Annotated in this window: 55 protein-coding genes and 1 pseudogene (1 of these 56 running past the window's edge); 31 read left to right on the top strand and 25 right to left on the bottom strand. The window is 42.1% G+C overall.

What is annotated here, in order from left to right; translation table 11 throughout:
* Window positions 1-280: 280 nt before the first annotated feature.
* The 3 genes from I8752_RS05445 (at window position 281) to I8752_RS05455 (ending at window position 4,241) form a co-directional block, all read left to right on the top strand.
* Window positions 281-616, top strand: a complete 336-nt coding sequence (locus tag I8752_RS05445) for a hypothetical protein (protein ID WP_214431314.1) — start codon at window positions 281-283, stop codon at window positions 614-616.
* Window positions 617-659: 43 nt separating this feature from the next.
* Entirely contained in the window at window positions 660-2,231 is a 1,572-nt protein-coding gene (locus tag I8752_RS05450; protein WP_214431315.1) for a metallophosphoesterase family protein, read from the top strand.
* A gap of 114 nt (window positions 2,232-2,345) precedes the next feature.
* Window positions 2,346-4,241 carry a tetratricopeptide repeat protein gene (locus I8752_RS05455; RefSeq protein ID WP_214431316.1) on the top strand — a complete coding sequence of 632 codons (1,896 nt, stop codon included), beginning with the start codon at window positions 2,346-2,348 and terminating at the stop codon, window positions 4,239-4,241.
* A gap of 3 nt (window positions 4,242-4,244) precedes the next feature.
* Here the strand turns inward: I8752_RS05455 and I8752_RS05460 are convergent, their stop codons facing one another.
* The 3 genes from I8752_RS05460 to I8752_RS05470 all read right to left on the bottom strand — a co-directional run bounded on the left by I8752_RS05460 (window position 4,245) and on the right by I8752_RS05470 (window position 6,615).
* Window positions 4,245-4,877, bottom strand: coding sequence for a hypothetical protein (locus tag I8752_RS05460; RefSeq protein WP_214431317.1), 633 nt, complete (start codon window positions 4,875-4,877; stop codon window positions 4,245-4,247).
* 443 nt (window positions 4,878-5,320) lie between these two features.
* Window positions 5,321-5,722, bottom strand: coding sequence for a fasciclin domain-containing protein (locus I8752_RS05465; protein ID WP_214431318.1), 402 nt, complete (start codon window positions 5,720-5,722; stop codon window positions 5,321-5,323).
* Between the two features lie 83 nt (window positions 5,723-5,805).
* Entirely contained in the window at window positions 5,806-6,615 is an 810-nt protein-coding gene (locus I8752_RS05470; RefSeq protein ID WP_214431319.1) for a class I SAM-dependent methyltransferase, read from the bottom strand.
* Window positions 6,616-6,670: 55 nt separating this feature from the next.
* On the opposite strand from I8752_RS05470, the gene I8752_RS05475 reads away from it, so the two are divergent.
* The 3 genes from I8752_RS05475 to thiL are packed head-to-tail and all read left to right on the top strand — an operon-like array spanning window position 6,671 to window position 9,217.
* Window positions 6,671-7,426: a class I SAM-dependent methyltransferase gene (locus tag I8752_RS05475; RefSeq protein WP_214431320.1), complete on the top strand. Its 756-nt coding sequence runs from the start codon at window positions 6,671-6,673 to the stop codon at window positions 7,424-7,426.
* A 51-nt stretch (window positions 7,427-7,477) separates the two neighbouring features.
* Window positions 7,478-8,167: a Uma2 family endonuclease gene (locus I8752_RS05480; RefSeq protein ID WP_214431321.1), complete on the top strand. Its 690-nt coding sequence runs from the start codon at window positions 7,478-7,480 to the stop codon at window positions 8,165-8,167.
* 21 nt (window positions 8,168-8,188) lie between these two features.
* Window positions 8,189-9,217, top strand: a complete 1,029-nt coding sequence (thiL, locus tag I8752_RS05485) for a thiamine-phosphate kinase (protein ID WP_214431322.1) — start codon at window positions 8,189-8,191, stop codon at window positions 9,215-9,217.
* Window positions 9,218-9,302: 85 nt separating this feature from the next.
* Here thiL and I8752_RS05490 read toward each other — a convergent pair whose 3' ends face one another.
* Together I8752_RS05490 and nadD are read right to left on the bottom strand one after the other, a co-directional pair.
* Window positions 9,303-10,316, bottom strand: a complete 1,014-nt coding sequence (locus tag I8752_RS05490) for a type I glyceraldehyde-3-phosphate dehydrogenase (protein ID WP_214431323.1) — start codon at window positions 10,314-10,316, stop codon at window positions 9,303-9,305.
* 114 nt (window positions 10,317-10,430) lie between these two features.
* A complete protein-coding gene (nadD, locus tag I8752_RS05495) occupies window positions 10,431-11,060 on the bottom strand; it encodes a nicotinate (nicotinamide) nucleotide adenylyltransferase (protein ID WP_214431364.1) in 630 nt (209 codons plus the stop codon).
* A gap of 149 nt (window positions 11,061-11,209) precedes the next feature.
* Here nadD and I8752_RS05500 point away from each other — a divergent pair, with 149 nt between their 5' ends.
* From I8752_RS05500 to I8752_RS05520, 5 genes are all read left to right on the top strand, one after another.
* The gene (locus I8752_RS05500) at window positions 11,210-11,365 is read left to right on the top strand and encodes a hypothetical protein (protein ID WP_214431324.1); all 156 of its coding nucleotides are present in this window, start codon (window positions 11,210-11,212) and stop codon (window positions 11,363-11,365) included.
* Between the two features lie 99 nt (window positions 11,366-11,464).
* A complete protein-coding gene (murC, locus tag I8752_RS05505; protein ID WP_214431325.1) occupies window positions 11,465-12,898 on the top strand; it encodes a UDP-N-acetylmuramate--L-alanine ligase in 1,434 nt (477 codons plus the stop codon).
* Window positions 12,899-13,023: 125 nt separating this feature from the next.
* A complete protein-coding gene (murB, locus tag I8752_RS05510) occupies window positions 13,024-14,016 on the top strand; it encodes a UDP-N-acetylmuramate dehydrogenase (RefSeq protein WP_214431326.1) in 993 nt (330 codons plus the stop codon).
* Between the two features lie 223 nt (window positions 14,017-14,239).
* Complete coding sequence (locus tag I8752_RS05515; RefSeq protein ID WP_214431327.1) at window positions 14,240-14,587, top strand: YbaB/EbfC family nucleoid-associated protein; 348 nt, start codon at window positions 14,240-14,242, stop codon at window positions 14,585-14,587.
* Window positions 14,588-14,701: 114 nt separating this feature from the next.
* Window positions 14,702-15,202: a low molecular weight protein-tyrosine-phosphatase gene (locus tag I8752_RS05520; RefSeq protein WP_214431328.1), complete on the top strand. Its 501-nt coding sequence runs from the start codon at window positions 14,702-14,704 to the stop codon at window positions 15,200-15,202.
* A gap of 300 nt (window positions 15,203-15,502) precedes the next feature.
* Here the strand turns inward: I8752_RS05520 and I8752_RS05525 are convergent, their stop codons facing one another.
* Entirely contained in the window at window positions 15,503-16,186 is a 684-nt protein-coding gene (locus I8752_RS05525; RefSeq protein ID WP_214431329.1) for a response regulator transcription factor, read from the bottom strand.
* Between the two features lie 474 nt (window positions 16,187-16,660).
* On the opposite strand from I8752_RS05525, the gene smpB reads away from it, so the two are divergent.
* Both smpB and I8752_RS05535 read left to right on the top strand, forming a co-directional pair.
* Entirely contained in the window at window positions 16,661-17,128 is a 468-nt protein-coding gene (gene smpB / locus I8752_RS05530) for an SsrA-binding protein SmpB (RefSeq protein ID WP_214431330.1), read from the top strand.
* Between the two features lie 175 nt (window positions 17,129-17,303).
* Window positions 17,304-17,582 carry a WGxxGxxG family protein gene (locus I8752_RS05535; protein WP_214431331.1) on the top strand — a complete coding sequence of 93 codons (279 nt, stop codon included), beginning with the start codon at window positions 17,304-17,306 and terminating at the stop codon, window positions 17,580-17,582.
* 89 nt (window positions 17,583-17,671) lie between these two features.
* Here I8752_RS05535 and I8752_RS05540 read toward each other — a convergent pair whose 3' ends face one another.
* Window positions 17,672-19,096: an IctB family putative bicarbonate transporter gene (locus I8752_RS05540; RefSeq protein ID WP_214431332.1), complete on the bottom strand. Its 1,425-nt coding sequence runs from the start codon at window positions 19,094-19,096 to the stop codon at window positions 17,672-17,674.
* Between the two features lie 199 nt (window positions 19,097-19,295).
* Window positions 19,296-20,846, bottom strand: coding sequence for a GAF domain-containing sensor histidine kinase (locus tag I8752_RS05545; protein WP_214431333.1), 1,551 nt, complete (start codon window positions 20,844-20,846; stop codon window positions 19,296-19,298).
* An 848-nt stretch (window positions 20,847-21,694) separates the two neighbouring features.
* Here I8752_RS05545 and I8752_RS05550 point away from each other — a divergent pair.
* The 5 genes from I8752_RS05550 to I8752_RS05570 all read left to right on the top strand — a co-directional run bounded on the left by I8752_RS05550 (window position 21,695) and on the right by I8752_RS05570 (window position 26,259).
* Window positions 21,695-22,885, top strand: a complete 1,191-nt coding sequence (locus tag I8752_RS05550; RefSeq protein ID WP_214431334.1) for a DegT/DnrJ/EryC1/StrS family aminotransferase — start codon at window positions 21,695-21,697, stop codon at window positions 22,883-22,885.
* A gap of 195 nt (window positions 22,886-23,080) precedes the next feature.
* Window positions 23,081-23,971, top strand: coding sequence for a cyanoexosortase B (gene crtB, locus I8752_RS05555; protein ID WP_214431335.1), 891 nt, complete (start codon window positions 23,081-23,083; stop codon window positions 23,969-23,971).
* Window positions 23,972-24,111: 140 nt separating this feature from the next.
* Window positions 24,112-24,744 carry a phycobiliprotein lyase gene (locus I8752_RS05560; RefSeq protein WP_214431336.1) on the top strand — a complete coding sequence of 211 codons (633 nt, stop codon included), beginning with the start codon at window positions 24,112-24,114 and terminating at the stop codon, window positions 24,742-24,744.
* Complete coding sequence (locus tag I8752_RS05565; RefSeq protein ID WP_225895458.1) at window positions 24,707-25,294, top strand: hypothetical protein; 588 nt, start codon at window positions 24,707-24,709, stop codon at window positions 25,292-25,294. Before I8752_RS05560 ends, I8752_RS05565 begins: the two co-directional genes overlap by 38 nt.
* Window positions 25,295-25,491: 197 nt before the next feature.
* Window positions 25,492-26,259 carry a phycobilisome rod-core linker polypeptide gene (locus I8752_RS05570; protein ID WP_214431337.1) on the top strand — a complete coding sequence of 256 codons (768 nt, stop codon included), beginning with the start codon at window positions 25,492-25,494 and terminating at the stop codon, window positions 26,257-26,259.
* A 124-nt stretch (window positions 26,260-26,383) separates the two neighbouring features.
* Here I8752_RS05570 and I8752_RS05575 read toward each other — a convergent pair whose 3' ends face one another.
* The 5 genes from I8752_RS05575 to I8752_RS05595 form a co-directional block, all read right to left on the bottom strand.
* Window positions 26,384-26,803 carry a helix-turn-helix domain-containing protein gene (locus tag I8752_RS05575; protein WP_214431338.1) on the bottom strand — a complete coding sequence of 140 codons (420 nt, stop codon included), beginning with the start codon at window positions 26,801-26,803 and terminating at the stop codon, window positions 26,384-26,386.
* A 255-nt stretch (window positions 26,804-27,058) separates the two neighbouring features.
* A complete protein-coding gene (locus tag I8752_RS05580) occupies window positions 27,059-27,739 on the bottom strand; it encodes an HD domain-containing protein (RefSeq protein WP_214431339.1) in 681 nt (226 codons plus the stop codon).
* An 8-nt stretch (window positions 27,740-27,747) separates the two neighbouring features.
* Window positions 27,748-29,118 (bottom strand): flavin-containing monooxygenase, encoded by a 1,371-nt coding sequence (locus I8752_RS05585; protein WP_318780814.1) that lies wholly within the window; start codon window positions 29,116-29,118, stop codon window positions 27,748-27,750.
* Window positions 29,102-29,926: an SDR family NAD(P)-dependent oxidoreductase gene (locus tag I8752_RS05590; protein WP_214431340.1), complete on the bottom strand. Its 825-nt coding sequence runs from the start codon at window positions 29,924-29,926 to the stop codon at window positions 29,102-29,104. The genes I8752_RS05585 and I8752_RS05590 overlap by 17 nt, the downstream gene beginning before the upstream one ends.
* A 324-nt stretch (window positions 29,927-30,250) precedes the next feature.
* A complete protein-coding gene (locus I8752_RS05595) occupies window positions 30,251-30,511 on the bottom strand; it encodes a hypothetical protein (RefSeq protein WP_214431341.1) in 261 nt (86 codons plus the stop codon).
* 367 nt (window positions 30,512-30,878) lie between these two features.
* Here I8752_RS05595 and pruA point away from each other — a divergent pair, with 367 nt between their 5' ends.
* Together pruA and I8752_RS05605 are read left to right on the top strand one after the other, a co-directional pair.
* Window positions 30,879-33,854 carry an L-glutamate gamma-semialdehyde dehydrogenase gene (gene pruA, locus I8752_RS05600; protein ID WP_214431367.1) on the top strand — a complete coding sequence of 992 codons (2,976 nt, stop codon included), beginning with the start codon at window positions 30,879-30,881 and terminating at the stop codon, window positions 33,852-33,854.
* Between the two features lie 78 nt (window positions 33,855-33,932).
* Entirely contained in the window at window positions 33,933-34,370 is a 438-nt protein-coding gene (locus tag I8752_RS05605) for a GNAT family N-acetyltransferase (RefSeq protein ID WP_214431342.1), read from the top strand.
* Window positions 34,371-34,468: 98 nt separating this feature from the next.
* Here the strand turns inward: I8752_RS05605 and I8752_RS05610 are convergent.
* Window positions 34,469-36,052 (bottom strand): annotated as a pseudogene (locus I8752_RS05610) (hybrid sensor histidine kinase/response regulator); the annotation flags it as partial.
* A gap of 250 nt (window positions 36,053-36,302) precedes the next feature.
* Between I8752_RS05610 and I8752_RS05615 the strand changes: the two are divergent.
* A complete protein-coding gene (locus I8752_RS05615; RefSeq protein WP_214431344.1) occupies window positions 36,303-36,551 on the top strand; it encodes a hypothetical protein in 249 nt (82 codons plus the stop codon).
* Between the two features lie 111 nt (window positions 36,552-36,662).
* Here the strand turns inward: I8752_RS05615 and I8752_RS05620 are convergent, their stop codons facing one another.
* Window positions 36,663-36,869, bottom strand: coding sequence for a hypothetical protein (locus tag I8752_RS05620; protein WP_214431345.1), 207 nt, complete (start codon window positions 36,867-36,869; stop codon window positions 36,663-36,665).
* Between the two features lie 412 nt (window positions 36,870-37,281).
* Here I8752_RS05620 and I8752_RS05625 point away from each other — a divergent pair, with 412 nt between their 5' ends.
* The gene (locus I8752_RS05625) at window positions 37,282-38,208 is read left to right on the top strand and encodes a cobalamin-binding protein (protein WP_214431346.1); all 927 of its coding nucleotides are present in this window, start codon (window positions 37,282-37,284) and stop codon (window positions 38,206-38,208) included.
* Window positions 38,209-38,279: 71 nt separating this feature from the next.
* Here I8752_RS05625 and I8752_RS05630 read toward each other — a convergent pair whose 3' ends face one another.
* The 3 genes from I8752_RS05630 to I8752_RS05640 form a co-directional block, all read right to left on the bottom strand.
* The gene (locus I8752_RS05630; protein ID WP_214431347.1) at window positions 38,280-38,588 is read right to left on the bottom strand and encodes a protealysin inhibitor emfourin; all 309 of its coding nucleotides are present in this window, start codon (window positions 38,586-38,588) and stop codon (window positions 38,280-38,282) included.
* 263 nt (window positions 38,589-38,851) lie between these two features.
* Window positions 38,852-39,931, bottom strand: a complete 1,080-nt coding sequence (locus I8752_RS05635) for a M4 family metallopeptidase (protein WP_214431348.1) — start codon at window positions 39,929-39,931, stop codon at window positions 38,852-38,854.
* Between the two features lie 478 nt (window positions 39,932-40,409).
* Complete coding sequence (locus I8752_RS05640; protein ID WP_214431368.1) at window positions 40,410-41,129, bottom strand: class I SAM-dependent methyltransferase; 720 nt, start codon at window positions 41,127-41,129, stop codon at window positions 40,410-40,412.
* A 213-nt stretch (window positions 41,130-41,342) separates the two neighbouring features.
* Between I8752_RS05640 and I8752_RS05645 the strand changes: the two genes are divergently transcribed.
* The 5 genes from I8752_RS05645 to I8752_RS05665 all read left to right on the top strand — a co-directional run bounded on the left by I8752_RS05645 (window position 41,343) and on the right by I8752_RS05665 (window position 45,507).
* Window positions 41,343-42,080: a phycocyanobilin:ferredoxin oxidoreductase gene (locus I8752_RS05645; protein ID WP_225895461.1), complete on the top strand. Its 738-nt coding sequence runs from the start codon at window positions 41,343-41,345 to the stop codon at window positions 42,078-42,080.
* A gap of 758 nt (window positions 42,081-42,838) precedes the next feature.
* Window positions 42,839-43,357, top strand: coding sequence for a phycocyanin subunit beta (locus tag I8752_RS05650; protein WP_214431349.1), 519 nt, complete (start codon window positions 42,839-42,841; stop codon window positions 43,355-43,357).
* A gap of 102 nt (window positions 43,358-43,459) precedes the next feature.
* A complete protein-coding gene (gene cpcA / locus I8752_RS05655; RefSeq protein ID WP_214431350.1) occupies window positions 43,460-43,948 on the top strand; it encodes a phycocyanin subunit alpha in 489 nt (162 codons plus the stop codon).
* Window positions 43,949-44,271: 323 nt separating this feature from the next.
* Window positions 44,272-45,141, top strand: coding sequence for a phycobilisome rod-core linker polypeptide (locus tag I8752_RS05660; protein ID WP_214431351.1), 870 nt, complete (start codon window positions 44,272-44,274; stop codon window positions 45,139-45,141).
* 21 nt (window positions 45,142-45,162) lie between these two features.
* Entirely contained in the window at window positions 45,163-45,507 is a 345-nt protein-coding gene (locus tag I8752_RS05665) for a phycobilisome linker polypeptide (RefSeq protein WP_225895462.1), read from the top strand.
* An 84-nt stretch (window positions 45,508-45,591) separates the two neighbouring features.
* On the opposite strand, the gene I8752_RS05670 is transcribed toward I8752_RS05665, so the two are convergent.
* The 4 genes from I8752_RS05670 to I8752_RS05685 form a co-directional block, all read right to left on the bottom strand.
* The gene (locus I8752_RS05670; RefSeq protein ID WP_214431352.1) at window positions 45,592-46,488 is read right to left on the bottom strand and encodes a HEAT repeat domain-containing protein; all 897 of its coding nucleotides are present in this window, start codon (window positions 46,486-46,488) and stop codon (window positions 45,592-45,594) included.
* 189 nt (window positions 46,489-46,677) lie between these two features.
* Window positions 46,678-46,917 (bottom strand): hypothetical protein, encoded by a 240-nt coding sequence (locus tag I8752_RS05675; protein WP_214431353.1) that lies wholly within the window; start codon window positions 46,915-46,917, stop codon window positions 46,678-46,680.
* 201 nt (window positions 46,918-47,118) lie between these two features.
* Window positions 47,119-47,505 (bottom strand): nuclear transport factor 2 family protein, encoded by a 387-nt coding sequence (locus tag I8752_RS05680; RefSeq protein ID WP_214431354.1) that lies wholly within the window; start codon window positions 47,503-47,505, stop codon window positions 47,119-47,121.
* Between the two features lie 9 nt (window positions 47,506-47,514).
* The gene (locus I8752_RS05685; protein ID WP_214431355.1) at window positions 47,515-48,336 is read right to left on the bottom strand and encodes a HEAT repeat domain-containing protein; all 822 of its coding nucleotides are present in this window, start codon (window positions 48,334-48,336) and stop codon (window positions 47,515-47,517) included.
* A gap of 533 nt (window positions 48,337-48,869) precedes the next feature.
* On the opposite strand from I8752_RS05685, the gene I8752_RS05690 reads away from it, so the two are divergent.
* Both I8752_RS05690 and I8752_RS05695 read left to right on the top strand, forming a co-directional pair.
* Window positions 48,870-51,059: an ATP-binding protein gene (locus I8752_RS05690; protein ID WP_225895463.1), complete on the top strand. Its 2,190-nt coding sequence runs from the start codon at window positions 48,870-48,872 to the stop codon at window positions 51,057-51,059.
* A gap of 13 nt (window positions 51,060-51,072) precedes the next feature.
* Complete coding sequence (locus tag I8752_RS05695; RefSeq protein ID WP_214431356.1) at window positions 51,073-51,459, top strand: response regulator; 387 nt, start codon at window positions 51,073-51,075, stop codon at window positions 51,457-51,459.
* A 206-nt stretch (window positions 51,460-51,665) separates the two neighbouring features.
* Here I8752_RS05695 and I8752_RS05700 read toward each other — a convergent pair whose 3' ends face one another.
* A complete protein-coding gene (locus tag I8752_RS05700; protein ID WP_214431357.1) occupies window positions 51,666-52,034 on the bottom strand; it encodes a DUF2237 family protein in 369 nt (122 codons plus the stop codon).
* Between the two features lie 322 nt (window positions 52,035-52,356).
* Between I8752_RS05700 and I8752_RS05705 the strand changes: the two genes are divergently transcribed.
* On the top strand, window positions 52,357-54,045 hold the full coding sequence (locus I8752_RS05705; protein ID WP_214431358.1) for a DUF3352 domain-containing protein: 1,689 nt from the start codon (window positions 52,357-52,359) through the stop codon (window positions 54,043-54,045).
* A 103-nt stretch (window positions 54,046-54,148) separates the two neighbouring features.
* Here I8752_RS05705 and I8752_RS05710 read toward each other — a convergent pair whose 3' ends face one another.
* Both I8752_RS05710 and I8752_RS05715 read right to left on the bottom strand, forming a co-directional pair.
* On the bottom strand, window positions 54,149-56,362 hold the full coding sequence (locus I8752_RS05710) for a CHASE2 domain-containing protein (protein WP_214431359.1): 2,214 nt from the start codon (window positions 56,360-56,362) through the stop codon (window positions 54,149-54,151).
* 225 nt (window positions 56,363-56,587) lie between these two features.
* A complete protein-coding gene (locus tag I8752_RS05715; protein ID WP_214431360.1) occupies window positions 56,588-57,322 on the bottom strand; it encodes a carbonic anhydrase in 735 nt (244 codons plus the stop codon).
* 226 nt (window positions 57,323-57,548) lie between these two features.
* On the opposite strand from I8752_RS05715, the gene I8752_RS05720 reads away from it, so the two are divergent.
* On the top strand, window positions 57,549-57,671 hold the start of the coding sequence (locus I8752_RS05720; protein ID WP_214431361.1) for a DOPA 4,5-dioxygenase family protein. 234 nt of this gene lie beyond the right edge of the window; the window shows 123 of its 357 coding nt (coding positions 1-123); the start codon lies at window positions 57,549-57,551; the stop codon falls past the right edge of the window.

The raw sequence follows: 57,671 nt of genomic DNA on the forward strand, positions 1-57,671 counted from the left end.
GGAGCAGGGGAGGCGGGGGGAGTAGGGGAAGTGATTTTTAGTGTGAAAAGGTGAACTGATGTTAAAGAAGTTAATGAAGAGTGCTGAGTTGAAAGTGCTGAGTGCTGAATTCAAAGACTGCCCACAAGGGACGGGGTATCAACCTTCTCCCAGATACAAAGATTCCGCGCCATAAGGGGCGGGGCTTTTACCTTAGTGCGAAAGTGCGCTCGTAATCTTCTTGTTACTCAGCACTCAGCACTCAGCACTCAGCACTGAGTTTTGTAAACTTGAGCTTTTGATGGTGAAATGTCAGGCTTTGAGGGTGGGATTTGAACCTTTGAGGCTGAAGCTTCAGCCTTTAAGCTTGAAGGGCGAACCTCTACACCTGAAGCTTGAGCCTTGGAACTCGGAAGTTGAGCTTTTGAGCCTGAAGCTTGAGCCTTTGAACTCGGAAGTTGAGCTTTTGAGCTCGGAAGTTGCACCTTTGAACTTGGAAATTGAGCTTTTGAACTTGGAAGTTGCACCTTTGAACTTGGAAGTTGAGCTTTTGAACTCGGAAGTTGCACCTTTGAACTCGGAAGTTGCGCCTTTGAACTCGGAAGTTGCGCTTTTAAGCTTGAAGCTTCGGGTTTGACTGTGGATTTTTGACTGTTGACTGATATTTGGGAGTATCTACCATGAAACTAATTTCCGAACCATCGATTCCGGTGAAAATTCAAAAGATGAAAGAACGGGTGCGATGGAAGCATCCCAAGATTATCTCATCGGGAATCGACCAAACGAGTATGGTTATAGACGATCGCAAGGAAGATAGTCCCGAATTTTCATTTCTGGTCATCGGCGATACTGGTACAAAGTTGCATTACGGTCATCATCCCCAACGAGAAGTTGCAGAACTCATGCTTCCTCACAAAGACGATTGCCGTTTTGTGCTACACACTGGCGATGTCATTTATGTGGTGGGTTCCCATGAGTACTACCCAGCAAATTTTATCGAACCTTACCGGGAGTTTCTGGTGGGCGGTCACAATCCTAAAAGTATTGCCTACGATCGCATGGTCTTTAATCTCCCGTTTCTGCCGGTGCTAGGCAATCACGATTACTATGATGTGCCGTTTATGTACCGTTTGCTGACAGGAAGCACGCTGCGGTTGCGTCGGATGCTGCGCTACAAAGATTTTGAGATTGGCTGGCACGGTTCAAATCAAGGTGATGCCTATGCAAGAGCGTTTCTTGACTATACAGCAGCGATCGCTTCCCCAGAAGAGTTACAACGTCATTTAGATAGCCATTACACTGCCAAAACTGACACGGGCCGCTGTTTGCGATACGAACCAGGACAGTTTACCCGTTTACCTAACCGTTATTATACGTTTCGTTACGGCGGTATTGACTTCTTTGCCCTCGATTCTAATACCTTTAATACGCCATCCCCTTTACCAACAACTCAAGCAGGAGAAATCAGCCGTCGGGAATTGGAAAAGCGCCGCCAAGAGATAGACCAAGAAGAGTTGCAGATTTTGGCAAAGTGCGATCGTCTGAACGCAGACAACCCTATAGAAGCCGAACAACTCGACGATCTCAGTGCCAAGTTAGATCAAATCAACGAAATCAAAATCGACATCGAAAAGCAACTCGCATCTGACACCGCACCAATTATCGACTTTGAACAGCTTGACTGGTTACGCAACAGGCTAATTGAATCTTGGAATACCTCTGAAGTGCGCGGACGCGTGATTTACTTCCACCATCCCCCCTACGTTACAGAAGCAACGAAGTGGAACCAAGCACAAACATTGGCTGTACGTCATCGTCTGCGTTGGGTGTTGCAACAGGTGGGGGAAACTTTAGGTTCCTTAATTAAAGAACGTCCCATAGTCGATTTAATTTTAAACGGTCACGCTCATTGTCTGGAATATCTTCGCACAGTGGATACAGGATACGCTGACTCTCACATCAATTACATTATCTCTGGTGGTAGCGGTCGTCGTCCCCGCCGCCAGCGTCCAGAAGGGACGGAATTAATGGAGACTTTTACTCAGATTTCCGATAGTCCCACCCGCAAAGTTGCAGATTCACTGCTGTATGTCGGTCGCAGTGGCTATGCTTCCCAAAAGCGAGTACCTTACTCCTGTGTGCGGATTGATGTTCGAGATGGTTGTCCGCCCAAGTTCATCGTCAGACCGTTGGTAGCCGAACGCGTTGAGCAACAGTGGTACAGTCATCAGCTGGAACCGTTTGTAATATAAATGGTGGATGATGTTGCGCTCGCTCTTGTTCCCACCCAAGACCTGTAGTTTTTACTTCAGTAGATTTGTTTATGTGAGAATTGTATTAGTGTTTAGATACACAAAGCAATTTAGATGAGTATGTGGCTAGAAAAGCGACAAAAAATCTTGATTTTATCAGCCATTCCTCACGGTTTGCGCTTAGATCGAGAAATTCGTGAAATTGAAGAAGCCATCCACCGTGCCATCAGACGAGAACGGTTTGAGGTTAGCATTAGCACTGCGGTACGCCCTCAAGATTTTCGTAGAGCGATCGCAGAGAAACGTCCCCAAATTGTTCATTTTTGCGGTCATGGAATGCCAGATGGCAGCTTGCTGTTAGAAGATGATCGGGGAAACAACAAATCTGTGCAACCAGAAGGGCTAGCAGCACTGTTTAAGTTGCACGCTGATTATGTGAATTGTGTGCTAATCAACGCCTGCTATTCAGTTAAAACTGCCGAAGTAATTAGCGAACACATTGATTACGCTATCGGTATGAATCAGGCTATTGGAGATAGTGCTGCGATCGCATTTGCTCAAGGGTTTTATGATGCGCTGGGTTATGAAAGTTCAGTTCGAGAAGATGTATTTCAAAGAGCTTTTAATGAAGGTTTAGTCGCTATTCAACTAGAGAATATTTCTGAAGGGCAAATCCCAGTTCTTAAAAAAAAAGGTTTAATACAGTCTGCTGAAAAAAGTATTCCAAGGCTGCAACAAACTACTAATATTCCAAACTCTATTATTAATGATTCCCATAGGATAGTGTCTGTAATTATCACTGAGAAATTAGATAAACTAATACCAAATAAGCGGCAATTCTACCGCTGGCTAATTAGTACACTCGTGCTTTTATTAGTAGCCAGTCCAATGTTAATTTATCGGATACCCATTGCCAAAAAACTCAGGCTTGTACAACCCAATTGCTTTGAGTCAGCGGCAAAAGAGAAAAAATTAGTTGTAGCGATCGCTAAATTGAAAGGTATCGACAGCACTTTGTCTAGAGATTACCCCTTTCTTTCAAATGAAATAGATGAACAATTAACTAAACATATAATACCTAATATTCGCGATCGGATTACAATTTGTTCAGTTAAAGATAGTGTATCGAGCGAAATGGAAGCAAGTAATTTAGGAAATAAATTAGGAGCCGCAATAATCATTTGGGGCAGGCAAACCCAGGTAGAGTTTGAGATTCAAGTAACTACATTAAAAATCAAGGTTGCATACTTAACTTCTTTATCTATTCCCATGCAGGATGCCCAAAATTTTGAAAAAATAAAGGATTTTCCCAACATTATTGCTTTGATGGCAACCCATGCATTAAGTGAAATTTATAACATACAAGAAAAACAAAATTTAGTAGCTCGGAAAATTTTAGAATATTCTATTAAGTTGACTGAACCACCAAACACGGACTTAGAAAATAAATATGTTCGTATAAAATTAGGAATTGCTAACTCAAGACTTGGTATTCTATACAGTCCGATGGAAGAAGGTGATTGTCCAAAATATAGACAAGACTGTATATATGCAGCAAAGTTTTTTCAAATATCTAGAAAGCTAGATTCAAGGAATGAGCAAGCTTTTATTGAAGAAGGGAATATACAACTAGAATTGGGTAATTCTCGTGAAGCAGAACAAGCATACAGTGATTTAATTAGAATTAACCCTGAATCTGAGGAAGGGTTAATAGCCCGTATTAACAGAGCTGACACATACTTAGCTCAGGATAATTTCCAAAAAGCAATTGCAGACTTAAAATTTGCTTGCCAGAGAAAGCCAAATGATTACGAGTGCCTCAATTACTTAGGGAAAGCTCAAATACAAGCAGGTGATATTCAAGCAGCCAAAAAAACCTATCAGCAGGTCAAAAATACTTTGGGCAAAGATGAAGCAGCAAAAAAGGAGATTATTAGTACTTTAAATAATCTTGCCAGAGCTAGACCTCAATTACAACAAGAAATCCAGTCAATTATTTCCCTACTTTAATAACTACTCTATAGGAGGTCTATCTGTGATGAATCCTCCACATGGGCCAGAACCAGAACACTCACCAGTTGCTAATTTTTTTCCGTGGTACAATAGACCATCATGCTCATTTTTACAACGACATGAACCTCCTTTTTTTATAGGAAAAGACCTGAAACTCCAGAATAGGTTACTACCTGTACTCTCAGGAACAACATCTGCAATTGCTTCATCAAAACGTTTAGTTAGTTTTTTTAGAAATTCAATTGATACTGGAAGCTGTGGACTAGATACTTGCTTAGAATCATCTAATTCTTCTTCGCTATTGTTAGCAATTGGAATTGCTGTATTTGCAAGTTTTACTTTATTAGAATCTATCTCTTGAGAAGGCTGAGGCCACTCGATTGAATAAATATTCTCTGACTTATGACTTTCTTTCGGTGCTAATGTACATTCCAGCCGAAGACCAAGTAGTTCCTTTTCATCGTAACCAGTATCAACTAACTCTCCACAAATCGCAGCTTGAGCAGCTTTCAACAATTCCTCTAAGCTATTCTTTCCTTGCAATTGTTCTAATGGTAAATTCAGTAACTCTCTAATATCTTGTCGCTGTAGTTGTTCTAAAATTTGTTTATTCAAATCTATTCTACATGTCATATAAAGATACTCCTAAATAATTGTGGTAACAAATAGTTAAGTTCAACCACATCTTGAGTTTTTCGTCACAATCGAACAATAAATAACATTAAAGCTATAACTATTGCCCCAAGGAACTTATAAGCTTTTCAGATTAAGTTTTAAAAGTACCCATATGGGTACTTTTCGTATTACATTTTATACAAAATAGAGATTTATAAAACATTATTACGCAAGCTCAATTCCTAAGTTTTATGTGTAAATTATCATATAAGTTTTATTTTTAAGTATAATTACTTACGTATTTTTATAATTACGAATTACTATGATATTGGAACTGCTGCACTTATTAAGCTACAGCAGTCCTCGGCTTTCTTTACTTTCACCACTCGCAGCCTTTGAGTTAATCTGCCACGAGTACCGTAAACTACTGTTTGACAAAGCTATACAAATAAGCGACGTGCTTACTGAGGTATCAGTACTGTGTCAATAACGTGAATGATCCCATTGTCCGCTTCGACATCTGGTGTAATAACTGTAGCGTCGTTCACCTTGACACCGTTGGAGGCATCAATTTTGACATCTGAACCTGCTGTTGTGGTTGCCGAACTCAGTTTCACTACTTCAGCTGATGTTACTTTACCAGAGACGACATGATATTCTAGGATCTTTCTAAGTTGAAGGATATCTTCTAGTAGTGATTCAACAGTTCCCGATGGTAGCTTAGAAAAAGCTTCATCGGTTGGAGCAAAGACTGTAAATGGCCCAGGCCCCTTTAGTGCTGTATCAAGACCAGCAGCTGTGATAGCCGTTACCAAGGTGTTGAAACTTCCCGCATTGATTGCAGTATCTACGATATCAGGCATGAATATAGCCTCAATTTAGTAAAGAGCTTTCATTACAGACAAAACACATTTCTCAGTTTATTGTGAAATGGAGCTGAATCATCTCATTTTCGACCGCAGACAAAAAACTTGGTGGTATCTTCCCAGAATCCTCGATCGCTTGTAAGTTTTTCAATCTCTAATCTGTACTCAACTTGTAACTGTTCTAATTGTTCTTGTGATAATTTTGACAATAGGGGATTACCTTTAAAATTTATCTTAATTGCTGTCCAAGATAATCTGTTATCCATCAGATTGCGATAACGTCCAGATGGCACAATTTGAATTTCGATATCTTTAAACCGTGCCTGTTCTAGCAAATTACGGCATTTTTCTGGAGTTCCTAGTGGTTCCAATATATGTGGTAGCGATACGCCCAAAACTCTAGTGCAGATTCTCTTTTGAAGAGATGCCATATAAGCAGTTTCGGGAGGACAAGTAAATGCCACAAACCCTCCTGTTTTCAGGGAGCGATGCCACTTTTGCAACATGGCAAGAATATCAGGAAAAAGTACAATTGCCTCACAGCAGAAAACTACATCAAAACTGCGATCGCTAAAGTTGAAGTATTCTACATCTGCCTCAATCAACTCGATGTTTTGTAATTTTGCTGCTGTAATCTTTTGTCTTGCTTGATGTAGCATTCCAGGGGTCATGTCAATCCCAATTACGTAACCCTCCGAACCAACTTTTTGGGCTGCGGCGATCGCAACTAAACCCGTTCCAGTTGCAACATCAAGCACTTTCTGTCCGCTTTCAAGTGGGACAGTTTCAAGTAAAATATTAGCTTCCAGCGGATGGCGCGTACCTTCTTCAGTATCATAGGTAGTTCTAGAATTATAAAATTCTATGAGTTTTTGTTTATAGGTATCCATAGCTTTTGGAACTGGCAATCTATGGGAGTATAGCTATATTCAACCAGATAAAAACATGAGCCATAAGCAAAAGTTAAATATTATAGTAATTCTCTTAGTGATACTGGAGTGCTTACTGCTTGCTCCAACTATTGCAGCACATGCAGCTTCTCCATCCACAAATGTTTACGAACAACGAACCATCCATAACCTAAATGGTATTGGCAAATACTACATGGGCCGAGAAATTGCCCAAGTTATGGGACATACTGGCGCTGGTTGGTTAGAACGTCCTAACCGAGAAGCGGAAGAACAACCAAGTAAAATTATCAGCGTCCTGAACCTGAAACCTCATGATGTAGTGGCGGATATTGGGGCTGGTACAGGTTACATGAGTTTCCGCATCGCACCATTATTAACAGCTGGAAAGGTTATTGCTGTAGATATTCAGCCAGAAATGCTGGATATTATTGAGTTTTTCAAAAAAGAAAAAAATATTTCTAATGTTGAACCTGTTTTGGCAACTTTGACTGACCCCAATCTGCCACCTGCTAGTATCGATTTGGCGCTGATGGTGGATGCTTATCATGAGTTAGAGTATCCTCAAGACGTTATGCAAGGGATTATAAAAGCACTGAAACCAAGTGGTAGAGTCGTGCTGGTTGAATATCGGGGCGAAAATCCCTTTATTATGATTAAGCGTCTGCATAAGATGACTCAAAAACAAGTACGCAAAGAAATGCAAGCTGTTGGTTTAGTTTGGCGGGAAACCAAAAACTTGTTACCCCAGCAGCATTTAATGGTGTTTGAGAAACCCAATACTAATTCGTAATTAAGGTATCAAGTCATAATAAAGTAAAACTCCTTGCTATCTGGGAAAATCATGATCAAGCTTGTACCCCAACAGCAAATTCCTCCTTTAGAGAATGGCGATCGCCTCACTCGCTACGAATTTGAGCGACGCTATCAAGCAATGCCCCGTCATCAAAAGGCAGAATTAATTGAAGGAGTTGTATACTTGGCATCCCCATTACGCTTTGAAAGTCATGCCGAACCACATGGTCATACAATCACTTGGCTGGGAGTTTACGAAGCATCAACTCCTGGTGTGAGATTAGGAATTGAGCCAACAGTTCGCTTAGATCGAGACAATGAACCGCAACCAGATGGAGTGTTATTAATCACACCAACAGCTAGAGGACAATCTCGTTTCAGTGATGACGACTATATAGAAGGCGCGCCAGAACTTGTAGTAGAGATAGCTGCTAGCAGCGTTGCTATTGACTTACACGATAAGAAAAAAGCTTATGGTCGTAATGGTGTAAAAGAATATATTATTTGGCAAATATTTGAAAATAAATTAGATTGGTTTAGCCTCCAAAAAGGAGAATATGTGTCCTTAGAAGTGGATGCACAAGGAATTATCAAAAGTCAAGTATTTCCTGGTTTGTGGTTATCAATGTTAGATTTACTTGCTGGCAATATGCAGCAAGTATTGACTGTATTACAGTTGGGATTAAATTCACCAGAACATCAAATATTCGTAGAGCGTTTGTCTAGTGAAGGAAAATAGAAAACAACTGACAATTGACTAATGACTATAAAAGTTCGAGATATTGGAGAACAAGGTCTTTTAGAAAAATTACAACGCTTTTGTCCCCCAGAAATGATTGGAGATGATGCAGCGGTGCTTGTAACTGCACCAGGGCAATCTTTGGTGGTGACAACAGACTTACTAGTTGAGGGCGTGCATTTTAGTCATGTAACGACTTCCCCAGAAGATGCAGGTTGGCGGGCTGCTGCTGCTAACTTATCAGATTTGGCAGCAATGAATGCTTTGCCTATGGGGATCGCTGTTGGGCTGGGATTACCTGGTGAAGTCACTGTCAGTTGGGTTGAGCGTTTATACCAGGGAATGACAGAATGCTTACAAAAATACAATACCCCGATTGTAGGCGGTGATGTAGTGCGATCGCCTGTAACAACATTGGCAATTACTGCTTTCGGCCAAGCCGATCCTAATCGAATTATCCGCCGTTCTGCTGCTGTTGTCGGAGATGCGATCGTTGTCACAGGCGTTCACGGAGCCTCCCACGCTGGCTTACAATTGCTCTTGCATCCCGAATTGAGACAAAACCTCAACGATGCCAAATATAAAACTCTCATCAAAGCCCACCAGCGCCCGCAACCGCGACTAGATGTTTTACCAATATTGTGGGCAATTTTAACTTCTACTTCCCAACTCCCCACTCCTAATTCCCCACTCCCAGTCGCCGGGATGGACAGTAGCGATGGTTTAGCTGACGCAGTTTTACAAATTTGCCGCGCTAGTGACGTTGGTGCTGTCCTAGAACACAGACAAATCCCTTTTCCAGAAGCTTTCAATCGCTGGCTGACAGAAGAACAAGCACTAGAATATGCCTTGTATGGTGGCGAAGACTTTGAATTAGTCCTATGCTTGCCAACAGAACAAGCAAATACCTTAGTAGAAATGCTTGGTCAAGGCGCAGCTATTGTCGGAACTATTACATTGGGATCGCAAGTACTCTTACACGATAAATACGAAAAATTCCCTGACCGAATTTTGAGTCTCAGTCAGGGATTTCAACATTTTAGTGATTAGTCAGTAGTCAATATTCAGCGGTCAGTAGCAACAAAAGTGTGACTGACAATTGATAACTAACAACTAACTACTGACAACTGACAAATTACTGCCACTTTTGCGCTACCAGTTCCGCCAAATCTAGTACTCGCTGGCTGTAACCCCATTCGTTGTCATACCATGCCATGACTTTTACTAAGTCACTACCCATCACCAAAGTCAAGCTGGCATCAACAATCGAAGAAGCGTCAGTACCTTGATAATCGGACGATACTAGTTGTAGGTCGCTGTAGTCCAAAATGCCTTTAAGTGAACCTTCCGAGGCATCTTTGAGAGCTTGATTAACTTCTTCAGTAATAGTACGCTTCTCAACCTGAACCACGAAATCTACCATTGAAACGTTCGGGGTAGGTACGCGCAAGGCAACACCATTCAGCTTGCCTTTCAATTCTGGGATTACCAGCGCCACTGCTTTTGCTGCACCGGTGGAGGTGGGTACAATGTTAATGGCTGCTGCCCTAGCCCGACGCACGTCCCGGTGAGAAGCGTCTAGCAAGCGCTGGTCGCCAGTATAACTGTGGGTGGTGGTCATCGTGCCTTTGATGATTCCGAATTTGTCATTCAACACTTTGGCAATTGGAGCCAAGCAGTTGGTTGTACAACTGGCATTGCTAATGATGTGATGTTTGTTGTGATCGTAGTCGTGATGATTTACGCCAATTACAAAAGTGCCATCCTCATTTTTCCCAGGGGCGGTGATCAAAACCTTCTTGGCTCCAGCATTTACGTGCTTTAACGCACCCTCTTTGCTGGTAAACACGCCTGTTGCTTCAATAATTAGGTCAATTTCCCACTCTTTCCAGGGCAAGTTTTCTGGATTGCGATCGGATACGCACTTAACGGTCTTACCGTTAATGATGATAGAGTTATCATCGGCACTAATGTCAACATCCTTTAACTTCCCTAGCATTGAGTCATACTTTAGGAGGTGAGCATTCGTTCTAGGGTCTGATGTGTCATTAATAGCGATAAGCTCAATTTTGCTATCTTTTCTGCCCACCCAGCAGCGCGCAAAGTTACGCCCGATGCGCCCAAAACCGTTGATTGCGACTCTAATCACAGTGTCTTGCCCTCTGTATTTATGCCTATAAGTTGATATCTTTGACCCCAATCATATCGCAAAGGGGGATTATTATTAACCATAAAGTGCTGGATCTATAAAAAAACACACATTTTATTCAGGATTACCTGAGTAGAGGTTGTGAGCAGTGATGTAGTTTCTAACTGGTTCTGGGACTAAATAACGAATGGCGCTAACGGAGTCATCGCGGCAAAGTTTACGAATTAGACTTGACGAAACTCCTACTAAAGGTATATTCAAGAATTGCCAGTGAATAGAGTGTGACTTTTCTGTTAGTTGTTGCTCTATTTGCTTGCAGATGAACTCGCTTTGAGTTATATTCTCACCACCGAGCAGTCGGGGTGCGATTAACCAATCACACATTTGTGCTAGTTCGCGACCGCGATACCACCGAGGTAAAGTTTGGAAGGTATCTAAACCCACGATCCAGTACCAATGAGTATTTGGGTAAAAAGCAGATAAGTCGATCAAAGTGTCGATCGCATAAGAATTCCCGCGATTTTCTTCTAATAGTGAGACCGTAAACGCTGGGTTTTCTCTTGTAGCTAGTTGTAGCATTTCCACCCGATGCTCAAACAAAGCTGCTTTCTTGTGAGGAGGATTTCGTGATGGTACCCAAATTACCTTTTCTAAGGGTACTTGATGCAAAGCTCTTTGAGCTACGAGCAGGTGTCCCCAATGAATTGGATCGAATGTGCCACCAAAAATTGCTAATTTTTGCATCCAGTTACGCCCTGGCTTTGTGCAATTGAGAAATAGTTGCACTATCAAAGTACTATAGTACGCAATTCACGCCTTGGCGTGATGAAATTTAAAAGCAGTTTTGCTAAGAATTTACTATTGTAACCGATACTAGTGAGGAATCTCAAAAGATGTATTTCACATTACAAGAATTTCTTTCCCGATGTAGCGAAAATTTTCAGAATAATCTTAAAAACAATTCAAAATTAGCAAAAACCTCCAACCAAGGTAAAATCATTCTCAACCAGCGAAACAGTGCTAAAAAACCAACTGTAGAGCCAGAATAAACATAATACAGGAGCAGTTACGGTAAAAATCAAATTCCTGTTATGATACGCGTGTCATTTGTGATTTATGGTGTGGTGTGGTGTTAAGAGGAGTAATAAATGAGTAATTCTGTAGATTTTGGCGGCAGACCATTTCATTTTATCGGGATCGGCGGGATAGGGATGTCTGCTCTGGCTTATTTACTGGTAAAGCGCAATCTACCAGTTTCCGGATCGGATATTCGTCCTAATCACATTACCCGACAGTTAGAAGCGATTGGTTCTCATATTTTTGCTAAACAAGAAGCCAGTAATTTTGATTTCTTTCGCTCAAAAGCAGCTACTAATGGAGTAGAGGCAAAACTACCTCAAGTCATTTGTTCAACAGCAATTAACAAAAGTAATTTGGAGTATAAAGCAGCTCTTGAATTAGGCTGCCCAATTTTCCATCGTTCAGATGTATTAGCTGCCTTAATTGCCGATTACTACAGCATCGCAGTGGCAGGAACTCACGGTAAAACTACCACGAGTTGCATGATTGGTTATATGCTATTGCAAGCTGGGTTAGACCCGACGATTCTTGTCGGTGGCGAAGTCAATGCTTGGGAAGGCAATGCTCGCTCAGGGCAAAGTCGGTATTTGGTTGCTGAGGCAGATGAATCAGATGGTTCCCTGGTAAAACACGCTCCTGAAATTGGCATCATTACCAATATTGAACTAGATCATCCCGACCATTACGAGACATTAGAGGAAGTTGTTGACACCTTCCAACAATTTGCAGCTGGTTGTAAAACTTTAATCGGTAGCATTGATTGTGCTACAGTACGCGATCGCCTAAAACCAACAATCAGCTATAGTTTACACTCAGACACCGACGCTGACTACACCGTTACGAATGTTGACTATCGTGCTGATGGCACAACAGCTTTGGTTTGGGAACGTGGCAAAGCCTTGGGCGTATTGAAACTACGGCTGCTCAGTCGGCATAACCTGAGTAATGCTCTAGCAGCGGTGGCTGTTGGTCGAGTCTTAGGTCTAGAATTTGGAGAAATTGCCAAAGGCATTGCTACTTTTGAAGGAGCCAGAAGGCGCTTTGAGTTTCGAGGTGAAGTTGCTGGAATTACTTTTATTGATGACTACGCTCACCATCCCAGTGAAATTCGTGCAACTCTCGCTGCTGCACGTCTGCAAGCAAGACCGGGACAAAGAGTAGTAGCTATCTTCCAACCCCATCGCTACAGTCGGACACTAACATTCTTAGAAGAGTTTGCCCAATCCTTTGCACATGCGGATCTTGTTGTGCTGACCGATATTTATAGTGCAGGCGAACCCAATTTAGGACAAATTAGCGGCGAACAGTTGGCAATAGAAATTGCCAAACAGCACTCACAGGTGGTTTATCAACCAACTTTACCTTTAATATGCGAGTTCTTGCTACAAACGCTGCGTCCTGGAGACTTAGCCTTGTTTTTAGGTGCTGGGAATTTGAATCAGGTGATTCCGGAATTAATTACAACACTTTGTGAACCCAAACCTGCTACAGCCACATTTTAATTGAAGACAGTAATAGAGGCTGATTTTCTCTAGCCTTATGACCATCTGGCCGCGGTTTTATCGATTCAAACTATTGCTGTATATTTACGGCAGATAAATGTAAAATTTCACAAATCGACGTAAAAATGAAAATCTCTCAGGCAGATGGAAACGTCTGCACAGTTTCGACTACACAAAAACAGAAAACAGATAATTCAGGCGAAAGTAAGATAATTTACTTGCGAGGCACAGATTGTGTGATTAAGTCCCAAGCTTCATTATCTGCATATACTTCATACAGAGTTGGGGGAGCAGCCGAATGGTACGTTGCTCCCCGCAATTTAGAAGCGCTGCAAGCAAGCCTTGAGTATGCAAAAGAACATGAATTACCTGTAACAACATTGGGAGCGGGTTCTAACCTGTTAGTTAGCGATCGCGGTATCCCAGGCTTGGTGATTTCTACCCGGCATCTTCGCCAGAGCTATTTTGACCCACAAACAGGTCAACTGACCGTTGCTGCTGGAGAATCAATTCCCAGTTTAGCATGGGAAGCAGCACAACTAGGATGGGAAGGACTGGAATGGGCTGTTGGTATCCCTGGAACAGTTGGGGGTGCTGTGGTCATGAATGCAGGCGCACACAATAGCTGTATCGCAGATATGTTAGTTAGTGCCGAGGTACTTTTAACCGACGGTACGCTGACAACCCTCACCCCCGCGCAGATAGGCTACAGCTACCGGACTTCATTACTACAAGGTAGCGATCGCATCGTTACCCAAGCTACTTTCCAACTTCAACCAGGGGCCGATCCAGCAAAAGTTTTGGCGACAACCAAGCAACACAAACAGCATCGGTTAACTACTCAACCTTATAACTTCCCCAGTTGTGGCAGTGTTTTCCGTAATCCCAAGCCTTATGCTGCTGGATGGTTGATCGAACAAACAGGTCTAAAAGGCTACCAGATTGGTGGCGCACAAGTTGCACAACTCCACGCCAATTTTATCGTTAATCGTGGTGGAGCTAAAGCTAGTGATATCTTCTGTCTCATCCGTCATATTCAGCACCAAGTGCAAGAAAATTGGTCAATTTTATTAGAGCCAGAAGTTAAAATGCTCGGCGAATTTCAACCAGCATGTTAAGGTACTGGGAACTAGGTAACAGAGGTAAAGGTGTAATATTAAAGGAAAAGGAGAAAAACTTTATTTAGTTCGTTTCCCCTTTCCCTTTACTACTTGCCAAAGATGAAGCTTTTGCCAGTACCTATTACCTCGCATTAATTATTGGTAATAAAACAGGCAAATTACCGACCGCATCTATAATTGAATTTGACTTGTTATTCATAGCAAACGCGGACAATCAATTATGACAGGCAAAGGACAAGGATTTGGCTTTGGTTTAGGAAAGATGAAAGAACTAGCTGAAGCTTTCAAAAAAGCCCAGCAAGTTCAAGAAGGCGCAAAGCGACTCCAAGAAGAGTTGGAGCAAATGGAGATTCAGGGAGAGTCTGGCGGTGGTCTGGTTAAAGTGATTGTCAGCGGTAATCAAGAACCCAAGCGAGTAGAAATATCCCAAGAAGCCTTAGCACAAGGAGCAGAAATTCTTTCGGATCTTGTGACAGCAGCCATGAAAAATGCCTATGAAAAGTCAACAGCAACAATGCGGGAACGCATGGAAGACTTAACCAGCGGACTGGAACTGCCTGGATTTTAGTCGATGGTCAACGATCAGCGGTCAGTTGTCAGTTGTCAATAGTCAGTAGTGAATAATAAATAATTAGCAACTGGCAACTGATAACTAACAACTGACACGTAAAACGAAATATTTATGCCTTACAAACTGCTGTTTGTTTGCCTGGGAAATATCTGCCGCTCGCCATCGGCAGAAAACATTATGAATTATTTGATCGATCGGGCTGGCTTGAGCGAACACATCTTCTGTGACTCTGCTGGCACATCTAGCTATCACGTTGGTAGCCCACCCGATCGCCGGATGAGTGCTGCGGCTGCGACAAAAATAGGAATTAAGCTACGAGGTCAGGCCCGCCAGTTTCAAAGGTCGGACTTTCAGGACTTCGATCTGATTTTGGCAATGGATCGAGAAAATTTTGAGGATATCCTTGCTCTTGACCTAACAGGACAATATCACAATAAAGTTTTCTTAATGTGTGAATTTTGCTCTCGACACACCCTTGAGGATGTCCCAGACCCGTACTATGGTGGAGTAGAAGGCTTTAATCAAGTAATTGACTTGCTTGTGGATGCTTGTGAAGGTCTACTCCAAAATATTACCAGTCAGCGATTAATAGTTGAAATTAAAGAGTTATGAGTTATTTTCTGAAGTTCCCAAAAATAAATTATCTAATTTCTAGACTTCATCACGACTTTCGCTGCCCCTGCTAAGAGTTACCTACCCTCCTGTCTTAAAAACGACGGAATATTTTTTATTTGGAAGTTTCTTTTCTCTTGCTAATTCCTGCATAGCTGTAAGACCTTATCCCTAGGTTATTGGCTTTGAATCCTTATACCCCAAGTCTTCTGAATATAAACTTTGTGAGCTTTCTCACAAAAATATCCTCTAAAGTCAACACCCTGTCTTGCGCCCCTCCTGAATTCTGACTTTTCGCTTTTATTCGACCAAACCATGCTTAATTGCAAAACGCACTAATTCTGCTCGGTTGCTAGTTTCGGTCTTTCTCAATAAACTACTAACGTACTTTTCTACTGTTCGCGGACTAAGATGTAGCCGTTGACCCATTTCAGCATTGGATAGACCATGAGTTAAAAGTTCTAAGACTTCTTGTTCTCTGGAAGTCAAAGATGAGAGCAGTTGAGATTTCTGAAAATGAGTGAATAAAGATTGATGGGCATCTACAACTTTTGTTGGGGTAGCACTGCTCAAATTATCTTTATGAGAAAAGCGATACTCTGATTGAATGATTTGCGCTCGTTCAAGAAGATTGCGAATTGCTGCTGCTAACTCTTCTAGTTCAAATGGTTTAGGCAAATATAAATCACACCCTGACTGATAGCCCAGAATTCTTTCCTGAGTCTTGGTGCGTGCTGTTAGCAAAATTACAGGTAACAAACGGAAAGTTGGTTGTTGACGTACCCGACGAACCAGTTCATAACCGTTCATCCGTGGCATAACAATATCAGTGACAATTAAATCAGGATGGTACTCATCCACCATTACCAAAGCCTCTTGACCATCATTAGCTGTAATTACCGAGTAGCCAGACAGCTCAAGATAATCGCTAATAGACAGACGAGTGCCCAGGTCGTCATCCACTACAAGGATCGTCAAGGGCATGGACAATACACCCCTAGCATTTTTTTACTCAGAAATTTGCTTCTACAAGCTCCACTAGCGAACACAGGCAATAAATAGTGTTCATATGTTTCATACTATGACAGGATTAGCGACTAATGACTGCCTGAGGGTGAATTTATAAAGACAATCTTAAATCTTTAGGAAGGGTTTACGAAGTTCATTCTACCTTTGATTCCTATTGCAGGGAAGGTACAGAGAGTTTTGTCATTTTTAACAACCTACCAATAATACACAACCATTACTTAGCCTAATATAAATTAATATTTCTTTAATAAATAATCTTTTAAGAACTAAAATTGCCGACAATCTTTTAATTGAGAACAGGGAAAAGCTAAATTAATAGGATAACACTGAGAGCTAGTTGAGCATTTATAGTGGTTAAATATCCCTCTATAAGTTTACAAGCTAGTTCCAACGATTTTTGAAGCAAATTTAACGACAGCAAAATTCTCAATGAGTGACAAAAGCGAAAGTTATAAAGTTATTAGCGACAACCGTCAAGCTCGTTATTTGTATGAAATCCTGGAAACTTATGAAGTAGGAATTCAGTTAACAGGAACCGAAGTCAAGTCAATCCGAGCGGGTAAAGTTAATCTTCAAGATGGTTATGCTTTGATTCGTGATGGTGAAGCATGGCTGATCAACGTGCATATCTCTCCTTATAACGCCAGTGGACAATATTTTAATCACGAACCGCGCCGCACGAGAAAGCTGTTGCTGCATCGCCAGGAAATCCGTAAACTAACTGGCAAGGTGGAACAGCAGGGTTTGACTTTGATACCTTTGAAGATGTATCTCAAACGAGGCTGGGTAAAAGTGAGCATAGCCTTGGGCAAAGGTAAAAAGCTGCACGACAAGCGAGAAGACCTCAAACGACGGCAAGATCAGCGTGATATTCAACGGGCAATGAAAAATTATTAAATCTTGGTGTGACTCAACTACTACAACAGACTGAGGAACTGACTGAAGTAAAAACTATATTGTATATCTTCAGCGTGAGTTGAGAAATCTGGGTTTATAGCCACAGATTGATTTGGCTCATTTTAGGACTCGTTACAGTTGTAAATAGCTTTGCAAGGGATGAGGAACTTTCACCATGACACGTAATTTCACCGCATCTGTTGGCGCTGCTGTTCTCGCCTTAAGTATGTCAATGCCGTTGACGCTACCTGCGAAAGCTCAAGTTACTACTTCCCCTGGAACCAATACTGTTCCGAGGACAACAACTTACGATCGCCGTGACAATTTTGATTGGGGTTGGTTGGGATTAATAGGTTTATTAGGTTTAGCTGGCTTATCGGGTAGAAAACGCGATGATGAACCTACCCGCTATCGTGACCCCAATACTCCTGGGGCCACTACTTACAGGGACTAAGCAATGCAAAATTCACACTTGATGAAACAAGAAGTTACCATCATAGTGCTTTAATAATAGACGCAAACAAGCGACTTAATTCACCAACTTTAGTTTGCCGCAGGCTCTGGGTCTGGTGAATTTTGTTCTGAAGATTGGTTTTGATTCAAAGGTCTCCAGTAGCTGGCAATCAAAGCAACCATGAACCACCAGAGAGAATTGACTTCAGGGCGAAACCAGATAGTATCGACTGTGCCATGAGCGAGCATACCGAGTACACTAGCAAACGCTCCAATTAACCAAAATCCCTCTACACTTCTCGATAATCGCAATCGCCGTATCTGGAGAAATGCGCTATTAAAAGTCACAATTATCAGCCACAAGAAACAAGCTAAACCAATGAAGCCCGTTTCTACAGCTACCTCTAGAAAAATCGAATAGGCACTCAAGGCAGTATAACGAGGATGTTGGTAAAGTGGGTAGACTTTGTTAAAAGAATTATGACCGGGGCCAATACCAATAATAGGGCGATCGCCAATCATCTCAAACACAGCGTCCCAAACATTCCTACGAAAATTATTACTGCTATCTTGGCGATCGGCAAAAATGCTAAAAACCCGTAGACGCACCGGCTCTACAAATATCACAGCTAGCACTAATATTCCTAGCAAACCTCCCAAGATAATCGGCAGCGACCAAGTGCGCCAAAAAGGAGGCATTTGCACGCTCCACCAATAAACTAGCAATGCCATCACAGTTAAAATTGCCAGTAATAGTCCAATCCAACCGCCACGACTAAAAGTCAAAACCAAGCAGGCACTATTGACAATCACCATTGTTAATGCTAATGCCTTCTTAATCCAGCTTCGCCATGCAAAAACTGCAACTAAGCTTAAAACTACTGCTGGTAATAGATATCCAGCCAGTAAATTGGGATTACCTAAATAACTGTAAACCCTTGTTGTTTTAGACAGAGGTGATTCTGGATCGACCCAAGTTGCTAGTGCTGTAGCTCCAAAAAACCATTGCCGCAATCCATATATACTCACAATTAAAGATACGTGAAGGTAGAGAGTAATAACCCAAGACCGGAGGCGGGGCGACCTCAGTACCCTAGCACAAAGGGCAAATAGCAGCAAATATAGGGTCAAAGTTAGTAAATCGTTCAATGCTGCCTTTTTCACAGGTGACAATGCTGTGGCGACAGCGGCGATTACCCAGTAGAAAAATACTAGCAGGTGAATAGGGGTAAATAAGGAAGCACGTGCGATCGCTGGTTCGTCAGATAAAGTCAACAGCAGCCAAAACCCGACACAAGCTATCAGCAAAAGTCCGATCAGAGAACTGGAAACAAAAGGGGCAAAAGCATATACCAAGCTTAGTAAAGCTGTCGCTATTATATCCCCCTGCTGGATGAAGAAACTGCTTTGCCGCCAAGAATGTAATAACCCAACCAAACGGTGTAGGTAGCTAGTAGCAAGATATTCTTTGAGCGGTAAATAGGATAATGTAAATCGTTGCCAGACTAAATTCATAAAACACGCTGTAATCAATTAGCACGCCCGCGTAGAACCTGGACTTAATCATAATGCGGGTAATGATAAAAGTAATAGCGCAAATTATAAAATCGAGCTTTGCTAGTTGTACTCTTGCTAAGATTTGCCAGTTATGAGGAACTAAGAATTGGAGATTATGCTGCAAGCGCTCCATGCAATCCAAAATCTCAAATTGATGTTAGATTTCGTTTTCTGGTGAAGTAGTAGCTACTTGTAGTGGCAAAGAGAGTACATAGCGATGTCCTGACTCTGGCGAACCTTGAATCATGATTTGTCCACCATGTAATTCTGCTAAATGACAGCTAAGTAACAGTCCCAAGCGTTCGCGTGACAAATTATCACGGTACTTATCTAAATCTATACCAGTAGATATAGTAAATGCATCTGAGTCAGAAACACCCAAGTTTTGCGACTTCTCTACTGCAATTGGCCAGATGTCTGGATCTTCACGCTCTTCTGAGTGATTAGGGTAGGTTGCTGCTTCACCTGCAAGCTCAAACAAGGACAAGGGATTAAGGCGGAAATACGGGTCAACCTCTGTCATACCGTCTCCTAGCCAGGGATGGGAAACCCAAATAGTAATATTCAGCGTATTTTCTTTATAAGAAACATGAATGCGAACAATGCTGCCTGTAGCAGAAAGTTGAATTACACTAAAAACCAGATGATACAGAATTTGCCGCACTTTGTCTTTATCTAAAGGCCAAATGCGACTGCGTCCTGGTTCTATGGACAAGCGAATGTCTTGCTCGCGGCGGTTAGCCGCTTCTTCTAACGTATTGATAGCTTGTTGACATAGCATTTCAATATCTACAGGAACTAAATTCAGCACAGCTGCATTTTCATCTATTGCTCCTAATTCGGTAATTTCGTTAACTAAAGAAAGTAAATATCGACCACTATGTTGGATAATCTCTAAATATTCTCTTTGTTTAGTTGTCAACGGCCCATATATCTCGCGTCCCAAGACACTAGCCATCCCCAACACAGATGTTAAAGGTGTACGCAACTCCTGAGTGAGCTGCTCTAAAAGTTCTAGTTTCAGTTGCTTCGTAGAAACAGATTCTTTTTCTAATGTCGGTGGGGTAACTTTAATTTCGTTGGTGTGGCTATCATTGAGTGTCAAGGTAGGAGCGTTCTTGAAAGTAGTTGTTTCAGTTCTAGCTTGCAGCAGTCTGTTGCGCTCAAATTCACTCATGCTCCAACGCGCTATTATTTGCAAAAACTCAATGTCTCGCGTTGTAAAGTTGCGTGGCACCAAATCCATTACTGCTAATGCACCTAAGCAATGCCCCGAAGCATCAATCAATGGCGCTCCTAAGTAAGCGCGGATACCATATTCCTGTACCAACTTGCTAGTGGCGAGTATTGAATCTGTAAGTTTTTGCGTATCGTTAATCACGACTATTTGAAAATTTTCTACTACTTGGGTACAAAAAGATTCCCGGCGTAATAGTTGTCGGCTTTGTGCCAGATGATTCATTAACCCTAACCGAGATAAGCCTACTGCTGACTTGAACCAGTGGCGTTCTTGATCTACAAATCCCAAGATGGAAATTGGCGCTTCCAAAAAATGGGCAGCTGTTTGAGTGGCTTCTTCAAAGACTGGTATTGTTTCTGCTTGCCGCAAACCTAACTCAGAGAGTACTTTGAGGCGTTGCTGTTCTCTTGTTTCCTGGGAAGCCCAACCATCCTTTAGGGAAAATAATTTGTTTTCAGGCTCTACCATTGCCACCGCTACCTTGATAATTGCTCGATATTGTAATTTTTATAACCGCTGTTTCCGGGTTATGATTTTCTATCTTTAAGCATTCCCCAATTTAGCTACCGATAAACAATTTTGGAACAAAAATTTTGCATTACTTCCGTAAATGGGAGGTACGATCGCACACAAGTTCTTAGTTACTGGTGCTGAATGTCTTACTTCAGGCTGGTGTAACTAAATATTACCTAAGTTTTAATACTAGATAACGTTAGTTTCAAATGCAACTAGGGTACTATAACGCTAAGGATAGATGAAAAAGCTTGTGTCATTATCAAGTGATGATTGTTTAGTCTCTACGCTTAATCTCGACTTGCTTAAAATTACTGGTCAACTAAAAAACTAAAGTCTTTTACTCCTAAGTATAAAACCGGAGATTAATTTATATAAAAACTAAACTATTGAATTATTTTTAATTTTAAATTAATAATTTAGTCTTATGCTAAATTCACATTTGAAGTAGCAATATTATTAAATTTTTGACCTTTTAATTGTGGAAAAATCTCCAATTATTGAGGAAATAATCTTGTTTATTCAGAAAAACAGTTCATCTTTTTTACCTAACAATAATTGACCGATCGACGAATCTTTATCAAGCATAAAACTATAATTTTGGCAAAGAAATAAAAATGCCAACTTAAAATGCCTTATTGAAAAGTCGATAAATGTTTTTCAGTAAATATTATAAATTGAAAATCATCAAAAATTCATTAATTTTTCACGATTAGTATTTGTCGAAATGTTCTGATTAAGCCATAAATGGATAATGACGGTAGCGAACAAAGTTTAATATATAATTTCAAGGCTAACTGGCAATGAATCAAATGACTGTAAGAATTCCTTTTGTAGACCTGAAGTTACAACACCTGCCAATTCAAACTCAACTACAACAGGCAATTAATACCACATTGGAACGGGGAGATTTTATTTTAGGGCGGGCACTTTCAGATTTTGAAGCAGCATTTGCAACGGCCTCTGGAACCAAATTTGGTGTGGGTGTGGCTTCAGGTACTGATGCGATCGCCCTCGGTTTACAAGCGTGCAATATTGGTTATGGCGATGAAGTGATTTTACCAGCCAATACCTTTGTTGCAACATTAATTGGGGTGCTACGTGCTGGGGCCAAGCCAATTCTTGTAGATTGCGATCCCCAAACAGCTTTAATTGACTTGGAAGCAGCCGCCAAGGCAATTACACCTCAAACCAAAGCCATTATTCCGGTACATTTATACGGTCAAATGGTATCGCCACGACAGCTATTAGACTTTGCCGATACTTATAAATTATTAATTTTTGAAGATGCCGCACAGGCACACCTCGCCGAAAGAGATGGATATCGAGCTGGTTCGGTGGGAACAGCAGCAGCTTTTAGTTTTTATCCCAGCAAGAATTTAGGAGCGTTTGGCGATGGCGGGATGCTATTGACGCGAGATGCAGATGTAGCCCAGAAGATGGTGCGCTTGCGGAATTATGGTGCATCCCAAAAGTATTTTCATGTTGAATCCGGTACGAACAGTCGCTTGGATACATTACAAGCCGCAGTATTATTAGAAAAATTACCATATTTGCCAGAGTGGAATCGCGATCGCTTGACTATTGCCCAGCAGTATGACGATGAGTTAGCACCTCTAGCAGCCTCTGGTATTATGCCCGTGCAAAATCAAAGCGGTTCGGGACATGTTTATCATCTTTACGTAATTAAAGTTAATGAATCTTGTATGTCAGAACGCCAGCAAATCCAGGACAAATTAACAGCAGAGGGAATTCAGACAGGCATTCACTACCCAATCCCCTGCCATCTTCAACCAGCATTCACCTACCTAGGCTATCAACAAGGAGACTTTCCCCACTCAGAAAAGCTGGCAAAGGAAATATTATCGTTACCTATGTATCCTGGTTTGAGCAGCAGCCAAATTAAAGAAGTTACATTGGCGATCGCTCGTTCAGTCTCAACTACTTTACACCCGAACCAATCTCCTGTCTCAGTTGGCAGTAAGGCTGCATAAAATGAAGACTTATGATGGAGGCTAATTGCACTAGCCTCAGTAGTAAACGACAATAGTTATTGAGTTTTTAATTCAGTAAATCAACATTAAAAAGTATTAAACCGATAGCAGGAATTCAGGAGACAGAATCCAGAATCTAACTCCTGACTTTTATACAGACGCGTTATAGCGCGCTACTGACTAACCCGAAAAATTATGGCACTTCAGCAACAGCTTAGAAATAGAAACGCGGCACAATTACTGAGCATAGCGATTTTAGGCGTTTTGGTGCTGCTCTATGCTCCTATCTTGCTCCACTGGCTAGATGGTTGGCTGCACAAAAGTATCAGTATAGAACATGAATATTTTAGTCACGGTATTATCGGTTTACCGTTTGCCGCTTACCTAAGCTGGCTTAACCGGAAAAAGTGGCAACGTTTGCCAGATACCACCCATCCTTTGGGTGGTGTTCTACTTTTTGTGGCAGGAATTTTCTATCTCAGCGGCGTTCCAGAGTGGGTAAACCTTTCTTTTCCGACGATATTGGCAGGATTATGTTTGTGGTTCAAAGGCTTACGGGGCTCCCGATTACAAGGCTTTCCGCTACTGCTAGTATTTCTAGCAACTCCAACAGCAGTACCATACCTAATTGCTCCTTACACCTTGCCTTTACAAAACTTCATCGCCGGTACAGCAGGCTTTATACTAAATCAATTTGGTATGGAAGTAACTGTCGATGAGATGAATATATATGTCGGCGGACGGATTGTAGAAGTTGCCCCCTATTGTGCGGGGCTAAAAATGTTGTTTACTACTCTCTACGTCAGCTTGATGTTACTTTATTGGACTGGTGCTTTATCTTCACGTCGCACCATCGCATGGTTTTTATCTATTGCCGTAATCATTAGCATTAGTGCAAATATCGTTCGTAACACTTTACTAGCTTTCTTTCACGGTACAGGTCAAGAAGCCGCTTTTAAATGGTTGCATGAGGGTTGGGGCGGCGATCTCTACTCTGCTTGTATGCTGCTTTTATTAGTACCTCTGCTAAATAAAATTACTAGCTACTTCTCAGTAGTTCCAGAACAGGGGGAGCAAGAGGAATAACAACTGACTCATGTACAGACAAGGGTTAATCGCGTCTGTACGACAACTGACTCCTACCTCCTAGTTTTATGATGTAGAAGGTAGAGTTACTCAATTTTGAACGTTAGGAAATATCCTCGATAGGAGTCAGATTTCAATCTATGGATGCAATGGAGTTTTTTCAACTAAGTACTGGGCGGTGGCGATCGCAACGCACTACACATCACTTGGCCTTCAAACGCTCTGAAAAAGGTGAATCTGAAATTCAGATCGAAACTTTGAGCGCTGACGATCCGAAAATTATTGAAATTTGCCATCTCCATGAATTTGGCCCTAGCTTGGCAGTTGGTGGAGCTTTTGTTTCTTGGCAAGGTTCAATGGGATGGGATAGAGAAGAAGAAAACCACACAGGTTCGACTGTGTTTGCACTGTTACCAGATACTGCCGATGGACGGGAGGGAACGCTGCTACGGGAGCGGGGTTATGCCGAAATTGTCCCTGTAGCAGGTCACTATCACATGGATGAGGAAGATGGGTTAGTCTTAACAACTGAGTACGAAACCATGAGTTCGATTGAACGATTTTGGTTTGCCAGTCCCAGCCTCCGGATGCGGACTAGTACTGTGAAACGATTTGGTGGCTTCAGTACGGCTACGTTCTGTACTGAATTCCGGATTGCAGATGTCTTGGAGGCTGCCTCTAATGCAGACGTGGCTAGTCTCTCAAACCCAACTCCAGAGCAAATTCAAAAAACTGTTGAACCGACAAAATCCTTTTCCTTCTTTGGCTGGTAAATTGCTACTGACAACTAGCACCGACCCCTTTACCCGTGGGTTGGATTACCTGTATGGCGCTCGCAGCTTGGCTTTAGAACCAGAGATAGTGGATGTGGTTTACGATCTAGACAACCGCATTCCTATCTGTACTTGGATTGGCAATCATATTGATGCGGTTAATGCCGAACTCAACGCCTATCTCCAAGCTTGCCATGACTGTTTTCACCCGTGGGAACAGTGTGTAATTCAGATATTTGCGGCTCCCTTCGCTCAATCCTTTGGGATTGATGGTCTATGTAATCTTCAGACAAACCCAATTACTATCTTGATTGATGTAGGACGAGTGCAGCCAGAAGACTGGTGGTTATTGGTTATGCACGAATATGCCCACGCTCATGCTGGTTCTCCTGGTCATCATCAAGAGTTCGCTAAATCTTTGGCTCATCTGTGCTTAGGACTAGCGATCGCACCTCCCTCCTGGCAAGCTGGTATGGAAGCTAGCTTGCGGTCTTACCCCAACTGCCGCCCTACTAAAGACCCGTTGGCGTTTTGGCAGGGGCTGGGGTGAAGAGGAGCAGGGGGAGATGGGGGGAGAAAAATGTTAAATGACCACCGACTCATCCCCAATCCCCAATTCCTTGAAGATGAAAATCAAATTAACATATGTAACGCTTCATTAAACTAAATCGAATAAAAGTCCCCCTTAACCGTATGATTGTGAGTAATTATGCAAAATATTTTGTAAATAAAGGAAGTTTTTTCGGCGTGGCAATTCCTCTTTTAGAGTATTCTCCATCCTCTCAGAATCAGCGTGTTGTCGGGTACGAAGTTCCTGGGGATGAGCAACCCCGGATCTACTCCACACAAAACCTGCTTTCTTCTACGGAACTAGACAATCTGATCGAAGCGGCATATCGTCAGATTTTCTTCTATGCCTTTGCGGCAGATCGCGAACGTTATCTGGAGTCCCAACTCCGCAGCGGTCAGATCACTGTCAGAGACTTCATTCGTGGCTTAGTGCTGTCTAATACATATAAGCGTAGTTTCTACGATTTAAATAACAACTATCGCTTTGTTGAGCAGACAGTACAGCGAGTCCTCGGTCGTGATGTTTACGATAACCGCGAAAAGCTTGCTTGGTCAATTGTCGTGGCAACAAAGGGTGTTAAAGGCTTTATCGATGACTTACTCAACAGCGATGAGTACCTAGAAGCCTTTGGATACGACACCGTTCCCTTCCAGCGTCGTCGAGTTCTACCTGGACGAACAGAAGGTGAACTGCCTTTCAACATCAAGTCTCCACGCTACGATGAATACTATCGCGGCAAATTGGGCTTCCCACAAGTTATCTGGCAAACTGTTGTTCGTAGCTACGTTCCCCAAGACAAGCAAGCGAAAGCAGGCAATCCATCTCTATTCCTGGATATGGCCAAGAGCATAAGTCCACAAGGGAATCAACCTCAACAAATTTCGGCACAGAACATTAATATTGAACAATCTGTACCTTATCGCAAGTTATCTGGCATAAATTAGGTAAATCCCTATTAGTTCATGGGGATTTTACAAAATTTGAAGCTTGGAGATGAGAAGTCAATGATTTCCCATTTCCAAGCTTCAACTGTATTCGTTGAGCGATCGCAACTAACATCCAAACTAATCAAGCACTTTCCTCATCTTTTGCGCGAAACCCTAGCTCCATCAGTGCTTTGCGAATTTTGGCTTTAGAAGGACGAATTGTGGGAGGAGTTAATCCCATCTCTCTAGCAGTCTCAAACATTTCCCTCATCAGTACATCTAGAGAGTTATCGTTCGCATCTTCTGGCAGTTTTTCAATCCTTCCCTCATAAGCTAGAGTGTAAAGCTCTAGATGGTGTACATCCATTACTCTAGCCAGCTTTCTCAAGGTTTCAGGCGTAGGACAGGTTCCTTTAAAGCAGGCTCCTCTCAGCCTGGGTTGAGGAATTCCAGACAACTCCGCTAGACGGTTCATGCTAATACCTTGTTCTTCCAGATGTTGAAGAATTAACCGTCCTAACGGGGAGCAATCTTCAGATTTTATTTGTAACCTTGCTGGCATTATTCAGTATCAAAGGGATACGGCGATCTATAGGATAAGCTGTAAAACATTTAATTTGCAATAATGCAATTACTTTTATGTTTTAATTTCGTGACTTATTTGATATTAGCTTGTTATCGCTATATCGGTCTATGTAAAAAATTTTGTAATTTTTGTATAGATTTTAATATTTGTTTTAAGACAGCATTGAAACTTATAGCCGATTGCTTTTGAGGATTTTATTTCTTCCTTAATTTTCCGGAAAATGTTTGTTTTTTATGTATCGTCAGCTTGGGTATTTTGTCTCAAGATAAACATATTTTTTGCTTGAAAATCTAAAAGATTTTGAATTTCTGCCTGAAGATTGAAGCGAGCAGATTGTTCCGCAGTCTCGAACATCAAGGGCGTAAAGTAGATGCGCTGGCGCTGCAAAAATCGTTCTAAAACCTGTTTGCGACCTGCAATATACTCGGCTTCTGACACCCAAGCATACTCTCGACGAATTGCACGCGCATATTCCTGATATTGAATTGGGTTAGCCGCTAAAATTGCTAAATCTGCATCAAGTAGGACTTGGCTATCACAGTCATCCGCAGCAGCTTGGTGGTGTTTGGTGTTAAGAATGAGACGAGTGACACTTGCGATCGCAGTAGGTGGAACGTTCAGACTATTTAGCACAGCGCCAGCATATTCCGCGCTTCTTTCTTCGTTATCTTGAGCTTGAGTGTCATAAATGACATCGTGAAACCACGCCGCCAACTGCACAGCAATCAGATTTTTAGCATGGGCTTGTAAAGTTTCTATTGCGTTGAGGACATGATGAATGTGTTTTAGTGTGTGATAGTGGCGATCGCAGCTAGAATAAGCCTCAACTAAAGAAGTAAAAGCTTGTTCGCTTGCTATTAGGTCAACTCCAAAAGACTGGAGTGTATGTTGCCAGTAATCAAATAACTCCATTGCTACTTTTAACGTACTAATGGCTGATGCTGAATACTTTGCAAGGGAGGAAGTGGCTGATTGTGAAAGTGAGGATGTTGAGCATCAACTTGATGTGCTTTTTTCACAAGCCAATCAAATAAAAAATTGGCCAGCTTTAATTGTCTAAAAATCTGCTGGGGATCTGCCAAATGACTTTGTGGTAACTTTTGTCCTATTTCTTTCAGGACTAAACCAATAGGCACATTAATTTTATCTTGGAGTTTCAGATAACGGGTAAATAGCGAACCGAAAGCCGCAATTAACGAACCGACTCCGCCTCGTGCTTGTCCCCAACCAATAAAATAAAGTCCTTTGTAATCGTCAAAAAAAGAGCCGCCATAGCATTTAACTACCGCTCCTTCGATACGCTGAAGTTCTGGAGGTAGGAAAGGATAAGCAACGTGATAACCTGTTGCACAAACAATTAGGTCGAATGCTTCTCGACTACCATCGACAAATTCGACTTCCCAGCCATCAAGTTTACGTACAGCGGGTTTGGGAATGATTCGTCCGTGTTTGATGTAGTAGGGAACCTCATTATTGAGAGTTGGGTGCTTGTCAAAAACTCGATGGTTGGGTTGGGATAGACCATAATCTTTGTGCGTACCAAAGCTTAGGCGAATAATTGCATAAGCCATAAGTCGCTGAAACCATTGTGGCATCCACCATTTCATCAAATCAGCAACTGGGAATCCTGCAAATGACTTGGGGATAAACCACACCGACTCGCGCATACTCAAAACGCATTTAGCTCCCACACGAGCCGCTTCTGCTGCCAAATCGCAGGCGGAGTTTCCTCCACCGATAACCAAAACTCGTTTGCCTACGAGCTGATTAGGGCGTTTGTAATCTTTGGAATGGATAATCTCGCCGTTAAATTTTCCTTGGAACTTAGGAAAACGTTTGTTCCAGTGATGGCCGTTGCATATCAACACTCCTTTATAGATTCGCTGTTCTCCATCAGCAAAGGTGACTTCCCAAAGATTGTTTTCAACTGGTTGCGCATAACTAATTGTACGATTCAGTTCGATATTTTCTCGCAAATCAAAGCGATCGCAAAAGGCATTTAAGTAATCCCGCATGTTCTGCGCGCTCGGAAAGTCGGGATAATTATCGGGCATGGGGAAATGAGTAAATTGGGTAATCTTGCGTGACGAAATAATATGTGCTGTTTCGTAAACACCGTGATACCAATTTCCGCCAATATTATCGCTAGCATCGACTTGATCGTAAGGAATATCAGCAGCTTTCAGCGCTTGAGCCATACCCAATCCCACAAAACCAGCCCCAATAATTAGATGCTTGTCAGCAGTATCGATTATCTTCTCAATTTTATTAAAGCTATTTACCTTGACCACCTTTCAACCTCCTGAGAAATGCATCATTAATCGAGTTCGCTATTTGAGGAAAATATCGTTTGAGAAGATGGGCTTTTTTAGCTGTGGCATCGGGAAAGACATGCAATTTATTATGAATAATTCCTTGAAGCGTCGCGCGCATGATCTTAGCCGGTTCGGTTGCTACATGTTCTAGAAAGTCATGGCTACTCTTACCTAAACTGCCAAACCGTTCGCACTGAAGAATTGGGGTACGACTAAAAAAAGGATAAACAGCCGTGACTTTTACATTGTAGTCTTTTACTTCATGGAAAAATCCTTCGCTGAACCCCCGCAAACCAAATTTGCTAGCTGTGTAAGGAGTTAATCCAGGCAATGCCCACCAGCCTGCTAAGGATGAAATGTTGACAATGTGACCTTGTTGACGAGCAATCATATCAGTAGCAAATAAAGCACTCAACCGCATCGGCGTTAGCAGATTTACTTGCATGAGACGTTCCCATTTTTCCTGAGGAATTTCATCCATGCGACCATAGACTGCAATCCCGGCATTGTTAATTAAAATATCGATAGGGATGTTGAGTGCTTTCACCTGACGATAAAGAATTTCACATCCCTCACGAGTAGAGAGATCGATACCCAAGCAAGCTAGTACTTCACCCGTTGCGACTTGGCGCTGAATAACTTCTACTCCTTCGCTTAGAACTGTTTCATCTAAATCAGTTAAAATTAGTCGGCTATTAGCTTCTAATAACTGTCGGGTGAGTTCTTGTCCAAATCCACCAGCTGCACCAGTAATCAGCACAACTGCCTTATCTAACTGAGTCATATTTTTGTACCAAATTATTAATATTGATGCGAGTATCTTGTTTCATGGTTCTTATGCATTGAGAATACAAGATAATAAGGCTAAATGGATGTCACGAAGAGGGTGTAGGGGGTAGGGTGTAGGGAAGACGGGGCTTGTACCCAAGAGGTTGTTGGGGCTATTTCTTCCCCCACACTTCACACCCCACACCCCGCCCCAACGAGGCTTGGTCATCAATCTTCTTGTGGTATGGGTCGGAAAATCATACCATTTCACTTTATAAATGATGCAAATACGGGTGTAAGGGCGAACAACCGTTAGCCTCTACAAGTTCTTGCATGTATATCAAGATTTTGGTGAATTGGTATCAGTTGTAGGGTGTATATTCGGTGAGAGTACAGCACCGCCAAAGATTTTCGGTGCGTTAGGACGTTCCGTCCATAATGCATCTTGCTGCAATGCCAATGCATCCCCATACATTGTTAATGCATATTGCTGCAATGCCAATGCATCCCCATACATTGTTAATGCATATCGCTGCAATGCCAATGCATCGCGTTGCAATGCCAATCCATCCCCATACATTGTTAATGCATCCCATTGCATTCAAAAAGCGACGCTTTTTGGAACTCAACGATATTAGTAACTTCCAAAACTTGAAGCGGAATAATTGATTTCAGGACTTACACAAAATTATGAAAAAACAAACCGCAAAGGGCGCAAAGTGCACGAAGTTATAAGAGTTTCAGAGAGTTTTTGCGTAAGTCCTATATTTTTTGGAGTTCTCTTAACAGTTTGTGCAAAAATCCCCTCGGTCAAAACGTAACTATACCTAGGTTTTATATCTGGTAGCTGCAAGATGAAAGAGTCAAAATAAAGAATGAAGTGTGAAATTTATGATTCATTCTTCAGCCTTTATCCTCCCCTTTGGGAACGCCAAGGGCGAACAGCTTTCAGCAGGAGATTATTATCAGTGGTATTACAAGTAAAAACAAGCACCTACGAAGCTAAAACTCAAGAAATTGCTAAACAACTTTTAGCAGCAACTCAAGAAAATCGCTCTTTTTTAGCTTCTTTACGCGATCGCATACGTTGGGACGATCAATTACTTGCTTGGGCAATGAGTAACCCCGGTTTACGGGTGCAATTATTTCGCTTTATAGATACTTTACCAGCGTTGCATGGTAAACCAGAAGTTGCCGCACATTTACAAGAATATTTAGGAGATGAATCTGTAGAATTACCAGCAGCCCTCAAAGGAATATTAAATTTTGCTAACCCGGATTCAATGCCAGGACAAGTTGCCGCTACAACCGTTGGCACAGCTGTAGAAACATTAGCTCATAAATATATTTCTGGGGAAAATATTAAACAGGTAATTAAGACAGTTGAACGATTGCGAAAAGAAAAAATGGCTTTCACCATTGACTTATTAGGTGAAGCAGTAATTACCGAAGCAGAAGCGCAATCTTATTTAGAACGCTATGTAGAATTGATGCAACAATTGGTAGAAGCATCGAAAAGTTGGAGCACAATTCCTGCCATTGATGAAGCTGATGGGAAACCGCTACCAAAAGTTCAGGTTTCTGTGAAGTTAACGGCGTTTTATTCGCAATTTGACCCATTAGATGCTAAAGGTAGTGAAGAGCGAGTTAGCGATCGCATTCGCACTCTCTTACGTCGCGCTCAAGAATTAGGCGCAGCTGTGCATTTTGATATGGAACAGTATGCCTATAAAGATTTAACTCTCAACATTCTCAAAAAATTGTTGTTAGAAGAAGAGTTTAGGCAACGTACAGACATTGGCATCACAATTCAAGCTTATCTGCGCGATAGCGAAGCAGATGCTCAAGATTTAATTGCTTGGTTAAAACAGCGCGGTTATCCCCTGACCATTCGTTTGGTGAAAGGCGCATACTGGGATCAAGAAACTATCAAAGCAGCACAAAAACATTGGTCGCAGCCAGTTTACAACGATAAAGCTGCCAGCGACGCTAATTTTGAAGCGATAACTCAGTTATTGCTAGAAAATCATCAATATGTGTATTCTGCCATTGGTAGCCATAACGTGCGATCGCAAGCCCGCGCCATAGCCATAGCTGAAAGTTTAAATGTGCCTCGCCGCTGTTTTGAAATGCAAGTCCTGTATGGAATGGGCGATAAGTTGGCGAAGGCATTAGTTAATAAAGGTTATCGCGTCAGAGTTTACTGTCCCTATGGCGAATTACTGCCAGGGATGGCTTATTTAATTCGCCGTTTGTTAGAAAATACAGCTAACAGTTCTTTTCTCCGACAAAATCTAGAAAATCGACCAATTGAAGAACTATTAGCGCCTCCAGTTTTAAAAGAGGCGGAGAATGAAAATGTCCCCGCGTCCTCTTCCTTCTTTGGCGCGGCGGATACAGATTATGCAGAAGAGGAAGAAAGAAAGATGGCTGCTGAAGCTTTTCAATCTGTTCGCCAACAATTTGGTAAAAGTTATTTGCCGCTGATTAATGGGGAGTACGTTAACACACAAGAAAGTGTTGATTCTCTCAATCCTTCTAATTTCAGTCAGGTAATTGGTAAAGTTGGACTCATTAGCGTCGAACAAGCCGAACAAGCGATGCAAGCTGCAAAAGCGGCTTTTCCTGGTTGGCGCAAAACACCAGCGAAGCAACGCGCTGCTGTGTTACGAAAAGCTGCCGATTTGATGGAACAACGCCGCGCCGAACTTTCCGCTTGGATAGTTTTGGAAGTCGGGAAGCCTGTCAAGGAAGCAGATGCAGAGGTTTCTGAGGCGATAGATTTCTGCCGTTACTACGCCGATGAAATAGAACGGTTAGACCAAGGTGTAAATTACGACGTTGCAGGCGAGACAAATCGTTATATTTACCAGCCACGGGGAATTGCTGTGGTAATTTCTCCTTGGAATTTCCCTTTAGCGATCGCTTGTGGTATGACTGTAGCAGCTTTAGTAAGTGGCAATTGTACGCTGCTTAAACCTGCGGAAACATCTTCTATCATTGCGGCGAAATTGACAGAAATTTTGGTAGCTGCTGGCATTCCTCAAGGTGTCTTTCAATACGTACCTGGGAAGGGTTCGCAAGTTGGCGCTTACTTGGTGAATCATCCCGATACACATGTGATTGCTTTTACTGGTTCCCAAGAAGTTGGTTGTCGAATTTTTGCAGAGGCGGCAACGCTGAAACCCGGACAAAGACACATGAAGCGGGTAATTGCTGAAATGGGCGGTAAGAATGCGATTATTATTGATGAAAGTGCCGATCTAGACCAAGCTGTTGTCGGTGTGGTGCAATCAGCATTTGGTTACAGCGGTCAAAAATGTTCTGCATGTTCGCGGGTAATTGTCCAAGAATCAATTTATGATGCTTTTGTGCGGCGATTGGTGGAGGCGACAAAATCCTTAAATATTGGTGAGGCGGAGTTACCGAGTACCCAAGTTGGCCCGGTAATTGATGCTAACGCCCGCGATCGCATCCGCGAGTATATTGAAAAAGGGAAAGCAGAAGCACAATTGGCGTTGGAGTTACCAGCACCAGAACAGGGATATTTTATCGGCCCTGTGATTTTTAGTGAAGTGCCAGCAAATGGGATAATTGCCCAACAAGAAATTTTTGGCCCTGTACTGGCGGTAATTAAAGTTAAAGACTTTTCCGAAGCATTAGCAGTTGCTAACGGTACTAACTACGCTCTAACTGGAGGACTTTATTCTAGAACTCCTTCGCACATTCAGCAGGCGCAGGAAGAGTTTGAAGTTGGGAATTTGTACGTTAACCGCAATATTACAGGTGCGATCGTGGCACGGCAACCTTTTGGTGGATTTAAACTTTCTGGTGTTGGTTCAAAAGCAGGCGGCCCTGATTATCTGCTGCAATTTTTGGAACCGCGCACAGTGACAGAAAATATTCAACGTCAAGGTTTTGCACCAATTGAAGGTGCAGATTAAATCGGTAGTAGGGCATACGCCCTACTTCTTTTATAATCGAACCACGGAGGCACAGAGAGCACAGAGAGAGAGATTTTGATGAGCTTAATTATTAAGATTGTGGATTCGTCTGAAGAATTCGCTGCAATTAAAGCAATTAGAATATCAGTTTTTCAAAAAGAACAAAGGGTAGATCCTGCTTTAGAGTTTGATGGCAAAGACGAAATATCTGACCATTTGATTGCTTATTTAGAAGATAAAGCTGTGGGTACTACCAGAATTAGATATTTGGATAATCAAACTGCAAAAATAGAAAGACTAGCTGTTCTATCTGTAGCCAGAGGACAAGGCATTGGTAAAAAGATTACCGAAAAGGCATTAGAGGTTATATCTAGTAAAAATATTCCAGAAGTTGTGGTTCACGCTCAAGAATATATCAAACCTTTGTACCAAAAATTAGATTTTACAGAAAACGGAGAATTATTTGAGGAGGTTGGCATTCTTCATGTAAAAATGAGGAAAAAACTACCCGTCTGAAAAAATTAAAAATATATTTTATTAATCAATCGATGCTCGATCGACAATTATAAGACTTGCTGTGGTTCGATATTCCGTCCCTGGGTGTAAGCCCGGAATTATTTTAAATATTGCTTGAGCATCTTTTCTAATTTAGCTATACGAATTGGTTTTAGGAGATATTCGTTAGCACTAATCTGCAAACTACTAAGTTCTTGTAAATCAGGTTGATTCGCACTGGTTATTACTACAGGTAAATTTTGCAGTTTGGGTTTTTCTTTAAGTTGTTTCAATAAATTCCAACTGCTAATATTTCCTGCTAAGTCTCCATCTAGAAAAATTAAATCTGGTTTGAGAGTTCGTACCTTTTCCAAAAAACTATTTCCATTTTTGAGCCAATCTACTTGATAGCCGATTATCTCAAGATAATCTTGTAAAAATATGCCAGTGTTTTCTTCTTGTTCCACAAGCAAAATGCGTTTTTTGGTAGTAGAGATAGAAGATGATATTACTGCCTTATCTTCTTCATCTTTGCTATCTACTCGATTTGGTAAAAATAGAGTGAACTCACTGCCTTCTCCCAAAGTTGAGACAAATGTTACATCTCCACCATGCAAACGTGCTAACTTACGTGTTAAAGCTAAACCTAAACCAGTGCCTTCGTACTGGCGATTTAATCGACTATCTAGTTGTTTAAACGGTTCAAATAAAAATTGAAACTGATTTGAATCAATACCAATACCAGTATCTGAAACTATGAAATTAATGCCTTCAGGTACTTTTTTCACTTCTAAAGATACCCGACCACTTGGGGTAAATTTAACGGCGTTACTTAGTAAATTCACTAGCATTTGCTTGATCCGCCGTGCATCAGCCATGCAAATCTCGGCTTTGGGATCGATTTTACTATCGAGTAGTAATCCTTTTTCCACAGCGCGATCGCGCACTGTCGATAAAACATAACCGCATAACTCTGGTACTGATAAAGGTATAAAAGATAGTTCTTCTTTTCCTGCTTCTACCTTAGACAAATCTAAGATATCGTTAATCACTGCTAACAAGTGTTCGCCACTACCATATATACAACTTATATATTCTTTCTGTTTCTCATTCAAAGAGCCTACTATTTCTTGTTGCAACAATTGCGATAACCCCATAATTGCGTTGAGAGGGGTTCTTAGTTCGTGGCTCATGGTTGCTAAAAATTCACTTTTCGCTCGACTACCAGCTTCTGCTGCTGCTTGAGAAGTGCGTAGTTTCAATTCTGTTTGCTTGCGTTCAGTAATATCCTCAACCATTGCCAGAAAAAACTCTGGCTGATTATTACAACCTGGAATTATAGAAACAGAGAGGCGAGTCCAAACTAATCCCCCATCTTTATGCAACAAACGTCTTTCTATTTCAACGCGATGTCTGGTTAAAAGCTGCTTTGCGTCCACCTGTATTCCGGAAATTAGTTGTCTGTAAAGTGCTAAATCTCCTCTTTGGTGTGAAATGTAATCTATGAAACGCTTGCCACACAACTCTTGGCAAGTGTAACCCAGCATTTGAGATAGTGCGGGATTAACATCCACTATTTTTGCTTTCATATCTATCAGTCCGATACCAATAGTGGAACGCTCAAAAATCGCTCTAAATTGCGCCTCGCTTGTTTGTAGTGCTTCCTGTGCAGTGTTTCGCTCGCTGGCTTCTACTGCCAGTGTTTCAATTTGCAAAGCTTCTTGAACTTGCTGGTGTTTTGTAATATTTTTGACTACCATTACCTGCATCTGTTACCCCTGGAAAGAGACTACGTGACCTTGTAGGTCTATGGGGAAAGTAAAAATCTTTCTTATAACTACAAATACTTCACAGGGTTTTCCTCAGCCGGAAAGTATATTTTTTTCATTAAAGTTTAGGTTTTAGTGTTGGCGTTCGGGTAAAAACTACTTTGTGGGGGAGTTACTATCTTAGATGGCACTTCCTCTACTCAGGAAGTCACTCTGTTGCAGTAAGTCTAGCTGGGAATTTCCATACATACATAGAACAAGTGGCATTAGCGATGTACTCTTAGGTAGAAGCGAGTTACGCGTCGGTCTGTTTTTGCGAGAAGAAGCATCACTCAGACGGGAAGTAGCATCAGACCTCAACAGCGGTGTTACTCTACTTTCTGTCGCTGGCAAACTCCCGAACTATCAATTAGTTCAACAACTTTATTCTTGAAATTGCCGATCGCTACAAACGCCATATTTCAAGCCAGCAAGAAATCTCCTTGACTCGCTCTTAAAATTATTCAAGGAGCATTAGGAAAACACCACTTGCTACGACAAAAGGTCAAAATAATAAGTCTCCCAGCAAGAGTGCGACCTCACAACCATACACAAGAGAGATAATTATTAACTCTTTACTATTTTTTAAGAATAATTTTAATATAGCTAAATCTAGAAAATGCGTATCCAAAGTATGCACAGCCTCCAGAAATTTTTGAGCTTGAACCATCTGAAACTCTAGTAAAGAGGTAGCCTTAATAGTGTCATTCATACTTGTATTTAGATAACACTTTAGACACTAACCTCGCATCACTCCTAATGAATAAATCTAGGGCTAACACTTCAAAGGACTTGCAAATTAATAAATCAGTAGGTCGGCGTAAATAATTATTGTTGGGATGAGGCAGGGGGCAGCTAACAAGTACAGGTTTTAACCAAGCAATGAGTAATACCAATTCTGTATGAAGATCGCAAAATTTGAATAACGTTAATTATTTTACATGTCAAACTGATATTTATAAAGTACTTTGTCAAAAAAGCGACAGTCATCAAGCTATTTGAGACATATAAAAATTTCTTCAGCATTGACTACTAGACTATGCAGGCATTCCTCTACAGAAAGATACTGCAAACGTCAAAGTTTGTAAGAATTGAGGTAATAGCGACTGTTGTGGAGGTGGAGAATGAAAAATAGTAGTGTAAGAATTGTTTCCTTGATTCCCAGTGGAACGGAGATTTTAGCTACATTAGGGTTGACAGATGCAATTGTTGGGCGATCGCACGAATGCGATTATCCTCCAGAAATTCAAAATCGCCCTGTTTGTACCCAAGCACGTTTAAATTCCAATGCTCCCAGTAGCGAAATTAACGATGAGGTAAATAATTTATTGCAATCTGCTCTCAGTATTTATCAAATTAAAACAGATGTTTTAGAGCAATTACAGCCTACCCACATTATCACTCAAGACCAGTGTGATGTTTGTGCCGTCAGTTTCTCAGAAGTTGAAAAAGCAGTTGCTGACCTAACCCATAGTTCTCCTGAGATTATTTCTTTACAACCCAATGTTCTCCAAGATGTTTGGAATGATATTGAACGAGTGGGTAATGCCTTTGATGTTGACTCAGTAAAGGTGCTAGAAAACTTAGAAGCTCGTGTTAAAATTTGTCAACACAAAATTCAAGGACTTTCTTTAACGGAAATTCCCACAGTTGCTTGCATCGAGTGGACTAATCCTTTAATGACCGGCGCGAATTGGATTCCCGAATTAGTCAACTTAGCGGGAGGACAATCACTATTTGGCGCTACAGGCAAGCCTTCGCCTCAGTTGGAATGGGAGACTTTAATAGTAAGTAATCCAGATGCGATAATTTTTATGCCTTGCGGCTTTGATTTAAATCGTACTCGCCAAGAAGCCCAGTTATTAGCTCAACGTCCAGAGTGGCAAAAACTCCACGCTACCCAAACTGGTAGAGTCTACATTACTGATGGAAATTCCTACTTCAACCGTCCAGGGCCGCGATTAGTAGATTCGTTAGAAATTTTGGCAGAAATTTTGCATCCCGAAATTTTTGAATATGGCTATAAAGGAGTAGCTTGGGAAGTTTTGTAAGAAACAAAGCTGTAAGGCAGGAGTTAAAAGTAAAAAGTTATTAGTTAACAGCTATTACTCCCCGATCCCCTTCATCCCTCCGATTTCCCTTGTCCCCTGTTATTTAGCCATTCAATTAAGGGTCTTAAAGTTCCTGGTAATGCTGCTTCACTTACAGTCACTGTATGTTGCTTACCGTTGTCTTCTACAGTCAACTTATACTGAAAGCGATCGCTCTGGGGATTGGGAGAGGTAATTTGTTCGGGTAACTGAAATAAATCGGCAACTTCGACTAACTGAGGTAATTCTTTAGCTTCTTGTGCTGAGAGAGTAGCTGTGTCAACAGTTGTCTTTTTACTGATCCCAGCAAAACCGCCTGTACGTTCAAAGGAAATTCGCATTTTTCTTCTCCATTGCGTTGTTTAGTAGGAGAAATACAAAGACTGGGAGGTGATAACTATCACCTCCCAGTCTAGCATTTGGGTATTGTTTAAGAAGCAGAAGGCAGGAGGCAGTCCCGATGAAAAAATTTTCATCACCATGCATGAAAAAGGAATATTCTCTACACCCTACACCCTACACCCTTTTTCAAGTCAGGAGAGTTATTTTTCACCCTCATCTTCCCAATCCCCAATCCCCAATCCCCAATCCCCAGTTCCCAGTCTTAAAGAACTCCTACCTTTTGCCAAGCGTTCTGCACTGCTTTCTGTTCGTTACTGCTAACTCCATAAAGTTCGCCAGCAATTTGAATAGTGACATTAGCAGCTTTTTTAAAGTCTGCCCTAGCACGCAGGCGATCGCGTAAAGCTATATACCAAATTTTGCCCGCTTTTTCCCAGGCGTAGCCACCAATCTCAACTGCTGCTAGATAAAAAGCATAGTTAGGAATACCTGAATTGATATGCACTCCACCATTATCATCTTGACCGGTATACATATCTTTCATGTGGCCTGGTTGGGGGTCTTTTCCTAGTACAGAGTCATCATAAGCTGTTCCTGGAGCTTTCATCGAGCGGATACCAACACCTTTAACAGCCGATGCTAACAAACCCTCACCGATGATCCAGTCTGCTTCTTCTGCTGTCTGATTTTTTACCTTTTGCTTGACTAAAGAACCGAAGACATCAGAAAAGGACTCATTTAACGCTCCAGGTTCGCCGTAATACTGTAGACCAGCTTCGTACTGAGTGACACCATGAGTTAATTCATGCCCAATTACATCAATCGACTTGGTGAAGCGTTGAAATAGTTCTCCATCGCCATCTCCATAAACCATTTGGTCGCCGTTCCAAAAGGCGTTGTCATACTTGACACCGTAATGCACTGTAGAATCTAAACGCAATCCCTTGTCATCGATAGAATTGCGGTCGAATACTTCATAAAACAAGTCATAAGTTGCACCAGCAGCATCGTAAGCTTCGTTTACTGCTTCGTCACTGCTGGGAGCATCTCCTTCATGACGCACCACTGTACCAGGGAGTTGCTGGCTATTTTGAGCATCGTAGATGGTGCGACGCTTCTCACCAGGAGAAGGCGCAAATGAGATCGCACCTACTATGTCTCTTCGTCCGCGCAACTGTGCCGAAACATTTAATGTATGAAAAGCCCAACTACGCTGCTGGGGATTGCCATTCACGGCGACGTTTTCAAGCATGTGGGGCGGGACAATACAACAGATCGGGCATCTATTGATTGGTGGATGCTCACACTTAAACCCAGACGATTTTTTGTTATTTCGAGCCATCCAAGATATTCTCCTTTACAAACTAAGTGATGGCAAACAGCGGGGCGAACTCCTCTGTTGAAGAAAGTAAAAACTAATGCAAATGGCGTACACCCGATCTTCTGAAGATATTTTCTACTCTTTATTGTCGGATAGCTCAATTGAGAGTGGATAGTACCCTCATGGGGTAATTAAATGTTGCAAAATGGCAGAAACCGTCAAACAAGCTTGGATATGGCAAGTTTCAGCTTCATTTTCCATCAGTCAACAAAACCTTCCTCAAAGAACCAGCTAGTAGCTTTATATAATAGTTCTTGTCAAGAGTGATTGTACTATTTGTTACTGATTTGTTATATAAATTGATGCAATATAATTGTCAGTAGTGCTGAGTTCTACTTCTTTACTCAGCATTTTCACTTCAGAAGCAGGGAAAGTAAGAGGAAACAAGGGAGACAATTCTTTACTCAAAACTCAGCACTTAGCACTCAGCACTCAGCACTCAATGAAGCCACCCACCAAACACAGCTAAACCGTAATACTTCCAAGGTACTGCCACTATCTTAAATCCGGCTGTTGCGAGCATTTGTAAATGGGCATTCAAGGATGCGAGTTGGTCTTGATTAGAGTGCCCTTGAGTACTACTAGTGCCGAGTTTAGCGCGAATCTCGATCAAATTAGTTCCTTGTTGAGCAGCCCATTCCTCTCTCGCTGATTTGTAAACTTCTGCTAAAGCTGGAGATTCTGGTAAAACGGGGTCTGCATTCCAAAAACAACCATCTTGGCTCAGGCTAGCAGCAATGCGCTGAAATAACTTCAACTTCATTTCATCTTGAAGGTGGTGAATTGCTAAAGATGAAACACAAGCATCGAATTCGCTGCTAATGTCTAATTCTTGGGGATTGTTTGCCCAATCGCCAAAGTCTGCTTGTATACCAATCCACCGTTGTTGATACCCAGCAGCTGTGATTTTAGCTTGAGCAAATTGCAGCATTCGAGGTGAGTAATCTAAAGCAATTACTTGGGCATCTGGACAACGATTGAGTATTTTAAGACTAACTTCACCTGTACCACAACCTAATTCTAGAATGCGACGACTGGTAGACGGCAGACAACGGGTAATTACCTCCAGCATCTCATCATATCGAGGCAATAGCTGGCGAATGCCTGAGTCAAAATCAGCAGTATTGGCAAATACTTCTCCGGGAAATAGCTGTTGCATATTGCTGGTAACGTGAGTGGACATAATTAAAGATACTTTACAGATTTGACTCTAACTCAACTGTCTAGCGATAATTACCATCGGCAGATACAGCGGTTGAGGCTGGGCGTGAGTTTATCTTGCACAAATTTTGCACAGACTATACGCCAATGTAAGGTATCAACACTTTTAAGACTTATTGCGTAAGTCCTGACTTTACTTGGATGGAAGCGTATGACTAAGTTTATGGAGTCGCTGCGATCGCGTCAGCATCCCTTAATTCACAAACTGGCAAATTGCATTGAAGAAATTTGGCAAGAGTACCTAGATTTATCCCCTTACCAAGTTCCAGAAGATTTAGGCTACGTCGAGGGGTGTCTAGAAGGGGAAAGGTTGGTTATTGAAAATCATTGCTACCAAACACCACAATTTCGCAAGCTTCATCTGGAACTGGCTCAAGTAGGCAATTCGCTGGATATTCTCCACTGCGTGATGTTTCCCAATCCCGAATATGCTCTGCCGATTTTTGGAGCTGATTTGGTGGGAGGACGAGATAATATTAGTGCTGCGATCGCTGATTTGTCTCCCATCGCTGCGGATCGGTCATTACCTAGAAGCTACCGTACTGCACTATCAGTTCTTTCTCCCATAGAGTTTTCTCAACCACGCGCTTTGCCCCAATGGGGTGATATTTTTTCAGAATTTTGTCTATTTGTGCGCCCAATAGGCACTCAGGAAGAAGAGGCTTTTCTCGGACGAATTCGGGAATTTTTAACCTTGCATTGTCAAATTGCTAGTCAAACAACTCCCCTAACTTCGCATCTTGAGGTTGCCAAGGTAATTGCAGGGCAACGAAATTACTGCACAAGACAGCAACAGAATGATAAAACTCGACGAGTTCTAGAAAAATCCTTTGGTTCGGAATGGACAGAACGCTACATGACTACCATGCTTTTTGACTGTGCTGCTTGATTAGGGAGAAGGCAGGCGGACGAAGAAGATGCGGTGACGCGGTGACGCGGTGACGAGGGAGAAATAACCCTTGTACAGACGCGATTAATGAGCCAGCGCGTTGCGGGGGTTCCCCCCGTTGTAGCGACTGGCATCGCGTCTCTCCTGCCTTCTGCCTCCTGCCTTCTGCCTCCTGCCACCTGCCTCCTTTATATTTCTTAATCGAGTTTATTCAGAAAGCTTTTTAAATTGCACAAGATTTGCACAAACAGGTTGGTTTAATCAAAGGAGGTTCAAAAGGCACTGAACTCTTGACTTACGGTCGGGGTTCAGATTCCCTCAAACTCTATGAGTATTGGGAAATTGGTAATCATGGATATCTATCTGAATTCTTGGGCTGTGCAGTGGGTTGCTCTAAATCGGCAAATAGTATCAGGGACTAAGCTCTCCTTGTATTCCCTCAAAGTTTTGTTTATTTATCAATGCTCACAGCTCAATTTCCTGATTAACGCCAGGCTTTGAACCACTCTCAATACTGTTCGGTTAAAGATATAAGGTGACGAAAAAAGGTGAAAATGCTTTTTTTCTTGCTTAAGTTTTTACCTCTTCGGGCTGGAGAAAGGTAAAACGCACACAGCAGGAGTTAGGAAGCAGAATTATTCTCTTTGTTTATCAATATCTCCGTATCAACTTCATCCTTCAAAAGTCGAAAGCTTATTACCTTTAATCGAACCGTTGTTGAAACCAATCTCACTCATGTAAAAATAGGAGATTTTGAAATGCTAGACGCTTTTACTAAAGTAGTTGCTCAAGCAGATGCGCGCGGTGAATACATAAACGATTCTCAACTCGATGCTTTAAAGAATCTGGTGACAGAAGGTAGCAAGCGTTTGGATGTTGTCAACCGCATCACCTCAAACTCATCTGCAATTGTGGCTAATGCAGCACGCGCATTGTTTGCAGAACAACCCCAGTTGATTGCACCGGGTGGTAATGCTTACACTAACCGCCGGATGGCAGCCTGCCTGCGGGATATGGAAATCATCCTGCGCTATGTAACCTACGCTGTGTTTACAGGCGATGGCAGTGTTTTAGACGATCGCTGCTTGAACGGTCTCAAAGAAACTTATTTGGCTTTGGGCGTTCCTGGTGGTTCCGTAGCTACAGGGGTCAGCAAGATGAAAGAAGCTGCGATCGCGATCGCTAATGACCCCAATGGAGTTACCCGTGGTGACTGTAGTTCGTTGATGTCCGAATTGGGCAGCTACTTTGACCGGGCTGCTTCAGCAGTTGCATAGTCAAGAATTTGAGACACTGCCAAGTTAGTCTCACAGACTACTAATCTTTAAAGTTCATAAAATCAACAACCATTTTGCAAGATTTTTGAGAGGTAGATTAACATGAAAACTCCTTTAACAGAAGCAGTATCAACCGCAGATTCTCAAGGACGCTTTCTCAGTTCTACAGAACTTCAAGTTGCTTTTGGTCGCTTCCGTCAAGCGGCTGCTAGCTTGGAAGCTGCTAAAGCACTAAGCGGCAAAGCTCAGAGTTTAGCTAATGGTGCAGCTAACGCGGTGTATCAAAAGTTTCCTTATACTACCAGCACTCAAGGTGCTAACTATGCTTCTACTCAAGCTGGTAAGGACAAATGCGTGCGTGATATTGGCTATTACGTTCGGATAATTACTTACTGTTTAGTTGCAGGTAGCACAGGCCCCCTCGATGATTATCTCATTGGTGGACTGGCTGAAATCAACAAAACCTTTGAGTTATCTCCCAGCTGGTATATTGAAGCGCTAAAGCATGTCAAGGCTAACCACGGTTTGAGCGGCGACCCCGCTGTAGAAGCCAATTCTTACATTGACTACGCCATCAATGCCCTGAGTTAAGGGTTTCTTCTAGCCCAGAACAACAGAATATTGTTGGTGCTACATTTCGTTACATAAGCAATAGTCTGTGGTTCTGGGCATGTTATTTTTCATAATATTAAAGTTAACTAAATTTTAGATTTTAGATTTTGAATTGAATAATGCAAAATTAAGATATCGCTCAAACCTTTACAGAGTGACTAATTTTGATTATGGAATAAATCCACGTACTGTAAATCTAGTAATCCTCATCACAGCGGATTCATGAGTGGCAAAAATCTAAAAATCACAAATCAAAAATCGAAAATTAGTTGACAAAGTAAAACGTACAAGGAGAAGAGCCAGTGGCAATTACAACTGCGGCTTCACGTCTAGGAACTGCTGCTTTTAGCGAAACTAGACCAATTGAACTACGTCCAAATTGGACAGTAGAAGATGGCAAAGCTGTGATTAATGCAGTTTACCGTCAGCTATTGGGTAATGACCATCTGATGGCAGCAGAACGGCTGACAAGTCTTGAATCTCTGCTTTTTAACGGTCAACTTTCTGTACGCGAGTTTGTCCGTGCTGTTGCTAAGTCTGAGTTGTATAAGACTAAGTTCCTTTACCCACATTTCCAAACACGAGTGATTGAACTAAACTTCAAGCACTTGCTGGGACGCTCCCCTTATGATGAATCGGAAGTGATTGAGCATCTAGATCGCTACCAAAATCATGGGTTTGAGGCAGACATTGATTCTTATATTGACTCTGCTGAGTACGACGCAAACTTTGGCGATTACATAGTGCCTTACTATCGCGGTTTTTCAACTCAAACAGGTCAAAAAACCGTTGGGTTTACCCGGATGTTTCGTCTCTACCGAGGCTATGCTAATAGCGATCGCTCTCAGTTAGGAGGAAGCAGTTCCCGTTTAGCGGCTGAACTCGCAAAAAATAGCAGTTCTGCGGTCCTCGCTCCCTCTGGTAGTAATGAAGGTTTTGCTTACCGCCCCTCGGCGCAAGGTGTAGCACCTAACCGTACCTTTGGTAGATCCTCACAAGGTTCCTCTGGTCGTCTCTACCGGATAGAGGTAGCGGGGATTTCTCTACCAAGATATCCTTGGGTTCGTCGCAGCAATAAAGAGTTTATCGTTCCCTACGACCAGTTATCAAACACCCTCCAGCAGATTAATAAGCAGGGAGGTAAAGTAGCAAGTGTGACACTTGCACAATAATTTTATTGACTGTAAGGGCGAATGGCCGTTCGCCCTTACAGTCAGCAGTCAGCAACGAAGCGATTACCAAAATTAAAAACCACCATATTATCTCTACTAGGAGACATTGCCGTTATGCTTGGAAAATCTGCATTAACGAGAGCTTCTAGCTCAACTTCAGATAACCGTATCTTCGTCTATGAAGTGGAAGGATTACGGCAAAGCGATCAGACCGAACAAAACAACTATCCAATTCGCAATAGCAGCACGATTTTGATTCAAGTGCCTTACAACCGCATGAATGAGCAAATGCGTCGCATTTCTCGCTTAGGCGGCAAAATTGTTAACATCCGTCCCCTCACGGAAATTACATCCGACGAAAACTAGTTCAGAGAATTGGGGAGGAGGGGGACGCGGTGAGTATTTGTGAGAAATTCTTCACATTCTCATTTCCCAGTCCCCAGTCCCCAATCACTGATTCTCAATTTGAGAAATTGCCAATTTGGCGAGTCGGCGGATTGATTCGAGTTCGTCGTTGAGGGCAGTTTGCAAAGGTTCAAGCGCACTGCGATCGCCTATTTTGCCGAGGGAAGTCACGGCTGCCCTTCTGACATCACCATCGCTATCTCGCAGCGCCAAAATCAGATGAGGGACTGCGGGAGGATAGTTGAGTTGAGCTAATGCCGCAGCGGCTTCTGTACGAACGACGGCAGTTGGATCGGTCAAAGATGATACCAACACTTTGCATGCACGTTCGTCAGACTGTTCTTGAGCGACATGAGCGATCGCACCCACCGCCGCACACCTGACATCCACAGAATCTGAATTCACCGCTTTATACAAATGCTCTGCCGCTTCCGAACCCATAAATGCTAACGCCCACGCTGCCTGACCTTTAGTATCTTCGGGGTGCTGTGGCGATGCTAAGATGTCTAGCAAGGCTGGCACAGCTGCTTCGCCTGTTCTAGCCAATGCTCCCGCTGCTGAACCTTTGACGACGATATCCTCATCATTTAATAAGGCGTGGAGCAATCCTGACACGGCTGTTGGGTCAGCAATTAGATTTAGAGTTTTAGCAGCAGCTCGCCGCACGACTGGGTTGGGGTGATTAGCCAGCGCTTCTAGTAAGAATGGGGTCGCTGGTTCTCCAATTTCACCGAGCGTTTCTGCAAAACGTAGCCTAACTAGACCTCGTGAATCGCCTAGACCCTCAACCACCATACGCTTTAGGAGTTGTTGGTCATTTGGATCGAAGGTGTCCAACGTGATTTGTTCGCTGACCGTCTCCATCAGGGCATCGTTCTGTGCCTGGGCTAGCAAGATCGGATCGTCTCCAGACTGAGTTTCTAAGTTGAGCGTGTTACTCATCGCAAATTCCCAATTGACCGCTTTGCGGAATTCCAAATTTCAAATTCAAATACCTTCTTGAATTGTTAGGTTTTGAGTTTTTGTTATATCTAAATCTTTATTTCCGCCCTACGGTACTAGTACAACAAAGTAAAAGTAAAAAAGCTTGTTACTTATTTTAGATAGTAGCTTGATTGCAACTGTGACGTACTAGTTACTTGTTGTCATAGCCTGCTGATTGCGAAGTGCTTGGAGTGTGCCATCAATTTTGTTCAAATCAGGCTCTAGTTGGGCGAGTGCTTGTGACTTTTGCATTTTAGCCCGTTGCGCTGCTGCTAAAGTATCGTTGATCAGACGTTCTCGATATTCCTCTAGTTCTGCAATAATCTCTGTCAGTTCTTCAAGGGTTATCGCCTCATCTGTTGCTGTGAGTTCTGATGGTTCAGCCATATCTATTGTTTTTCCTAAATACGATTGCTAAATACTTGTATTAGATTTTCTCAGATTGCGTTACCAGCGGCCAAACCTTTTTCTTGGGGATTGGGAACTGGGGATTTAGGATCGGGGATTGGGTATTAGGTATTAACATAGTGGCTATTGAGAAGAATAAAGAATATTACTGTCTCCAGTCCCCAATACTCAATACTCATTTCAGTTGATGTCGCCAAAATACTCTCTGATGCTGGAAATTTGATTGTTTTTCACATCAAAGGAAATAGCATTGCGTCCTTGAAAAGGCTGGTTGCGAATTGTGCCTTGACTTTCAAACTCAAATGTAACGGTTGTATCGTTACTAGTGATTCGATCTGGTGGACTGAATGTCAGGCGATCGCCTGCTGCTTGCCGCGATCGCACTCTTGCAATAATCTCTTCTTTACCTTCATAACTAAAGGGCTGACCTCGTTGTGTACCAACTGGTAGCGAGAAACTGACATCATCACTAAGCATCTCAATATAAGGCTGAAAATCTCCTGTTGCCCATCCCTGAGCGAGATAGGCGAATGCTTGGCAAGCAGTATCAATATTTGTAGTCTGCATTTTTTAGCGTTAAGAATCGCTGGGATTTTGGGCGATCGCTACTGCTAGTTCTCGATAACGGCGCGGATCGCCTTCTGAAAAGACTAACCGTTCTTGATTGCGGCGAACGTATAGTTTCTCCATAATCAAGTGCCAATCCATAGCGGACAGAGGAGAAGGTTGGTTATCAATAGATTCTTGTTCTCGATCGATTGCTTGGAGTTGTTGCTGTGCCAAAAAGACACGACCGCGAACTGCCCAACTCTTATCGTTTTTCGCCATCTGCTCAAACAGAGTTTGGATTTGCGATCGCCAATCTAAATGAGTTTCACAAATCGCCACTGCTAATGATTGTAAGCCGACGACGGCTGAATATCGCACTACCCATTCTTCATCTTGTTGAGCTACGAATAACAGGGCTTCTAGGGCTTCTTCTTGAGCAATTTCCAATAACTCGTCATTTGGGAACCAGTGCCACTTCATGGTTCCTAAACCCCTAGCAGCCGCACGGCGGACACTTAAAGCAAAATCGGCAGTTGCTGCCCCCAATAAAGTTATTAAGCCTCTGGGATCGCCAATCCCTGCTAAAGCACGAATTGCCCAGGCTCTAGCGGAGTAGTTATGTCGGTCTAATTGCTCTAGCAAGGCGGACACTGCTGGTTCTCCGATTTGTATCAGTCCATCCACAGCGGCAACTGCTGCCCCTGGGTTGTTGTAACCTAAAACTGCAATTAAAGTGGGAACAGCTTCTTCTAAATGAGCCGCTGCTAAGTTTTCTACAGCTTCTAACATTTTGGTAGAAGAGTCTGCTTCTTCCACAGCACGAATCAAAGATTGGAGAGTGGCATTCATGAGGAACAAGTATAAGGGATGAAAAAAATGATTTAAGGGATCGACTATATATAGTTATCCTATAGCAGTTTCCAACGAAGTATCAGGGTAGTACTCAGACAGAATTAATGACATATAGGACTTACGCATGAAGACGAAAAATCAAGTGTTTGGGTCAGGGTGCAAGGATTAATGGGTGAATGCCACTAAGTTAAGCGCAAACCCTTGATATGATTGGCTTGGAGGGTGTGGGGTTGCAGGGTAGGGTGTAGGGAATTAACGAAGATGTTGAATTCTTGGGCGCAATCCAAATTCAATTTTCTTAAACACTACACCCTACCCCCTACACCCTTACACCCATTAATCGAATGGGTGTAAGGGTGTAGGTGAGCAAAACCCTTACACCCATATACGCTTACCTCCCTACACCGAGTCTCAACAGAGAATACTTTGTGCATAAGTCTTAACATAGATATTTTTTGTTCGCTGCTTCCCCTGCTCCCCCTCCTACCTTTCTATTGGTGAAGGTATTGAAATAAAATACAGAGTTAGTTATGAGTAACGAACTATTTTCTTTAGAGTCGTTGCTTTTGTTCTGTATGTCTAAGCGCTCATCTTCTCGGCAATCATTACGAACTCGTAACCATAAATCCAGTTCTACAACGGCAAATCAGCGGCAAGAAAAGCAACAGTTGCTTCAACCCATTTTTGAAAAAGCTTGTGATGCGATCGCCGTCACAGATGATTTAGGTTGTCTGATAGAAATTAATGCTGCTAGTTGCCAACTATTTGGTTTATCCCGTAAAGCTTTAGTAGGGAAGTTGTTAACTGATTTTACAAATGCTGACTTTAACTTTGAACGAGTTCGTTTCAGCGTACAAAACGGTAGCCAGCAGACTGGAGAATTGAATCTGTTGCGTCCCGATGGCATTCGACGAGAGGTTGAGTACACCTTAACCTTGAATGTGGTTCCCCATCGTCATCTCGTCATTTTGCGAGATATTACTGACCGTAAAGAAGCCGCACAAGACGAGTTATGGTGTCAGCGCCAATGGGTCGAGTTGTTTTCTGAAGTCACTTTGAAAATTCGCCAATCGTTGCAGTTAAAAGAAATTCTCCGGGCTACCGTGACAGAAGTGCAACGAATTTTGCAAGCAGATCGGGTGCTAATTTATCAGGTTTTTCCAGATGGAACGGGTAAAGCGATTAGCGAAGCCGTTCTGCCAGAATATCCCCACATTTTAGATTTAGAGTTTCCGGAAGAAGTTTTTCCAGAGGAGTATCAGCAGTTATACGCCCAAGGACGCGTGCGGGCGATCGCAGATGTCCACAATCCCGATGCTGGATTAGCCGATTGTTTGATCGAGTTTATCGACCAATTCGATATCAAAGCCAAATTGATTGTGCCGATTTTACAAAATCTGAATTCCCATCAACAAAATGAATCAAAATCTCAGAATCAGCTTTGGGGATTGTTGATTGCCCATCACTGCGATCGCCCGCGACGGTGGGGGAATTTTGAATTGGAACTGATGCAACAACTAGCAGATCAAATTAGTATAGCTTTGGCTCAGGCACAACTACTAGAAAACTTAGAAGAGATTGTCGAAGTTCGCACCGCCGAACTCAAAGACGTAAATCGCAATCTCCAACAGGAAATCAACGACCGAATGCACGCAGAAGAAGCCTTACGGCGCAGTGAGGAGCAATTGCGCCTGATCGCTAATGCCCTGCCGGTGCTAATTGCTTATGTTGACAAGCAACAAAGATATCGCTTTAACAACCAAGCTTATGAAGATTGGCTCGGACAATCCTTAACCGAGATTCACGGATGTCATCTTCAGGATGTCTGGGGAGAGGACTGCTATCAACGGATGCACAGTCATGTAGAAGCGGCGCTTTCAGGTTATGTCGTCACCTACGAAAACGAAATCGCTTTGAAGAATGGCATTTCTCGCTCGGTTAATATCACCTACATTCCCCATGTAGACGAACAAAACACTGTCAAAGGCTTCTTTTCCCTAGTTAGTGATATTAGCGATCGCAAAGCGATCGAACGCATGAAAGACGAATTCATCTCCGTTGTCAGCCATGAATTGCGGACTCCTCTAACTTCCCTACACAGTGCCCTGAAAATCCTCGTTACGGGACGATTGGGCACTCTGTCAACAGATGGACAGCAAATGTTAGAAATTGCCGATGAAAACACTGAAAGGTTAGTCCGCTTGGTAAACAACGTTCTCGACTTGCAGCGGATCGAGTCGGGCAATTTCAAAATGGAAAAGCAAGCCTGCAATGCCGCAGATTTAATGATTCAAGCTACCGAGGCTATGCAGCCGATGGCCCAACAGCATGGAGTAACTCTGGTAACACAGCCAGTAGACATCCAGATTTGGGCTGATTCAGATTACATCGTGCAAGCACTCACCAATTTACTTAGTAATGCAATCAAATTCTCATCACCTAGCAGGACTGTGTGGTTGACGATTGAGTTCGTGCAACAATCTGAAGTTTTGTTTAGCCTCCGCGATGAGGGACAGGGCATTCCTCAAAGTAAACTCGAAAGTATCTTTGAAAGATTCCAACAAGTTGATTCTTCAGATTCGCGCAAAAAAGGAGGCACAGGTTTAGGGCTTGCTATTTGCCGCAAAATTATCGAACAACACGAGGGTAGAATTTGGGCAGAAAGTACGCTGGGCGAAGGTAGTACCTTCTGTTTCACGTTGCCAGCTTTGCATAGCTAAAAGGCGGGTTGTGATGGCTACAAAACGAGTTTTAATAATTGATGACGAAGAAACTATTCAAACAGTAGTGCAGTTTGGTATCCGCATGGCGGTAGGTTGGGACGTTTTTACCGCTAGTTCGGGGCCTAAAGGCATTCAAACTGCCCAAACTGAACAACCTGACGTAATTCTGCTGGATGTGATGATGCCCGATATGGATGGTATCGCTACTTTTAAAGCACTCCAGTCACATCCAGAAACCGAACACATCCCGGTGATTTTTTTAACCGCTAAAGCACAAACGTCAGAAAAGCGGCAGTTTAATGATTTGGGAGTCAGTGGCGTGATTACCAAACCTTTTAACTCGCTCGATCTACCCGAACAAATTGCCAGGATTCTCCATTGGCAACTTCAAACTTGAACAAAGGCAGGGAGGCGAATGGCACGCTTGTTATCGGCAAATCCGCTATTCATAAGGATGAGCGGGTGTAGGGTGTGGGGTGTGGGGTGTAGTGACGAAGAAGTTTATTAATGTTCGCACTTGTTTTTAATTTTCTTGATTTTTTCCTAGGGACTTCCAGAAATTAAACTATCCAATTTGGAAAGCGAAGACATGAATAGACTTCCTCATACAGAGAGCGCATGTTGTTTTAGTTCGTCTAGGGAAACAACTTCTAAAGCTCTAGCATGGGTAGATGAGAGAACGACGGGTGGAGCAACACCAGCCTCTAGAGCTTCTTGCCAGCGAGAAGCACACAAGCACCAGCGATCGCCTGGTTTGAGACCAGGAAAATTATAATCAGGAGCAGGTGTACTAAGATCGTTACCCCGTGACTTAGTAAAATCAAGAAATTCTGCTGTAACTTGGGCACATATAACGTGCGAACCAAAATCTTGACCGCCTGTACGACACAAGCCGTCGCGGTAATACCCTGTCATTGGAGAAGTGCAGCATACCTCTAGGTTTGTACCAATTACATTTTTAGCTTCTGTCATTGTCAACTCCTTATAGCCAGGGCGCTGTTTTGGCATTCCCATTAATTTTATCGAATAACTTTGTTGGATGGGTTCCTAGCTTGTTTTCAAGAGCGTTCCGCAAGGTAGATCGTGTTTTAGAGATATAACGCACCATTTACGGATTTCCTGGTCATAGCATTGAAGTATTTTTGGGAGTCCTTTCTAATTCTTCTTTGTGTAGAACTACTAAATTTTTCAGTAAATACCGAGAAATTACTTGAAATGGGGAATAATTCCAAAAACTCTATAGTGACGTTTTTATTAACCTCGGTGACAATTTGAGGAAAACAGGAGAGCAATAATGTCTGAAAGTAAATCGAAGTTTTTCATTCCTGCTATTGGTGCTGCCGTAGTTGTAGCAGGTAGTCTGGTTGCTTACATGTATTTAAAAGGGCCTTCTGGAGATAGCTCAGGCGTTCTAGGCAGTGCTAAACTAGTACCTTCTACAGCGCTCATGGCAACTTATATTACCACCGACCCCCAAGCTTGGGCAAAGTTGCAGCAGTTTGGCACTCCAGAAGCACAAAAGTTACTAGCAAAAAGTCTAGAAGATTTTAATAAAAATACGTTTAAAGACAGCAACATCTCTTATGAGAAAGATATCAAGCCTTGGATTGGTGGTGTGATGTTTGCAGTGTTGCCACCAAATGCAGCTAAACCCGCGCAGTTAACAGAGCCTTCTAATCCAGCGAATCCACCCATTACATTACAGCAGGAACCAAAAATTCTGATGGTAGTGGGCATCAAGGACAAAATCAGCGCTTTGAATTTTGCGAAAAGACTAAAGGAACAAAAAAATGTCAAAAGCCAAGAATCTGACTATAAAGGTGAAAAAATTACAGAAACAATCGAAAATGGTAAACCAACATATAGTGCAGTTTTAAATAATAGCCATGTACTATTTGCTCCTGAAAAGCAAACTGTAGAGAATGCTATTGACACTTATAAAGGACAGCCTTCCTTTGCGAGTAAAGAAGGTGCAAGCAATATTTTGAACAAAGGTGTAGATGTAAAAAACACCCTAGCTCAAATTTATATCCCAGACTACGCAGGTATGGTACAGCAATTTATCACAGCAAGCCCTCAAGCAAAGCAAGTGCCTCCACAAACTCTAGCGCAGTTAAAACAGGTAAAATCGATGGCAGCGGCTGTTGGTGTTGATGATGCGGGATTGCGGATGAAAGCGATCGCCAATTTAGATCCGCAACTCAGCAAATTTCAATATGAAACAACTCCTGCCAACATCGTGGGGCAATTTCCTATTGAGACCTTTGCTTTAATTAACGGTAAAGATATCAGTCGTAGCTGGTCAACCATAGTAGAACAGTCCAAAGATTATCCAGAATTACAGCAAGCCCTACAACAGGTGCGCGGACAGCTGCAAACAGTTAATATCGATTTGGATAAAGACATTTTCGGATGGATGAATGGAGAATTTGGTTTTGGTGCTATTCCATCCAATCAAGGTGTATTAGCGAGTGTAGGTTTTGGAGGAGCGTTAATCTTTGATACTAGCGATCGCAAAACAGCAGAAGCCACCTTTACCAAACTGGATACTCTTGCCAAAACCCAAAGAATTAACATCACTCAAAGACAAATTGGTGGTAAAGACGTAACTGAATGGCAAATACCTCAACAAGGAGCCTTATTATCTCACGGTTGGCTCGACCAAGATACTGTGTTTTTAGCGATTGGCGGCCCTGTTGCTGATTCCATTACCGCTGGCAAAAATCAATCTCTGGAAAATAGCGAAACTTTCAAAGCTGTTACTAGTTCTTTGCAAAAACCCAATGGTGGTTACTTCTACTTGGATATGGACAAAGCTGTATCCCTAGTAAGTCGTTTTGCAGCCCAAGGTCAACCCATCCCGCCTGAAACCAGTGCTATCCTCAGTTCGATTCGTGGTGTTAGTGCAACTGCTACTAGTCCTGACAAATCCACCAGTGAATTGGAGATGTTGTTGGCTTTGAAACCCAGTACTACTAAGTAGACATCTGGTGAAATAATGTAAGGGCGAACGGCCGTTCGCCTCTACGCGTGTACTTCATTTACCTGAAAAACGCTGTAAGTCTTCCATTTTTCCCTTTTCTTTTTTAACTTGTAATTCTTTTTAAATCTTGTAAAACTGCAACGGCTGATTGATAGCGATCGCTAAAATGATAGCGCACCATTTTATCTAAAATTACGGCTAATTCTTGATTAATTTGTGTTTGTTGCCAAATGATATTACCTGTCTCTGGATCTGGGTGGAGTTCTTGGGGTGTTATGCCGGTAATGGCTTGAATTCCCATCACTCCCAAAGCATAAATATCGCTAGATAAACGAGGATGGCCAGCCATTTGCTCTGGCGGTGCATAACCCCGCGTTCCAATGGCGATTGTTGCTAATTCTGTTTGTTCGCTAGTCGGTGGTTGCATCAACTTCACTGCACCAAAATCAATTAACACGAGCCGATTATCTAGAACAGAGCGAATAATATTAGTTGGTTTGATATCCCGATGAATTACGCGATGCTCGTGAACAAATGCCAGAACTTCTAAAACTCCTTTGAGCATATCAATAACAAAAGATTCATTCTGTACGCCTTGCACGGGTGGTAATTCTTCACCTAAAGTATGTCCGGGAATATATTCTTCAACTAAATAGAATTCCTCATTATCTTCAAAATAAGCTAACAATGCAGGAATTTGATGGTGTTTACCCAAAGCTTCTAAAATTTCGGCTTCAGTATTAAATAACCTTCTAGCAACTTGTAAAAATTTTGGATCTCTACGTGCTGGCATTAACTGTTTAACTACACAACTAGGATTACCTGGCCTTTGAGTATCTTGTGCTAAATAAGTACGACCAAATCCGCCAGCACCTAGAACTTGAGATATTTGGTAGCGTCCACCTAAAAGCAAATCGCCAGTCTTTTTTTCTGGCGTTGTGATTGTCGATGTTGTGTGAAAATGTAAGTCGCGAATTACAGTAGTGTCTGTGGTATTTGTAGTTTCTTTTAAGAGGGTATTTAACTGAGCGATCGCTTCTTGTTGTTGTTCGACTTGCAGGATAATTGCTTTAGTTTGCTGTTGAGTCTGATAAGTGGTATGAGCCATGACAATAACACCACTCACAACTAAGGCTATGGCTGGGGGAATTAGCGGTATCCATCCAGCTTGGAGAAACAAAGCAGTACATATCCCCACTAAGCTAGCTAAAGTTATACCTCCAGCTGCTAGCAGCAATAAAGGATGTCGTAATTGCCAAGCTAAAACACTACCTACCAGCGACCAACCCCACATCCACAAAAGTTCAACCCAGTCACTCCAGTACCAAATTAAAGGTCTTTTATCCAGCACTGTACTAAGAAGCTGACTTGCGATCTCTGCATGTATAAATAGTGCAGGCATTCTAGCTGGTTGTTCTGGTGAAGCGCTATAAGGTGTATATAACCCAGGATGCAGACTTGCAGCAGTTGTGCCAATAATTACGAGTCGGTCTTTCACCCAGTTAGGGTTGAGTTGATTGTTGAGGACTTGTGTAAGAGTTACTGTTTGAGCTAGGCGATCTGGATGACGATAATTTAAAAGTATTTGATAACCAGCCGTATCCAAACCTTCGTAGCTACCAGAATTTGCTTTGAGGGTTTGGAAGTAGGTTTTACCTAAATAAAAATTGTGTTGATCGGGAAAATCTATTTCTAAACCTTGTTTTTCTAAATAATTAATTGCTAATAAAGCAGCAAAGGAAAATGTAGTTTTACATTTGCTGTCTGTAGAATGAGCAAATAATAAACTACGGCGAACTATTTGGTCTTCTTGGTTATCGGGAATCAAATCGTTATAGCCGACATTGTCTATAGAAAAATTAGGTGGTGGGGGAATTTCCGATCTGCCCATGCTGCTTAATAAGCAAGTGCCAACGATGTTGTTTTGATTCTTCAGCCCAGCAGCAAAGTTGTTTTGCTCTGGACGGTAAATATTTAGACCAATGACGCGAGGTTGATAAGACTCTAATTTTGCTAATAGCTGATTGATTTTAGTATCAGACAAGGGCCATTTTTGTTGCGCTATATCTTCTTCAGTAATTGTTACCAGTAAAATCCGCCCGTCTGGAGGTTCCGCAGGACGCGATCGCAGCATTCCGTCGTAAACTTTTAATTCCCAAGACTGCAACCATTTGAGTTCCCGAACGCCCCATACCAAAGCAGTCACACTCAAACTTGTAGCCAAAATCGGCAACCAATTTTTGTTTGCAGAAGTGACACGAGAACTCTTATTTTTTACCAACGCGGCTCGGAGTCGTTCTAATATTCCATTAATCACAGCGTTGCAGCGGTAGCCTGGATTTGATAAATGTTGCCAATTACAACAAAAGTACCGGACTGAGGATTAAAGGCAATTTAATCCAAGTTGTACTTAATTTAGCAGTTTACCGGGTTTTTTGAGGCGATCGCTATCACCAAAATACCGCAAGCAAAAAAGGGGAAGAAAGCCTTTCGTGCGGCTGAGAGTTTTTCCCTAAACCCCCACATCTACGTTATGGCTATTTCACGTTTTCTTCGTGCCATTCGGCTCAGACACCTCTTCATTGCTAGCAAAATCTGCTATTTTATCTTTCGGTATAAAATCAGCCAGAGTAACCATAGGCAGTTTGCAAGACAAACAAGATGAGTGCGATTGCCATTGTACAGTTGAAATATTCAAGTCTTTGATTAAACCAGTCTGGATATCCAATACCCAGCCATGAACTGTAGGCGCATCTTTTTCATAGAGTACCTTACGCATGATAGAAGTTTGGTAAAGATTTTTAACTTGTGCCAGAACGTTAATTTCTGCTAAACGATTCAAACGTTCTTCTCTGGTTGGTAAAGTATCAATTTCGTCTTGTTTCTGTAAATAGAGTTCCCGAATAGGATTTACCCAATTATCAATTATTCCAGTTGTTTTTCCTTCTAAAGCTGCTGTAATTCCACCGCAGCCGTAGTGACCGCAAACGATAATGTGTTTAACTTTAAGATGAGTAATTGCGTACTCTAAAACAGCTAATAAGTTAATATCTGTGAGAGAAACTTGATTCGCAATATTACGATGTACAAATAACTCTCCGGGTTCTGTACGGGTAAAGTTTGTCAAAGGCAGACGACTGTCAGAACAACCAATGTAGAGAAAAGGTGGTGTTTGTCCTGTTGCCAACTCTTCAAAATAATTTGGGTCTAAAGCCAGTTTTTCTACAACCCAAGCCTGATTATTTCGGAGTAGTTCATCAATGCTGTGATATTTCATTAGTATTCCATTCATTCTCTCAATATATATTCTATTTATTTTACATTTTCAAAAATATTGAATAAATCTGAAGTAATCTGGAACTATGAAACTTTGTATTCATTCAGCTATTAATTATTCTCTGCCTGCTTGTGTGCTGCCTTCTCCTGAAGCAAATTGTTATATTTTAAAAAGTTACTCTATACTGTCAAATTAGAGTTGAGAGTGAAAAGGAGAGTTGAAAACAATGAAAGAAGATGCTATTGCGATCGCTGGTTTTCACGCTCATATCTACTACGATCCTGCAAGTCGAGATGCGGCTGCGCGTGTACGCGAAGAATTGGGGGCTAGGTTTGAGGTACAACTTGGA

Source organism: Dendronalium phyllosphericum CENA369 (genome assembly GCF_016056275.1).
Taxonomy (GTDB): domain Bacteria; phylum Cyanobacteriota; class Cyanobacteriia; order Cyanobacteriales; family Nostocaceae; genus Dendronalium; species Dendronalium phyllosphericum.

What these genes read in the sequence shown, in the direction of transcription:
- nadD (WP_214431364.1), bottom strand. Translation starts at nt 11,060, where the DNA reads ATGCAAAAATTAGCAATTTTTGGTGGCACATTCGATCCAATTCATTGG.
- I8752_RS05635 (WP_214431348.1), bottom strand. Translation starts at nt 39,931, where the DNA reads ATGGCTCGAAATAACAAAAAATCGTCTGGGTTTAAGTGTGAGCATCCA.
- I8752_RS05700 (WP_214431357.1), bottom strand. Translation starts at nt 52,034, where the DNA reads ATGACAGAAGCTAAAAATGTAATTGGTACAAACCTAGAGGTATGCTGC.
- I8752_RS05540 (WP_214431332.1), bottom strand. Translation starts at nt 19,096, where the DNA reads ATGAATTTAGTCTGGCAACGATTTACATTATCCTATTTACCGCTCAAA.
- I8752_RS05455 (WP_214431316.1), top strand. Translation starts at nt 2,346, where the DNA reads ATGAGTATGTGGCTAGAAAAGCGACAAAAAATCTTGATTTTATCAGCC.
- I8752_RS05705 (WP_214431358.1), top strand. Translation starts at nt 52,357, where the DNA reads ATGTCTGAAAGTAAATCGAAGTTTTTCATTCCTGCTATTGGTGCTGCC.
- I8752_RS05605 (WP_214431342.1), top strand. Translation starts at nt 33,933, where the DNA reads ATGAGCTTAATTATTAAGATTGTGGATTCGTCTGAAGAATTCGCTGCA.
- I8752_RS05625 (WP_214431346.1), top strand. Translation starts at nt 37,282, where the DNA reads ATGAAAAATAGTAGTGTAAGAATTGTTTCCTTGATTCCCAGTGGAACG.
- I8752_RS05450 (WP_214431315.1), top strand. Translation starts at nt 660, where the DNA reads ATGAAACTAATTTCCGAACCATCGATTCCGGTGAAAATTCAAAAGATG.
- I8752_RS05590 (WP_214431340.1), bottom strand. Translation starts at nt 29,926, where the DNA reads ATGACTCAGTTAGATAAGGCAGTTGTGCTGATTACTGGTGCAGCTGGT.
- I8752_RS05445 (WP_214431314.1), top strand. Translation starts at nt 281, where the DNA reads ATGGTGAAATGTCAGGCTTTGAGGGTGGGATTTGAACCTTTGAGGCTG.
- I8752_RS05680 (WP_214431354.1), bottom strand. Translation starts at nt 47,505, where the DNA reads ATGCAGACTACAAATATTGATACTGCTTGCCAAGCATTCGCCTATCTC.
- I8752_RS05525 (WP_214431329.1), bottom strand. Translation starts at nt 16,186, where the DNA reads ATGCCCTTGACGATCCTTGTAGTGGATGACGACCTGGGCACTCGTCTG.
- thiL (WP_214431322.1), top strand. Translation starts at nt 8,189, where the DNA reads ATGACTATAAAAGTTCGAGATATTGGAGAACAAGGTCTTTTAGAAAAA.
- I8752_RS05470 (WP_214431319.1), bottom strand. Translation starts at nt 6,615, where the DNA reads ATGGATACCTATAAACAAAAACTCATAGAATTTTATAATTCTAGAACT.
- I8752_RS05615 (WP_214431344.1), top strand. Translation starts at nt 36,303, where the DNA reads ATGGCACTTCCTCTACTCAGGAAGTCACTCTGTTGCAGTAAGTCTAGC.
- I8752_RS05645 (WP_225895461.1), top strand. Translation starts at nt 41,343, where the DNA reads ATGACTAAGTTTATGGAGTCGCTGCGATCGCGTCAGCATCCCTTAATT.
- I8752_RS05550 (WP_214431334.1), top strand. Translation starts at nt 21,695, where the DNA reads ATGAATCAAATGACTGTAAGAATTCCTTTTGTAGACCTGAAGTTACAA.
- cpcA (WP_214431350.1), top strand. Translation starts at nt 43,460, where the DNA reads ATGAAAACTCCTTTAACAGAAGCAGTATCAACCGCAGATTCTCAAGGA.
- I8752_RS05640 (WP_214431368.1), bottom strand. Translation starts at nt 41,129, where the DNA reads ATGCAACAGCTATTTCCCGGAGAAGTATTTGCCAATACTGCTGATTTT.
- I8752_RS05475 (WP_214431320.1), top strand. Translation starts at nt 6,671, where the DNA reads ATGAGCCATAAGCAAAAGTTAAATATTATAGTAATTCTCTTAGTGATA.
- I8752_RS05675 (WP_214431353.1), bottom strand. Translation starts at nt 46,917, where the DNA reads ATGGCTGAACCATCAGAACTCACAGCAACAGATGAGGCGATAACCCTT.
- murC (WP_214431325.1), top strand. Translation starts at nt 11,465, where the DNA reads ATGAGTAATTCTGTAGATTTTGGCGGCAGACCATTTCATTTTATCGGG.
- I8752_RS05535 (WP_214431331.1), top strand. Translation starts at nt 17,304, where the DNA reads ATGACACGTAATTTCACCGCATCTGTTGGCGCTGCTGTTCTCGCCTTA.
- I8752_RS05545 (WP_214431333.1), bottom strand. Translation starts at nt 20,846, where the DNA reads ATGGTAGAGCCTGAAAACAAATTATTTTCCCTAAAGGATGGTTGGGCT.
- I8752_RS05560 (WP_214431336.1), top strand. Translation starts at nt 24,112, where the DNA reads ATGGATGCAATGGAGTTTTTTCAACTAAGTACTGGGCGGTGGCGATCG.
- I8752_RS05480 (WP_214431321.1), top strand. Translation starts at nt 7,478, where the DNA reads ATGATCAAGCTTGTACCCCAACAGCAAATTCCTCCTTTAGAGAATGGC.
- I8752_RS05575 (WP_214431338.1), bottom strand. Translation starts at nt 26,803, where the DNA reads ATGCCAGCAAGGTTACAAATAAAATCTGAAGATTGCTCCCCGTTAGGA.
- I8752_RS05520 (WP_214431328.1), top strand. Translation starts at nt 14,702, where the DNA reads ATGCCTTACAAACTGCTGTTTGTTTGCCTGGGAAATATCTGCCGCTCG.
- I8752_RS05620 (WP_214431345.1), bottom strand. Translation starts at nt 36,869, where the DNA reads ATGAATGACACTATTAAGGCTACCTCTTTACTAGAGTTTCAGATGGTT.
- I8752_RS05650 (WP_214431349.1), top strand. Translation starts at nt 42,839, where the DNA reads ATGCTAGACGCTTTTACTAAAGTAGTTGCTCAAGCAGATGCGCGCGGT.
- I8752_RS05500 (WP_214431324.1), top strand. Translation starts at nt 11,210, where the DNA reads ATGTATTTCACATTACAAGAATTTCTTTCCCGATGTAGCGAAAATTTT.
- murB (WP_214431326.1), top strand. Translation starts at nt 13,024, where the DNA reads ATGAAAATCTCTCAGGCAGATGGAAACGTCTGCACAGTTTCGACTACA.
- I8752_RS05580 (WP_214431339.1), bottom strand. Translation starts at nt 27,739, where the DNA reads ATGGAGTTATTTGATTACTGGCAACATACACTCCAGTCTTTTGGAGTT.
- I8752_RS05595 (WP_214431341.1), bottom strand. Translation starts at nt 30,511, where the DNA reads ATGCAATGGGATGCATTAACAATGTATGGGGATGGATTGGCATTGCAA.
- I8752_RS05695 (WP_214431356.1), top strand. Translation starts at nt 51,073, where the DNA reads ATGGCTACAAAACGAGTTTTAATAATTGATGACGAAGAAACTATTCAA.
- I8752_RS05670 (WP_214431352.1), bottom strand. Translation starts at nt 46,488, where the DNA reads ATGAGTAACACGCTCAACTTAGAAACTCAGTCTGGAGACGATCCGATC.
- I8752_RS05515 (WP_214431327.1), top strand. Translation starts at nt 14,240, where the DNA reads ATGACAGGCAAAGGACAAGGATTTGGCTTTGGTTTAGGAAAGATGAAA.
- smpB (WP_214431330.1), top strand. Translation starts at nt 16,661, where the DNA reads ATGAGTGACAAAAGCGAAAGTTATAAAGTTATTAGCGACAACCGTCAA.
- I8752_RS05690 (WP_225895463.1), top strand. Translation starts at nt 48,870, where the DNA reads ATGAGTAACGAACTATTTTCTTTAGAGTCGTTGCTTTTGTTCTGTATG.
- I8752_RS05685 (WP_214431355.1), bottom strand. Translation starts at nt 48,336, where the DNA reads ATGAATGCCACTCTCCAATCTTTGATTCGTGCTGTGGAAGAAGCAGAC.
- I8752_RS05715 (WP_214431360.1), bottom strand. Translation starts at nt 57,322, where the DNA reads ATGAAATATCACAGCATTGATGAACTACTCCGAAATAATCAGGCTTGG.
- I8752_RS05465 (WP_214431318.1), bottom strand. Translation starts at nt 5,722, where the DNA reads ATGCCTGATATCGTAGATACTGCAATCAATGCGGGAAGTTTCAACACC.
- I8752_RS05460 (WP_214431317.1), bottom strand. Translation starts at nt 4,877, where the DNA reads ATGACATGTAGAATAGATTTGAATAAACAAATTTTAGAACAACTACAG.
- I8752_RS05630 (WP_214431347.1), bottom strand. Translation starts at nt 38,588, where the DNA reads ATGCGAATTTCCTTTGAACGTACAGGCGGTTTTGCTGGGATCAGTAAA.
- crtB (WP_214431335.1), top strand. Translation starts at nt 23,081, where the DNA reads ATGGCACTTCAGCAACAGCTTAGAAATAGAAACGCGGCACAATTACTG.
- I8752_RS05665 (WP_225895462.1), top strand. Translation starts at nt 45,163, where the DNA reads ATGGCCGTTCGCCCTTACAGTCAGCAGTCAGCAACGAAGCGATTACCA.